Source organism: Arthrobacter sp. PM3, from assembly GCF_003352915.1.
In the GTDB taxonomy this organism is placed as follows: domain Bacteria; phylum Actinomycetota; class Actinomycetes; order Actinomycetales; family Micrococcaceae; genus Arthrobacter.
Map to the genome: position 1 here is coordinate 57536 of NZ_CP022314.1, position 55061 is coordinate 112596.

Annotated in this window: 65 protein-coding genes (2 of these 65 running past the window's edge); 25 read left to right on the top strand and 40 right to left on the bottom strand. The window is 65.7% G+C overall.

The genetic code is table 11. From position 1 onward, the window contains the following. The 5 genes from treY to glmS all read right to left on the bottom strand — a co-directional run. Positions 1-1959 carry the 5' portion of a malto-oligosyltrehalose synthase gene (treY, locus tag CFN17_RS00245; protein ID WP_208749397.1) on the bottom strand. Its footprint begins 369 nt before the window's first position, so 1959 of the gene's 2328 nt are visible here — the first part of the coding sequence; it begins with the start codon at positions 1957-1959; its stop codon lies off the left edge, out of view. Beyond that, positions 1956-4331: a glycogen debranching protein GlgX gene (glgX, locus tag CFN17_RS00250; protein WP_208749398.1), complete on the bottom strand. Its 2376-nt coding sequence runs from the start codon at positions 4329-4331 to the stop codon at positions 1956-1958. The genes treY and glgX overlap by 4 nt, the downstream gene beginning before the upstream one ends. Positions 4332-4422: 91 nt before the next feature. Continuing rightward, positions 4423-5970 carry an NAD(P)H-hydrate epimerase gene (locus tag CFN17_RS00255; protein ID WP_208749399.1) on the bottom strand — a complete coding sequence of 516 codons (1548 nt, stop codon included), beginning with the start codon at positions 5968-5970 and terminating at the stop codon, positions 4423-4425. A 62-nt stretch (positions 5971-6032) separates the two neighbouring features. Next, on the bottom strand, positions 6033-6380 hold the full coding sequence (locus CFN17_RS00260) for a holo-ACP synthase (protein WP_208749400.1): 348 nt from the start codon (positions 6378-6380) through the stop codon (positions 6033-6035). 4 nt (positions 6381-6384) lie between these two features. Continuing rightward, a complete protein-coding gene (glmS, locus tag CFN17_RS00265) occupies positions 6385-8277 on the bottom strand; it encodes a glutamine--fructose-6-phosphate transaminase (isomerizing) (RefSeq protein WP_208749401.1) in 1893 nt (630 codons plus the stop codon). 156 nt (positions 8278-8433) lie between these two features. Here glmS and coaA point away from each other — a divergent pair, with 156 nt between their 5' ends. Both coaA and CFN17_RS00275 read left to right on the top strand, forming a co-directional pair. Then, a complete protein-coding gene (gene coaA / locus CFN17_RS00270) occupies positions 8434-9399 on the top strand; it encodes a type I pantothenate kinase (RefSeq protein WP_208749402.1) in 966 nt (321 codons plus the stop codon). A 5-nt stretch (positions 9400-9404) separates the two neighbouring features. After that, positions 9405-10379: a D-alanyl-D-alanine carboxypeptidase family protein gene (locus CFN17_RS00275; RefSeq protein WP_208749403.1), complete on the top strand. Its 975-nt coding sequence runs from the start codon at positions 9405-9407 to the stop codon at positions 10377-10379. Between the two features lie 6 nt (positions 10380-10385). Here CFN17_RS00275 and glmM read toward each other — a convergent pair whose 3' ends face one another. From glmM to rplM, 3 genes are all read right to left on the bottom strand, one after another. Then, entirely contained in the window at positions 10386-11747 is a 1362-nt protein-coding gene (glmM, locus tag CFN17_RS00280) for a phosphoglucosamine mutase (protein ID WP_208749404.1), read from the bottom strand. A 113-nt stretch (positions 11748-11860) separates the two neighbouring features. Then, positions 11861-12370: a 30S ribosomal protein S9 gene (gene rpsI / locus CFN17_RS00285; protein WP_208749405.1), complete on the bottom strand. Its 510-nt coding sequence runs from the start codon at positions 12368-12370 to the stop codon at positions 11861-11863. Between the two features lie 36 nt (positions 12371-12406). Then, positions 12407-12850, bottom strand: a complete 444-nt coding sequence (rplM, locus tag CFN17_RS00290; protein WP_015937805.1) for a 50S ribosomal protein L13 — start codon at positions 12848-12850, stop codon at positions 12407-12409. Between the two features lie 365 nt (positions 12851-13215). Between rplM and CFN17_RS00295 the strand changes: the two genes are divergently transcribed. The 18 genes from CFN17_RS00295 to CFN17_RS00380 all read left to right on the top strand — a co-directional run bounded on the left by CFN17_RS00295 (position 13216) and on the right by CFN17_RS00380 (position 29089). Further along, positions 13216-13878 carry an A24 family peptidase gene (locus CFN17_RS00295; protein ID WP_261792287.1) on the top strand — a complete coding sequence of 221 codons (663 nt, stop codon included), beginning with the start codon at positions 13216-13218 and terminating at the stop codon, positions 13876-13878. A 284-nt stretch (positions 13879-14162) separates the two neighbouring features. Then, positions 14163-14360: a Flp family type IVb pilin gene (locus tag CFN17_RS00300; RefSeq protein WP_261792288.1), complete on the top strand. Its 198-nt coding sequence runs from the start codon at positions 14163-14165 to the stop codon at positions 14358-14360. A 118-nt stretch (positions 14361-14478) separates the two neighbouring features. Then, on the top strand, positions 14479-14880 hold the full coding sequence (locus tag CFN17_RS00305) for a TadE/TadG family type IV pilus assembly protein (protein WP_208749407.1): 402 nt from the start codon (positions 14479-14481) through the stop codon (positions 14878-14880). Continuing rightward, positions 14868-15887, top strand: coding sequence for a pilus assembly protein TadG-related protein (locus tag CFN17_RS00310; RefSeq protein WP_208749408.1), 1020 nt, complete (start codon positions 14868-14870; stop codon positions 15885-15887). Before CFN17_RS00305 ends, CFN17_RS00310 begins: the two co-directional genes overlap by 13 nt. Positions 15888-15907: 20 nt before the next feature. Further along, the gene (locus CFN17_RS00315; protein ID WP_208749410.1) at positions 15908-16687 is read left to right on the top strand and encodes a Flp pilus assembly protein CpaB; all 780 of its coding nucleotides are present in this window, start codon (positions 15908-15910) and stop codon (positions 16685-16687) included. Further along, positions 16684-17886 carry an AAA family ATPase gene (locus CFN17_RS00320; RefSeq protein WP_208749412.1) on the top strand — a complete coding sequence of 401 codons (1203 nt, stop codon included), beginning with the start codon at positions 16684-16686 and terminating at the stop codon, positions 17884-17886. Before CFN17_RS00315 ends, CFN17_RS00320 begins: the two co-directional genes overlap by 4 nt. A 158-nt stretch (positions 17887-18044) precedes the next feature. Next, positions 18045-19352: a CpaF family protein gene (locus tag CFN17_RS00325; RefSeq protein ID WP_395926955.1), complete on the top strand. Its 1308-nt coding sequence runs from the start codon at positions 18045-18047 to the stop codon at positions 19350-19352. Between the two features lie 2 nt (positions 19353-19354). Continuing rightward, on the top strand, positions 19355-20305 hold the full coding sequence (locus CFN17_RS00330) for a type II secretion system F family protein (protein ID WP_208749416.1): 951 nt from the start codon (positions 19355-19357) through the stop codon (positions 20303-20305). A gap of 18 nt (positions 20306-20323) precedes the next feature. Further along, a complete protein-coding gene (locus CFN17_RS00335) occupies positions 20324-21205 on the top strand; it encodes a type II secretion system F family protein (RefSeq protein ID WP_208749418.1) in 882 nt (293 codons plus the stop codon). Between the two features lie 257 nt (positions 21206-21462). After that, positions 21463-21696: a Flp family type IVb pilin gene (locus CFN17_RS00340; RefSeq protein ID WP_208749420.1), complete on the top strand. Its 234-nt coding sequence runs from the start codon at positions 21463-21465 to the stop codon at positions 21694-21696. Between the two features lie 105 nt (positions 21697-21801). Beyond that, a complete protein-coding gene (locus CFN17_RS00345; protein ID WP_208749422.1) occupies positions 21802-22176 on the top strand; it encodes a TadE/TadG family type IV pilus assembly protein in 375 nt (124 codons plus the stop codon). After that, positions 22164-23195 carry a TadE/TadG family type IV pilus assembly protein gene (locus tag CFN17_RS00350; RefSeq protein WP_261792289.1) on the top strand — a complete coding sequence of 344 codons (1032 nt, stop codon included), beginning with the start codon at positions 22164-22166 and terminating at the stop codon, positions 23193-23195. The genes CFN17_RS00345 and CFN17_RS00350 overlap by 13 nt, the downstream gene beginning before the upstream one ends. A 46-nt stretch (positions 23196-23241) precedes the next feature. After that, positions 23242-24009 carry a Flp pilus assembly protein CpaB gene (locus CFN17_RS00355; RefSeq protein ID WP_208749424.1) on the top strand — a complete coding sequence of 256 codons (768 nt, stop codon included), beginning with the start codon at positions 23242-23244 and terminating at the stop codon, positions 24007-24009. After that, positions 24006-25196: an AAA family ATPase gene (locus CFN17_RS00360; RefSeq protein WP_208749426.1), complete on the top strand. Its 1191-nt coding sequence runs from the start codon at positions 24006-24008 to the stop codon at positions 25194-25196. Before CFN17_RS00355 ends, CFN17_RS00360 begins: the two co-directional genes overlap by 4 nt. Continuing rightward, on the top strand, positions 25196-26671 hold the full coding sequence (locus CFN17_RS00365; protein ID WP_208749428.1) for a CpaF family protein: 1476 nt from the start codon (positions 25196-25198) through the stop codon (positions 26669-26671). The genes CFN17_RS00360 and CFN17_RS00365 overlap by 1 nt, the downstream gene beginning before the upstream one ends. Positions 26672-26678: 7 nt before the next feature. After that, positions 26679-27614 (top strand): type II secretion system F family protein, encoded by a 936-nt coding sequence (locus CFN17_RS00370; protein WP_208749430.1) that lies wholly within the window; start codon positions 26679-26681, stop codon positions 27612-27614. Positions 27615-27621: 7 nt separating this feature from the next. Next, entirely contained in the window at positions 27622-28506 is an 885-nt protein-coding gene (locus CFN17_RS00375) for a type II secretion system F family protein (protein WP_208749432.1), read from the top strand. A gap of 121 nt (positions 28507-28627) precedes the next feature. Next, entirely contained in the window at positions 28628-29089 is a 462-nt protein-coding gene (locus tag CFN17_RS00380) for an Hpt domain-containing protein (protein WP_261792290.1), read from the top strand. A gap of 44 nt (positions 29090-29133) precedes the next feature. Here the strand turns inward: CFN17_RS00380 and CFN17_RS00385 are convergent, their stop codons facing one another. Further along, positions 29134-29901: a response regulator transcription factor gene (locus CFN17_RS00385; RefSeq protein WP_208749434.1), complete on the bottom strand. Its 768-nt coding sequence runs from the start codon at positions 29899-29901 to the stop codon at positions 29134-29136. Between the two features lie 220 nt (positions 29902-30121). Between CFN17_RS00385 and CFN17_RS00390 the strand changes: the two genes are divergently transcribed. Continuing rightward, the gene (locus CFN17_RS00390) at positions 30122-31843 is read left to right on the top strand and encodes a HAMP domain-containing sensor histidine kinase (protein ID WP_315968642.1); all 1722 of its coding nucleotides are present in this window, start codon (positions 30122-30124) and stop codon (positions 31841-31843) included. A gap of 104 nt (positions 31844-31947) precedes the next feature. Here the strand turns inward: CFN17_RS00390 and CFN17_RS00395 are convergent, their stop codons facing one another. The 8 genes from CFN17_RS00395 to CFN17_RS00430 form a co-directional block, all read right to left on the bottom strand. Then, the gene (locus CFN17_RS00395; protein ID WP_208749436.1) at positions 31948-32838 is read right to left on the bottom strand and encodes a tRNA pseudouridine(38-40) synthase TruA; all 891 of its coding nucleotides are present in this window, start codon (positions 32836-32838) and stop codon (positions 31948-31950) included. Between the two features lie 31 nt (positions 32839-32869). Then, positions 32870-33433, bottom strand: coding sequence for a 50S ribosomal protein L17 (rplQ, locus tag CFN17_RS00400; RefSeq protein ID WP_208749437.1), 564 nt, complete (start codon positions 33431-33433; stop codon positions 32870-32872). Positions 33434-33510: 77 nt separating this feature from the next. Continuing rightward, the gene (locus tag CFN17_RS00405) at positions 33511-34521 is read right to left on the bottom strand and encodes a DNA-directed RNA polymerase subunit alpha (protein WP_208749439.1); all 1011 of its coding nucleotides are present in this window, start codon (positions 34519-34521) and stop codon (positions 33511-33513) included. A 133-nt stretch (positions 34522-34654) separates the two neighbouring features. After that, positions 34655-35056: a 30S ribosomal protein S11 gene (gene rpsK, locus CFN17_RS00410; RefSeq protein WP_056737824.1), complete on the bottom strand. Its 402-nt coding sequence runs from the start codon at positions 35054-35056 to the stop codon at positions 34655-34657. A 101-nt stretch (positions 35057-35157) separates the two neighbouring features. Next, on the bottom strand, positions 35158-35532 hold the full coding sequence (gene rpsM / locus CFN17_RS00415; protein WP_208749451.1) for a 30S ribosomal protein S13: 375 nt from the start codon (positions 35530-35532) through the stop codon (positions 35158-35160). Positions 35533-35710: 178 nt separating this feature from the next. Further along, on the bottom strand, positions 35711-35824 hold the full coding sequence (rpmJ, locus tag CFN17_RS00420; protein WP_009358722.1) for a 50S ribosomal protein L36: 114 nt from the start codon (positions 35822-35824) through the stop codon (positions 35711-35713). Between the two features lie 69 nt (positions 35825-35893). After that, the gene (gene infA, locus CFN17_RS00425; protein ID WP_009358723.1) at positions 35894-36115 is read right to left on the bottom strand and encodes a translation initiation factor IF-1; all 222 of its coding nucleotides are present in this window, start codon (positions 36113-36115) and stop codon (positions 35894-35896) included. A 188-nt stretch (positions 36116-36303) separates the two neighbouring features. After that, complete coding sequence (locus CFN17_RS00430) at positions 36304-37260, bottom strand: P1 family peptidase (protein WP_208749453.1); 957 nt, start codon at positions 37258-37260, stop codon at positions 36304-36306. A gap of 271 nt (positions 37261-37531) precedes the next feature. On the opposite strand from CFN17_RS00430, the gene CFN17_RS00435 reads away from it, so the two are divergent. Genes CFN17_RS00435 through CFN17_RS00445 form a run of 3 tightly spaced genes read left to right on the top strand, consistent with a single transcriptional unit; the run spans position 37532 to position 40774 of the window. Beyond that, positions 37532-38482 (top strand): carbohydrate ABC transporter permease, encoded by a 951-nt coding sequence (locus tag CFN17_RS00435; protein WP_208749455.1) that lies wholly within the window; start codon positions 37532-37534, stop codon positions 38480-38482. Continuing rightward, positions 38479-39369: a carbohydrate ABC transporter permease gene (locus tag CFN17_RS00440; RefSeq protein ID WP_261792291.1), complete on the top strand. Its 891-nt coding sequence runs from the start codon at positions 38479-38481 to the stop codon at positions 39367-39369. The genes CFN17_RS00435 and CFN17_RS00440 overlap by 4 nt, the downstream gene beginning before the upstream one ends. A 58-nt stretch (positions 39370-39427) precedes the next feature. Further along, the gene (locus CFN17_RS00445; protein ID WP_208749456.1) at positions 39428-40774 is read left to right on the top strand and encodes an ABC transporter substrate-binding protein; all 1347 of its coding nucleotides are present in this window, start codon (positions 39428-39430) and stop codon (positions 40772-40774) included. 98 nt (positions 40775-40872) lie between these two features. Here the strand turns inward: CFN17_RS00445 and map are convergent, their stop codons facing one another. The 23 genes from map to rpsJ all read right to left on the bottom strand — a co-directional run bounded on the left by map (position 40873) and on the right by rpsJ (position 53943). Next, complete coding sequence (gene map, locus CFN17_RS00450; RefSeq protein ID WP_208749458.1) at positions 40873-41700, bottom strand: type I methionyl aminopeptidase; 828 nt, start codon at positions 41698-41700, stop codon at positions 40873-40875. Between the two features lie 109 nt (positions 41701-41809). Next, positions 41810-42379: an adenylate kinase gene (locus CFN17_RS00455; RefSeq protein WP_208751258.1), complete on the bottom strand. Its 570-nt coding sequence runs from the start codon at positions 42377-42379 to the stop codon at positions 41810-41812. 5 nt (positions 42380-42384) lie between these two features. Continuing rightward, positions 42385-43695: a preprotein translocase subunit SecY gene (gene secY, locus CFN17_RS00460; protein ID WP_208749460.1), complete on the bottom strand. Its 1311-nt coding sequence runs from the start codon at positions 43693-43695 to the stop codon at positions 42385-42387. Positions 43696-43882: 187 nt separating this feature from the next. Next, a complete protein-coding gene (rplO, locus tag CFN17_RS00465; protein ID WP_208749462.1) occupies positions 43883-44374 on the bottom strand; it encodes a 50S ribosomal protein L15 in 492 nt (163 codons plus the stop codon). Further along, positions 44375-44581 carry a 50S ribosomal protein L30 gene (gene rpmD / locus CFN17_RS00470; protein WP_056626615.1) on the bottom strand — a complete coding sequence of 69 codons (207 nt, stop codon included), beginning with the start codon at positions 44579-44581 and terminating at the stop codon, positions 44375-44377. It abuts the gene before it with no gap. Positions 44582-44584: 3 nt separating this feature from the next. Then, the gene (rpsE, locus tag CFN17_RS00475; protein ID WP_208749464.1) at positions 44585-45265 is read right to left on the bottom strand and encodes a 30S ribosomal protein S5; all 681 of its coding nucleotides are present in this window, start codon (positions 45263-45265) and stop codon (positions 44585-44587) included. 26 nt (positions 45266-45291) lie between these two features. Beyond that, positions 45292-45675, bottom strand: a complete 384-nt coding sequence (gene rplR, locus CFN17_RS00480) for a 50S ribosomal protein L18 (RefSeq protein ID WP_208749466.1) — start codon at positions 45673-45675, stop codon at positions 45292-45294. A 2-nt stretch (positions 45676-45677) separates the two neighbouring features. Next, a complete protein-coding gene (gene rplF, locus CFN17_RS00485; protein WP_208749467.1) occupies positions 45678-46214 on the bottom strand; it encodes a 50S ribosomal protein L6 in 537 nt (178 codons plus the stop codon). 18 nt (positions 46215-46232) lie between these two features. Next, entirely contained in the window at positions 46233-46631 is a 399-nt protein-coding gene (rpsH, locus tag CFN17_RS00490) for a 30S ribosomal protein S8 (protein ID WP_090950922.1), read from the bottom strand. A gap of 83 nt (positions 46632-46714) precedes the next feature. Continuing rightward, positions 46715-47296, bottom strand: coding sequence for a 50S ribosomal protein L5 (rplE, locus tag CFN17_RS00495; RefSeq protein WP_208749469.1), 582 nt, complete (start codon positions 47294-47296; stop codon positions 46715-46717). Then, on the bottom strand, positions 47296-47655 hold the full coding sequence (gene rplX / locus CFN17_RS00500; RefSeq protein ID WP_066436866.1) for a 50S ribosomal protein L24: 360 nt from the start codon (positions 47653-47655) through the stop codon (positions 47296-47298). Before rplX ends, rplE begins: the two co-directional genes overlap by 1 nt. 3 nt (positions 47656-47658) lie before the next feature. Further along, positions 47659-48027 carry a 50S ribosomal protein L14 gene (gene rplN, locus CFN17_RS00505; RefSeq protein ID WP_003803789.1) on the bottom strand — a complete coding sequence of 123 codons (369 nt, stop codon included), beginning with the start codon at positions 48025-48027 and terminating at the stop codon, positions 47659-47661. A gap of 556 nt (positions 48028-48583) precedes the next feature. Beyond that, complete coding sequence (gene rpsQ / locus CFN17_RS00510; RefSeq protein WP_208749471.1) at positions 48584-48892, bottom strand: 30S ribosomal protein S17; 309 nt, start codon at positions 48890-48892, stop codon at positions 48584-48586. After that, positions 48889-49218 (bottom strand): 50S ribosomal protein L29, encoded by a 330-nt coding sequence (gene rpmC, locus CFN17_RS20050; RefSeq protein WP_208749472.1) that lies wholly within the window; start codon positions 49216-49218, stop codon positions 48889-48891. The genes rpsQ and rpmC overlap by 4 nt, the downstream gene beginning before the upstream one ends. Positions 49219-49220: 2 nt before the next feature. Next, complete coding sequence (rplP, locus tag CFN17_RS00520; protein WP_090950930.1) at positions 49221-49637, bottom strand: 50S ribosomal protein L16; 417 nt, start codon at positions 49635-49637, stop codon at positions 49221-49223. After that, complete coding sequence (rpsC, locus tag CFN17_RS00525) at positions 49638-50471, bottom strand: 30S ribosomal protein S3 (RefSeq protein WP_208749474.1); 834 nt, start codon at positions 50469-50471, stop codon at positions 49638-49640. It lies immediately after the preceding gene. Continuing rightward, complete coding sequence (gene rplV, locus CFN17_RS00530) at positions 50472-50837, bottom strand: 50S ribosomal protein L22 (protein ID WP_003803798.1); 366 nt, start codon at positions 50835-50837, stop codon at positions 50472-50474. Positions 50838-50875: 38 nt separating this feature from the next. Further along, on the bottom strand, positions 50876-51157 hold the full coding sequence (rpsS, locus tag CFN17_RS00535) for a 30S ribosomal protein S19 (RefSeq protein ID WP_208749476.1): 282 nt from the start codon (positions 51155-51157) through the stop codon (positions 50876-50878). Positions 51158-51169: 12 nt separating this feature from the next. Then, positions 51170-52009, bottom strand: coding sequence for a 50S ribosomal protein L2 (gene rplB, locus CFN17_RS00540; RefSeq protein WP_091251982.1), 840 nt, complete (start codon positions 52007-52009; stop codon positions 51170-51172). A gap of 30 nt (positions 52010-52039) precedes the next feature. Beyond that, positions 52040-52345 (bottom strand): 50S ribosomal protein L23, encoded by a 306-nt coding sequence (rplW, locus tag CFN17_RS00545; protein ID WP_018773664.1) that lies wholly within the window; start codon positions 52343-52345, stop codon positions 52040-52042. Continuing rightward, positions 52342-52962: a 50S ribosomal protein L4 gene (gene rplD, locus CFN17_RS00550; protein WP_208749479.1), complete on the bottom strand. Its 621-nt coding sequence runs from the start codon at positions 52960-52962 to the stop codon at positions 52342-52344. The genes rplW and rplD overlap by 4 nt, the downstream gene beginning before the upstream one ends. A gap of 4 nt (positions 52963-52966) precedes the next feature. Continuing rightward, entirely contained in the window at positions 52967-53617 is a 651-nt protein-coding gene (gene rplC, locus CFN17_RS00555; RefSeq protein ID WP_208749481.1) for a 50S ribosomal protein L3, read from the bottom strand. 17 nt (positions 53618-53634) lie between these two features. Further along, positions 53635-53943 carry a 30S ribosomal protein S10 gene (gene rpsJ / locus CFN17_RS00560; protein WP_003803825.1) on the bottom strand — a complete coding sequence of 103 codons (309 nt, stop codon included), beginning with the start codon at positions 53941-53943 and terminating at the stop codon, positions 53635-53637. Between the two features lie 408 nt (positions 53944-54351). Between rpsJ and CFN17_RS00565 the strand changes: the two genes are divergently transcribed. After that, positions 54352-55061 carry the 5' portion of a GH1 family beta-glucosidase gene (locus CFN17_RS00565; protein ID WP_208749483.1) on the top strand. Its footprint extends 715 nt past the window's final position, so 710 of the gene's 1425 nt are visible here — the first part of the coding sequence; the start codon lies at positions 54352-54354; its stop codon lies beyond the right edge, outside the window.

Here is a 55061-nt window from a genome sequence, read left to right on the forward strand (position 1 = left end):
GAGCGCCGCCAGGGCGCGCTGGCGGGCGCCGAAGTCGAACGGACGCCGGTTGTCCGGGTCGGTCAGCGACCGGTCCCAGAACTCGGTGCCCTGATAGACATCCGGCACCCCGGGCATGGTGAGCTGGACCAGCTTGGCGCCCAGCGCATTGACCGCACCGTACGGGGCCAGCAGGCCCGCGAGCGATTCCAGTTCCGCCGTCACGGCCGGGTCGTCGAAGCAGGCGTCGACGGCGGCGGCCAGCTTCGCTTCGAAGGCCTCGTCCGGGTCGATCCAGTTGGTTGAATTCCCGGCTTCCCGGGCCGCTTTCCGGGCGTAGGACTGCAGGCGGTCCCGGTCCGCCGGCCAGACCCCCGCGATTGCCTGCCACAGCAGGTTGCTGAGCGGGCCGTCGGGCAGGGGTGCCAGCGCCTGCAGTCGCCGCAGGGACGCCTGCCACTGCGGCGCCAGCTCGGCCAGGACGGAGATCCGGGCGCGGGTGTCCTCACTGCGCTTCGTGTCGTGGGTGCTCAGCGTGGTCATGGACAGCGGAAGCTCGGCCTGTCTGCGGGCCATCCTGGTGTGGAACTCCTCCGGGGTGAGCGCGAACTCCGTCGGGTCGGCGCCGACCTCCGTGAGGGTGCCCAGACGGGTGTAGCGGAAGAACGCGGTGTCCTCCACGCCCTTGGCCATCACCATGCCCGAGGTCTGCTGGAAGCGGATGCCGAGTTCGGCGTCGGCGTCCAGCAGCAGCGGCAGGAGCGTGCCGATAGCCTCCCCCAGGTCGGGGCGGCGCCGGGCGGCCAGCGCGCAGGCTTCCCGGAGCACGTCGGCGCCGTCAGGAAGGTAGCTGCGGTAGACCGGGAACGCGGCAATAATCTCGGACAGCGCGTCCGCCGCGGTGTCCTGGTCCCCGCCGGCGCCGGCGGGGACCAGCCGGGCCAGCCGCAGCATTTCCGCGTGCAGGATGCCGTCGGTGATCCGGCGTTTGGTCCCGTGGATCATCTCCTCATAGTCGGCCGCCTGGCCGCCGCGCAGTTCGGCGTCGAGGGCGTCAAGCTGGCCCTGGCCGGCAGCGTCGACGAACACCCGGTCCACGTCCGCGAGGGCGTCGTAGCCGGTGGTGCCCTCGCACTGGAAACCGGCCGGCAGGGCCTCTCCGGGTTCCAGGATCTTCTCGATCAGCAGGTAGCTGCCGCCGGTCACGTCGCGCAGCCGGCGCAGGTAGCCTTCCGGATCGGCGAGGCCGTCCGGGTGGTCGATCCGCAGCCCGTCCACGAGTCCTTCCCGGAACCAGCGCGCCACCTCCGCGTGGGCCTCGTCGAAGACTTCGGGCAGTTCCACCCGGATCCCGGCAAGGCTGTTGACGGCAAAGAACCGGCGGTAGTTCAGGTCCGTGTCCGCCCGGCGCCAGCCGATCAGCTCATAGTGCTGCCGGTCGTGGACCTCGCGGGGATCGTCGGCAGTAGGGTCACCTGCGGTGAAGGTGCCCTCGGCCAGCGGAAACCGGTGGTCGTAGTAGCGCAGCTCGCCGTCACGGATCTGCAGCGCGTCCACGTCCGAGTCGTCGCCCAGCACGGGGATGCGGACGCGGCCGCCGCCAAAGTCCCAGTCGACGTCGAACGCCTGTGCGTAGCGGGACTGCCGCCCCTCCTTCAGCAGGGACCACCACCACGGGTTCTGCACCGGGGTCGCGACACCCACGTGGTTGGGCACGATGTCGACCAGCACGCCCATGCCGGCCTCCCGTGCCGCCGCCGATGCCGCCAGCAGGCCCTCCGGGCCGCCTCGGTCCGGGTCGACGGCGGAGGGATCGGTGACGTCGTAACCGTGGTCCGAGCCCCGTTCCGCCGTCAGGATGGGCGAGAGGTAGATCCAGTCCACGCCCAGCGATTTCAGGTAGGGCACGATCCGCGCGGCATCCTGCAGCGTGAAGCCGGGCCGGATCTGCAGCCGGTACGTCGAGGCCGGCGTCCTCACGAAGCCGGGCCCTTTTTGGACCGCTGCTTCTTGGCCGGCTTCGCCTTGGGCGCGGGCTCCGGGTCGGCCGCCGGCCCGGTTTCGGCGCCAGCTTCCGGCGCGGGCGCGGCGTCCGGGTCGGCGGGAGCCTCGTCAACCGGGGCTTCTTCGGTAGGAGCCTCTTCAACGGGGGCTTCCTCCGGAGCCGAGTCAGCCGGCGCCTCGTCGGCGGGAGCCTCGGCCCGCGCGGCCAGGGACGCGGCGGCGGAATAGTCCACCTCCACTTCCGGGCCCGAGTAGGAGCGCAGCACCACGAGGGACTTCGCCGCCAGCGACAGGACGGACCCGGCCTTGAGCGGCTCGTCGGTGTCGCCGTCGGCGGTGTCCACCATGAGGTCCCAGAACGGCGAGTATTCCTCGGACGGGAGCAGGAAGTCCACGGAATCGTCGTGGGCGTTGAAGGCCAGGATGAAGCTGTCATCGGTGATCCGGCGGCCGCGCGAATCCTGTTCCTGGATGCCGTGGCCGTTGTAGAACACCCCGATGGTCCGGCCGAAACCGCTGTCCCAGTCCTCCGGCAGCATTTCCTTGCCGTCGGTGTTGAGCCAGACGATGTCGGGCAGCTTCTCGCCCTCGCCGCGGCGCACCGGCCGGCCGTCAAAGAAGCGGCTGCGCCGGAAGATCGGGTGGTCTCGGCGGATCTTGTTGACCATGGCCGTGAATTCCACGAGCGGCTGGTCCGCGGAATCCCAGTGCACCCAGCTCAGTTCGGAATCCTGGCAATAGGTGTTGTTGTTGCCCTGCTGGGTGCGGCCGAGCTCGTCGCCGTGCAGGATCATCGGCACGCCCTGCGAGAGCAGGAGCGTCGCAATGAAGTTGCGCTGCTGGCGGGCGCGCAGCGTCAGGACGGCGTCGTCGTCGGTGTCGCCTTCGGCGCCGCAGTTCCACGAGCGGTTGTGCGATTCGCCGTCGTTGTTGCCCTCCCCGTTGGCGTCGTTGTGCTTCTCGTTGTAGGAAACGAGGTCGAGCATGGTGAAACCGTCGTGGGCCGTGACGAAGTTGATCGAGGCCACCGGCCGCCGGGCCGAGCTCTCGTAGAGGTCGGCCGAGCCGGTCAGCCGCGAGGCGAACTCGCCGAGTGTCGACGGCTCGCCGCGCCAGAAGTCACGGACGGTGTCGCGGTACTTGCCGTTCCATTCGGTCCATTGCGGCGGGAAGTTGCCCACCTGGTAGCCGCCGGGGCCCACGTCCCAGGGCTCGGCGATCAGCTTGACCTGGGAGACGATCGGGTCCTGTTGGATGAGTTCGAAGAAGGTGGAGAGCTTGTCGACGTCGTAGAATTCGCGGGCCAGCGTGGAGGCGAGGTCGAAGCGGAATCCGTCCACGTGCATTTCCGTGACCCAGTAGCGCAGCGAGTCCATGAGCAGCTGCAGGGAATGCGGGTGCCGGACGTTGAGCGAGTTGCCGGTGCCGGTGTAGTCCATGTAGTGCTTCAGGTCGCCGTCCACCAGCCGGTAGTAGGCGGCGTTGTCGATGCCCTTGAAAGAGAGGGTGGGGCCGAGGTGGTTGCCTTCGGCGGTGTGGTTGTACACCACGTCCAGGATCACTTCGATGCCGGCCTTGTGCAGGTCCCGGACCATCGCTTTGAACTCCTGCACCTGATGCCCGACATCGCCGGTGGAGCTGTACGTGTTTTGCGGGGCGAAGAACCCGATCGTGTTGTAGCCCCAGTAGTTGTTCAGGCCCTTTTCCACGAGGGTGCCGTCGTTGACGAACTGGTGCACGGGCATGAGTTCAACGGCGGTGATGCCGAGCTTCTTCAGGTGCTCGATCACGGCGGGGTGGGCCACGCCGGCGTAGGTGCCGCGCTGCTCTTCCGGGACCTCCTCGTGCAGCTCGGTCAGGCCCTTGACGTGGGCTTCGTAGATGACCGACTCGTGGTACGGAATGCGCAACTGACGGTCGCCGTCCCAGTCGAAGAACGGGTTGATGACGACGCCGTGCATGGTGTGCGGGGCCGAATCGGCGTCGTTGCGGGACGCGGGGTCCCCAAAGTTGTAGGAAAAGAGCGCCGGGTCCCAGTCGATCTGGCCCTGGATGGCCTTGGCGTACGGGTCCAGGAGCAGTTTGTTGGGGTTGAACCGGTTGCCGGTGTCGGGATCGTAGGGCCCGTGGACCCGGTAGCCGTACTTCTGGCCGGGCTGGATCTGCGGCAGGTAGCAGTGCCAGACGTAGCCGTCGACCTCGGTCATCTCGATTCGGGTTTCGCTCAGGTCGTCAGCCAGGAGGCACAGTTCCACGCGCTCGGCGCGCTCGCTGAACAGGGCAAAGTTGGTGCCAGTGCCGTCAAAAGTGGCTCCCAGCGGGTAAGCCGTTCCGGGCCAGACTTCCATGTGTACTCCTAGTGCGTGACGGATAATCTCTAGACAGACTACTTGTAAGTAGGGTTAGTAATTGTCAGGGCGCACTGAACGCGCCCGATTGTTACAGCTCCCGCATCACCTCCCGGGCTGCCTCGGCGATGCCGCTGGCCGTCACCGGGCCCCCGGCGGAGGCCCGGACGCCGGCGCGGCCGTGCAGGCTGGCCGCCATGGCGGCGATGGCCGCCCACCGCTGGTCGGGATCGATGCCGTGTTCGCCGAAGCGCGCGACGTCGGTTCCCAGCTGGGCGAGCAGCGCACCGGTCATTCCGGCCAGGACGTCCCCGCTGCCTGCGGTGGCGATCCAGGGCGTGCCTTCGGCCTGGCTGTAGAAGTCCTGGAACGGGGAGGCGACGAGGGTGGTCGCGCCCTTGAGCAGCACTGTGGCTTCGGTCAGGCCCGCGGCCCTGCGGACCGCAGCGAGCGTGGCCGCCTCCACGTCGGAGCGGTCCATCGCTACCCCGAGGCGCTGCAGCAGGGCCGCGAGTTCGCCGGCATGGGGTGTCAGGATCACCTGCGGGGCCAGCACCTCGGGCAGGGCCGGCAGGGCGCCGGCGTCGGCAACCGTCGGCAGGCCCGAGTCCGCGGCGTCACGGCAGCGCTGCAGCTGCTGCTCATCGGAGTCATCCAGCCCGGAGCCGACGAGCCAGGCCTGGACGTGCGTCCCGGCCACGGTTCCGGTGCTGCACACCACTTCGGGGCACGCTTGCCGGACCAGGTCCGCGACGGCGGGCGGTCCCAGGTAGCGCACCATCCCGACGCCGGCCGCCAGGGCGCCCTTGCACGCCAGCACCGCGGCACCGGGATAGGCCGCCGTCCCGGCCACCACGCCCAGCACGCCCCGGGTGTATTTGTGGGCGCGCCGCGCCGGGCGGGGCAGCAGGGCGGACAGATCCCCGGCCTCCAGCCGCTGCAGGGCAGGCCACGGCAGTTCCTGCTCAATGCCGATCGGGACTACCTGCACGCTGCCGCTGAAGTCGGCGCCGGGGTCGGCGAGCAGCCCGGCCTTCGCCGCGCCGAACGTCACCGTGAGGTCGGCGGCCAGCACGGGCGCGTGCGCCTCGCCGGTGTCCGCGTCGACGCCGCTGGGGATGTCACAGGCTACTACCAGAGCGGACCGGCCGGGCCGGGCGCGTTCCAGGGCGCGCGCCAGAAAGTGGACCAGGTCGGCGGCCGGTCCCCGCAGGCCGCCCTGTGCTCCGGTCCCCAGCACCGCGTCGATCACGACGTCGGCGGCGCCGGCCATCGCGGCGAGTTCGGCAACGTTGTCGGCGGTGAGGGCCACGGCGTGGCCGCCGGCTTTCCGGAACGCCGCAAGTCCGGCGTCGTGGGCGGCGCCGGCCGTGAGCACCGCCGTCGTCCGGATCCCGCGGCGGGCCAGCAGCGCGGCGGCGAAAAGACCGTCGCCGCCGTTGTTGCCTTTGCCGGCAAGGACGGCGACGCTGGCCCCGTACAGCCGCCGTCCGCGGCCGCGCAGGGCGCCGATCACGGCGTTGGCGAGGCCATGGGCGGCCCGCTGCATGAGAACAGCGCCCGCACCGGAACCCAGGCTGTCGTCGAGAAACGGTTTCTCGGCGTCTCGAATCTGGGTTCCGGTATAGGCGCTGATCATGTTTTCAGTCCGTTCGCGGTGCGGTGGCTGGAAGGTGCCCGGTGCTGCTCAGACCGTGATGCTCAGCCTTCGGCGATGACCGTCGCAGTGGCGATCCCGCCGTCATGGCTCATCGACAGGTGCCAGCGTTTGACGCCCTTGGACTCCGCCACGGCCAGGACGGTGCCCTTGACCTGCACCGTGGGGCCGTTCTGGTCCAGACCGATCCAGCAGTCCTGCCAGTTCATGCCGGCGGGGGCCCCCAGCACCTTGGCCACGGCTTCCTTGGCCGCGAACCGTGCGGCAAGGGAGCGTGTGTTCAGGTCCCGCTCGGCCGGCACGAACAGCCGGTCGCGCAGCCCGGGGGTGCGCTCGAGCTGACGGCCGAACCGCTCAATGTCTACGACGTCTACGCCAATGCCAACAATCATGGCGTTATTCTACGGTCACGCTCTTGGCCAGGTTGCGAGGCTGGTCCACGTCGTATCCCTTGGCCGAGGCGAGTTCGAGGGCGAAGATCTGCAGCGGCACGGTCGCCAGCAGCGGAGCCAGCAGCGTGGGCGTCTCCGGGATGTAGAAGACGTGCTCGGCGTACGCCTTGACGGCCTCGTCGCCTTCCTCCGCGATCACAATCGTCCGGGCGCCGCGGGCACGGACTTCCTGGATGTTGGAGACCACCTTGGAGTGCAGGGAATCGCGGCCGCGCGGCGACGGGACCACCACGAACACCGGCTGGCCTTCCTCGATCAGGGCGATCGGGCCGTGCTTGAGCTCGCCGGCGGCGAAGCCCTCGGCGTGGATGTACGCAAGCTCCTTGAGCTTCAGCGCGCCTTCCATCGCCACCGGGAACCCGACGTGGCGGCCCAGGAACAGCACGGACTTGGCGTCGGCCATGGACCGGCCGAGTTCCTTGATCTGGTCCTCGTTGTCGAGGATGTCCTGGATCTTGGCGGGAATCTTGCCGAGGTCGGCCAGGATGTCCTTGATCTCGCCCTGGAATTTGTTACCGCGCAGCTGTGCCAAATAAAGGCCCAGCAGGTAGGCGGCCGTGATCTGGGCGAGGAAGGCCTTGGTGGAAGCGACGGCGATTTCAGGGCCGGCGTGGGTGTAAAGCACGGCGTCCGATTCCCGCGGGATGGTGGAGCCGTTGGTGTTGCAGATGGAGACCGTCTTGGCGCCCTGTTCCTTGGCGTAGCGGACCGCCATGAGGGTGTCCATGGTTTCGCCGGACTGGGAGATGGAGACGATCAGGGTGTTCTCGTCCACGATCGGGTCCCGGTAGCGGAATTCGTGCGAGAGTTCGACCTCGGTGGGGATCCGGCACCAGTGTTCGATCGCGTACTTGGCCACCTGCCCGGCGTAGGCGGAGGTGCCGCAGGCCAGGACGATGATCTTGTCGACGCTCTTGAGCAGCTCCGGGTCAACCCGGAGCTCGTCCAGCGTCAGCCGGCCGTGGATGTCGGAGCGGCCCAGCAGGGTCTGCAGCACGGCGTCCGGCTGGTCGTGGATCTCCTTCTCCATGAAGGACGGGAAGCCGCCCTTTTCCGCGGAAGCCGGGTCCCAGTTGACGTGGTATTCCTTGCCTTCTGCGGGGGCACCGTAGAAGTCGGTGATCTCCACGGAGTCCGCGGTGATCGTGACGATCTGGTCCTGGCCGAGCTCCACGGCGCGCCGGGTGTAGTCGATGAAGCCGGAGACGTCGGAGCCGAGGAAGTTCTCGCCCTCGCCCAGGCCCACCACGAGCGGGGAGTTCCGGCGGGCCGCGACCACCACGTCAGGCTGGTCGGCGTGGACGGCCAGCAGGGTGAAGGCACCTTCGAGCCGCTGGCAGGCCAGCTCCATGGCACGGGTGAGGCCGCCCTTGGCCGCGTCACCGCCAAGCTGGTTGCGGTAGATGTCGCCCAGCAGGGCGGCGGCCACTTCGGTGTCGGTCTCGGACTGGAAGGTCACGCCCTTGCGCAGGAGTTCCTGCTTGAGTTCGGCGAAGTTCTCGATGATGCCGTTGTGGATCAGCGCCAGCTTGCCGCCGTCGGACAGGTGCGGGTGGGCGTTCTGGTCCGTCGGGCCGCCGTGCGTTGCCCAGCGGGTGTGCCCGATCCCCGTCAGGGATTCCGGCAGCGGCCTAGCCTCGAGCTCGGCGACGAGGTTGCTCAGCTTGCCGGACTTCTTCCGGGATGAAATGGTGCCGTCGGCAACCACTGCGATGCCTGCGGAGTCGTAGCCCCGGTACTCCAGGCGCCGCAGCCCTTCAAGGACAACATCCAGGGCATTGTGTCCAGCATTTACCCGGCCATCTGAGTGGCCCACATATCCAACGATTCCACACATGGTCCCAAGCCTATCGGGTTTCCGGGGGCGACGACGCGGGACAGGGCGTGCTGCGGCCCGGAAACTGGACGGCCGCACGCCGCGCGGCGAGGCCATTCCTGCCCCCACCGGCCGGTCCATTTCGCTCTCGGCGCCGCGAGGGGCAGAATCTCTAGGGTGACTTTGCAACGCAATGAAGCGACCGGGGAAGGTGTCTCCCCGTTCGTGGAGCTGGACCGGCAGACCTGGTCCCGGCTCGCCGCCCAGATGGAGCAGCCCCTTAATGAAGAGGACGTGTTCCGCCTGCGCGGCCTCGGCGACCCTCTGGACATCAAGGAAGTGCGCGAGGTCTACCTGCCGCTGTCCCGCCTGCTGCACCTGTATGTGGAGGCCGCCGGCCAGCTGCACGCGGCCACCACAACGTTCCTCGGCGAATCGACCCAGCGCACGCCGTTCGTGATCGGCGTCGCCGGCTCGGTGGCAGTCGGCAAGTCCACGATCGCCCGCGTCCTGCGGGAAATGCTCCGGCGCTGGCCGGGGACCCCGAATGTGGAGCTCATCACCACGGACGGCTTCCTCTACCCGCTGGCCGAGCTCAAGCGCCGGCAGCTGCTGGAGCGCAAGGGCTTCCCGGAGTCCTATGACCGCCGGTCCCTGCTGCGCTTTGTGAGCGAAATCAAGAGCGGCGCCGAGGAAGTCCGGGCCCCCTGGTACTCCCACGTCACCTACGACATCGTCCCGGGCAAGGAAGTAGTAGTCCGGCGGCCGGACGTGCTGATCGTGGAGGGCCTGAACGTCCTGGCCCCGGCCCGGGCGCGGCAGGACGGCCGGCAGGGGCTCGCCCTGAGTGACTTCTTCGACTTCTCCATCTACGTCGACGCCAAGACCTCGTATATCGAGGAATGGTACGTGGACCGCTTCCGCAAACTGCGGAGCACCGCCTTCGCCCAGCCGGAATCATACTTCCACCGCTACGCCACCCTGTCTGACGCCGAGGCCGAGGAGACCGCGCGCGGGATCTGGAAGCGGATCAACGAGCCCAACCTCGAGGAGAACGTCCTCCCGACCCGGGGCCGGGCGCAACTGGTCCTGACCAAGGATGCCGACCATTCCATCCGGCGGATGCTGCTGAGGAAGGTTTAGCACACGTGTGCTACGACGGCGGCGGTGACGCAGCGGGACGGCAGCCAGCAGTCCGGCCCGGCGCCGGACCGAGCCGCCGGGCGTTCACCCGCCTCCTGCTGGCGGGCACGGGTCTCGCAGCACTGGCTGCCTGCACCGCCTGCACCCCCGAACAGGCGTCCCCCTCGCCCGGCCCCGGAACACCGGCGCCGGCACCCGGCACACCCCCCGCGACCATCTCTGCGACGCCGCCGGCCGGTGCCGCCGCATCCGCTTCCGCAACGTCGGGGCCGGTACCGGCAGGCGGGACGGCGGCAGCCCCCTCCCCCTCCGCCGCGGCGGCCCCGACGTCGGCCGCGCCGCCAGCCACGCCGCCGTCGGCAGCAGCGCCCGGCCCAAAACATTCACTCACGGACCCCCGGAGCCCCTGGGTGGTGGTCAACAAGCACCGGCCACTCACCCCCGCGGCCTTCGTGCCGCCGGACCTGGTCCGCCCCGCCGTCCGGCTGGCGACCTCCGGCGAGGCCGCACTGCTGAACAGCACGACGGCGGCAGCGGCGGTTAAGATGTTTGCCGCGGCGGCGGCGGACGGAGTGGTCCTCACGCTGGCCAGCGGGTACCGCTCGTTTGCGACGCAGACAGCCACCTACGGCAGTTACGTGCGGTCCCGGGGCCAGGCGGAGGCCGACACTGCCTCGGCGCGGCCGGGCTATTCCGAGCACCAGACGGGCTGGTCATTCGATATCGGCGACGGCGGCGGGGCGTGCAGCTTCCAGCCCTGCTTTGCCGGACAGCCGGCAGCCGTCTGGGCCAAGGCCAACGCCCACCGCTTCGGCTTCGTGGTCCGGTACCCCTGGATGCTGCACGACATCACGGGATACTTCTACGAGCCTTGGCACCTGCGGTACATCGGCGTCGAGGCTGCACGGGACATGTCCACCCGCGGGATCGGCACCCTCGAGGAGTACTTCGGCCTGCCGGCCGCCCCGGGGTACCTGTAAGTCGGGCTAGTCCGAGACGAGGGCCAGGGCGAGTTCGGTCCGGACCACCTGGGCGAGGCGCTCCGCGACGTCCCGGGCGGTCTGCTGGTCCCCGGCCTCCACCATCACGCGCACCACAGGTTCGGTGCCCGAGGGACGCAGCAGCACCCGTCCGGTGTCGCCGAGTTCAGCTTCGGCCAGGGCCACAGCCTCGGCCACCACGGTGTCGCCCTTCACCCGCGTGCGGTCCACGCCCCTGACGTTGATGAGGACCTGGGGAAGCTTGGCCATCACGGTGGACAGCTCCTTGAGCGGGCGCCCGGTGAGGGCAATCTGTGCCGCCAGCTGCAGGCCTGTCAGCACGCCGTCGCCGGTGGTGGCGTGCTCGGCGAAAATCACGTGTCCGGACTGCTCGCCGCCAAGGCTGTAACCGCCGGCACGCATTTCCTCCAGGACGTAGCGGTCTCCAACCCCGGTTTCCCGCAGGCTGATCCCGGCGTCACGCAGGGCAAGCTTGAGCCCGAGGTTGCTCATCACGGTCGCCACGAGGACATCGTCCCTGAGCTTTCCGGAGGCCTTGAGGGCCAGCGCCAGGATCGCCATGATCTGGTCGCCGTCCACCTCGTTGCCTTCGTGGTCCACGGCGAGGCAGCGGTCGGCGTCGCCGTCGTGGGCAATGCCGAGGTCGGCGCCGTGTTCCACCACAGCGCGCTGGAGCGGGCCCAGGTGGGTGGACCCGACGCCGTCGTTGATGTTGAGGCCGTCCGGTTCGGCGCCGATCACGATCACGTCGGCACCGGCGTCCTTGAACACCTGCGGGGAACAGCCGCTGGCAGCGCCGTGGGCGCAGTCGAGGACCACTTTCAGGCCGTCAAGGCGGTGCGGCAGTGTGCCGAGCAGGTGGACGATATACCGGTCCTCGGCGTCAGCGAAGCGCTGCAGCCGGCCGACCTCCCCGCCGACAGGCCGGAACGGTTCCTTGCCCAGCTGCTCTTCGATGGCGTCCTCGACGTCGTCGGGCAGCTTCTGGCCGCCGCGGGCGAAGAACTTGATGCCGTTGTCCGGTGCGGGGTTGTGCGATGCGGAGATCATGACACCGAAGTCGGCATCGAGGTCCGCCACGAGGTAGGCCGCGGCCGGGGTGGGCAGCACGCCGGCGTCGTAGACGTCGATCCCGGAACTGGAGAGACCGGCTTCCACCGCGGCGGCGAGGAATTCACCGCTGGCCCGCGGGTCCCTGGCCACCACCGCGCGGGGCCGGTTGCCGGACGTGTTGCGGTCATGGCCGAGCACGACGGCGGCGGCCTGCGCCAGCTGCAAGGCGAGCTCTGCGGTGAGCAGGCCGTTCGCCAGGCCCCGGACTCCATCTGTTCCAAATAATCTAGACATCGGGTCAAGTTTAGTCGATGGCCGCGGCAAGTCCGGCTTAAGCGGCGAAAGCCCGCCCCGCCGAGTGGCGGAACGGGCTTTCGTGCAAGCGCCAGAAGCGCTTGGAAGCGAACTTAACGCTTCGAGTACTGCTGAGCCTTACGGGCCTTCTTGAGACCGGCCTTCTTGCGCTCGATCACGCGGGCGTCGCGACGCAGGTAACCGGCCTTCTTCAGGGTGGCGCGGTTGTTCTCGACGTCGATCTCATTCAGCGAACGGGCGATGCCGAGGCGCAGCGCACCGGCCTGGCCGGAGATGCCGCCGCCGTGGATGCGGGCGATGACGTCGTAGGCGCCTTCAAGATCGAGGATCTTGAAGGGCTCGTTGACGTCCTGCTGGTGCAGCTTGTTCGGGAAGTAGTTCGCCAGCTCGCGGCCGTTGATGGTCCACTTGCCGGAACCCGGCACAACGCGGACGCGTGCGACGGCTTCCTTGCGGCGGCCAACAGCTGCGCCGGCAACGGTCAGGGCCGGGCGTTCCTTCTTCGGCGCGGCTGCTTCAGCAGCGTTGCTCTCCGAGGTGTAGCTGGTCAGGTTTTCCTCAGCCTCAACGGCTTCGGTGGTCAGTTCTTCGTTCTGAGCCACGATTCTCCTTGATAAAAAGTTGGTTGGTGGCCAGGACTACTGGGCGACCTGGGTGATTTCGAAAGTCTTGGGCTGCTGGGCGGCGTGGGGGTGCTCAGCACCGCGGTACACCTTCAGCTTGCCCAGCTGCTGGGCAGCGAGGGAGTTCTTCGGGAGCATGCCCTTGATGGCCTTCTCCACGGCGCGGACCGGGTTGGATTCCAGCAGCTCCGCGTAGTTGACGGAGGTCAGGCCGCCCGGGTAGCCGGAGTGGCGGTATGCGCGCTTCTGCTCCAGCTTGGCGCCGGTGAGGGCAACCTTTTCAGCGTTGATGATGATGACGAAGTCGCCCATGTCCATGTGGGACGCAAAGGTGGCCTTGTGCTTGCCGCGCAGCAGGATTGCGGTCTGGCTGGCGAGACGACCAAGGACAACGTCGGTGGCGTCAATGACGTGCCACTGGCGGTTGATATCGCCGGGCTTCGGGGTGTACGTACGCACGGTGTTTGCCTCGTTCTTGTTCTGGCGTTCTTGTTTTAGGCGTCACGCGGGGTGCGCCTACTATCTATGCGCTACCGGAACAGAGGTGAGGGCTCTATGTAACCAGTCATCCTGAGGTCTCGAATGTGCACGTTGAGTAGTTATCCTGCAACCGGATTCTCAAGCGGGCACGCACCATCGAGATAGGACACGCACAACGACTACCAAGAATAGCCTGCCGCAGTCTCTTGGGTCAAAATGGCGTGTCCGGATGCGTACGGCCTTGAGCGCCGGTGCATACTGCCATTGTCCGCTGCCAGTGATTGCTCTCCGGCACGCCTCTTCACCCCGGCCGCGCACCGGCCCGTCGCATCCCTGGAGGAACCGTGCCTTACACCGCCGCCGGCTCCGCGTCCCCGCTGTTCATCCTGGGGATCGGCGCCGCCGGCGCCGTCCTGGCGCTGGTGGCCGGCGTCGCCCTGCAGCGGATGCTGCCGCACCTTGCCGGTTCCCGCACTTTAGGGACAGGAAGTACGACGGCGGCGGTCACCTTTATTCTGTCCGCATTGCTGGCATGGCGGTTCGGGCCGGCCCCCGAACTTGCCGCCTTCGTGTTGCTGGCGGTCGCCGGCGTGCAGCTGGCACGGATCGACCTGATCCACCACCTGCTGCCAAACAAGATGGTTTTTCCCCTCCTGGGAGGCGGACTGGTGCTCCTGACGGGCGCCGCGGTAGCACAGGGAGCTGCGGAAAACCTGCTGCGGGGCATCGCCGGGGCCGTAATATTGTTCGTTTTGTACCTCTTTCTGGCCCTGACCAGCCGAAACGGCCTCGGAATGGGCGATGTGAAGCTGGCGGCACCACTTGGGCTGTACTTGGGCTACTTGGGCTGGACCCAAGTGTTCTACGGCGGAGCACTTGGATTCGTGGTCGGCGGCGTCGTGTCGGTCGTCACGGTCCTCAAAAACCGCGGAAACAAGCCAAAGGAAGTCCCCTACGGCCCCGCAATGCTGGCGGCCGGCCTGGCCGTCATCCTGCTGCTCCCCTAAGTGGGACCATGCCGTCCCGCAGCCGCAGATTAAGTAAGGCGGCTTATCAAACCAAGTAATCGGCCTCTGCGCCTACTTGGAAACTGAGTACACCCCTCATTTGCGGGCAGGTGGTGCCCCCAATTTCCTTCCAAAAGTCGAGTATCGAACTTCATTGCAGCCCCGTTGCCGGCCGTGCAAATGTTGTTCCAACGAAGCTCCAGCAAATAAGCAATCGGGGATTTGCCGGAAATTCGTTTATTACTCCCACTCTGGAAAAGGAAAAAAATAAAATGACTGGTCTCATGGTCTCAATGCTTTCTTTCATCGCCGGCGTCAAGGACAAGCTCGCATCCGAAAAGGGCGCCACGGCCACGGAATACTCGCTGCTGGTGGCATTCATCGCCTTCGGTATCATCGCCGGCGTCACCGCCTTCGGCGGCGAACTGAACACCTGGTTTGATGGCCTCGGCACCACCGTAAAGGGCTGGGCCAACAAGTAGGTCACGGCGTCGAAGCACCCTCGCAGGTCTCAGCAACACCCAGTGTGCCGCGTCCGCTCAGCGCGGACGCGGCACATTTTCTTTCCCACATCCGCTGCATCTATCCCTGGGGGATCCCATGAAGCGCAGCAGTTCATCAGCATCCCAGCACCGGGCGCCGGCGCGGGAACGAGGCGCGGTAGCCGTCGAATTCGCGCTCGTTCTACCCATCCTGCTCGCCCTGGTCGGTGGGATCATCGAATTTTCGTACATCTACAATCTTCAGATTTCCGTTACGCAGGCCGCCCGCGAGGCGGCCCGGACCATGGCGATCAAGAACGACGTAGGTCTCGCAAAAGCAGCCGCCGTCGCCGGCGCTCCCGGCCTCACAGCAGCGAACTTTGGGTTTAGCTTCTCGGGCGCTTGCAAGGACGGCGAGAACACCACCGTAACCGTTACCTACAAGTCAGCTGGCGTGACCGGCATGTTCGGCGATCTCTACACCCTCACCGGCGTAGGAGCAATGCGATGCGGCGGCTGAGGAGAAATTCCGAGAAGGAGCGCGGGGCCGCCGGCGTCCTGGTCGCGGTCATGATGCTGGTTCTCATCGGAGCCGGCGCGCTGGCTGTAGACGTCGGCCAGATCTACGCCGAACGCGCGCAGCTCCAGAACGCCGCAGACGCGGGGGCGCTCGCCGTGGCCCAGCAGTGCCACCGCACGCCTACCGCATGCTCGCACGATCAGGCCGTCCTGTGGGCGCAGGCGCTGTCCGGCGGCAACTCCAACGATGGCGCCACCGATGTCGATTCCGTGGAGGTGGATCTGGAGAACAACCAGGTCACCGTAGCTACCTCCACCCGCAGCGGCACTAACGCCTTTCTCACCAAACTATTTGCAAGCGCCCTGAATGCTCCAGCAGTTGCGGTCGGAGCGCATGCAACGGCCTCCATGGCCCCACCCACAGGTGGATCCAGTTTCCCGCTGGCAATTTCGGACAGCTGCTATAACCTCTCGAGCGCAAGCAGCTCGAGTGAGGTGCAGAAGATCTCATACAAGCCCGGCGGAACCTGCACGGGCCCGTCCGGAACGCAGATCCCGGGCGGCTGGGGTTGGCTGGACCAGGACTCTCCCTGTGAGGCGACCACGAAACTCGGTAGCAATGAACTCGGATCCGATCCAGGAAATCCCCCTCCAGCGGGGTGCTCCGACGTTCTCAAAGGCTGGGCCAAGACAATCACAGACGGCGGCGAAGTCCGTGTCGCCTTCCCCATCTTCGACGACGCCACCAACCACGGGCAGAACGGCTCCTTCCACATCATCGGCTATGCCACCTTCAAGATTTGGGGCTGGAAGTTCGGCAACAACCACGAGTACGAATTTCGCAACACGAAGAACGATCCCGGAATGACGGCCGCCCTAGCTTGTGCGAGCGGTCAGGATCGTTGCGTGATCGGTCAATTTATTAAGTTTGAATCCATTGGCTCTTGGACGGGGGAAGGTGGAACGGGGGCGAATCTAGGGACGGCTGATATCAAACTAATCAAATAGACAATTTCTAAGGGGATATCATGAAAACACGCCTGCTGGGGGGCATCGCGGCTTTACTCGTCGCAATTGTTGGAACTGTATTGCTGGTCACTTACGTCCAGAACGCTGATAAACGCGCGCTGGCGAGCACCGAAATCGAAAATGTTTACGTCGTCGAAAAAACCATACCGGCCGGCGCTACCGCCGAAGAGATCGCCGGTTCGGTGTCCAAGAAGTCAGTACCGAAACTCGCGATCGCAGAGAACAGCGTCACGGACCTTGCCACACTGAACTCCAAAGTCTCCGCCGTGACGCTTATGCCGGGTGAGCAACTGCTGTCCTCCCGGATGGTGGAGCAGAACGCTTTCCTTGGCCCGGCGCGGGTCCAGGTCCCTACGGGGCTTCAGGAAATCACGCTGAAGCTGCCCATTGAGCGCGTGGCGGGCGGCGTCCTCAAAGCCGGCGACACTGTGGGAGTCTTCCTCTCGCTGGAGGACACCGGCGCCCAGGCCGGAGGTAAGTCCAGCAAGACCCAGTTGAGCTTCCACAAGGTCCTGGTGACCGCGGCACAGTTCAGCAACGGGACAGCCACCCAGACAGGCGGCTCGGAATCCTCCAGCGGGACTACCCAGGCTTCATCGACGTCCAGCAGCAAGGAACAGACGGACGACACCTACCTGGTGACGCTGGCCCGGAACTCCGCCGACGCCGAAAGGATCGTTTTTGCTGCAGAGTTCGGCAAGATCTACCTGTCGAAGGAGCCTGGCGACGCGCTGGAAACGAACAGCGGCGTGGTTGATACGGCGGGGCTGTTCCGATGAGCCGCTTCATTCTAATCACCCCGAACACTGAGTTCGAGCGGCTGGTACGGCAGGCGGTCGCCGGGATGCACGGCGCGCTGCATGTCTTCCAGGCCGACTACCTGCCGGAAGGACCAGCGGACATCCTCCGCCAGCTCCAGGGCGAGCCGCCGGAAGTCCTCATCCTCGGCCCCGGGCTCCCGGTGGAGGATTCCCTCAAGCTCGCGTCTGTGGTGGATCTCCAGTACCCCGAGATCAGCGTGGTGCTGGCAGCGACCGCTACACCGGAGACCGTCCTCCAGGCCATGCGGGCCGGCGTCCGGGACTTCCTGGACCCGGGCGCCGCTCCGGACACCATCCGGGTCATGCTGGAGCGGGCAAGCCTGGCCGCTGCCGGTCGGCGCCGGGGCCTGGCGCCACAGGCGTCAGAACATGCAGACCATGGCGCCGGCAGGGTGATCGCCGTGATGTCGCCCAAAGGCGGCGTCGGCAAAACCACCGTGGCCACCAACCTCGCCGTCGGCCTGGGCAAAATCGCCCCGATGGGAGTCGTGATCGTGGATCTGGACCTCCAGTTCGGCGATGTGGCCAGCGGCCTGATGCTCGATCCCGAGTTCACCATTACGGATGCCGTCTTGGGAGCAGCAAGCCAGGATTCCATGGTGCTCAAGACGTACCTGACGGTCCATCCGGCCGGCATCTACGCTTTGTGCGGCCCGCGCAGTCCGATCGAAATGGACCGGATCACCGCAACGCATGTGTCTCACCTGCTGGAGCAACTCCGGCAGGAGTTCCGCTACATCGTGGTGGACACAGCGCCTGGTCTGGGTGAGCACGTATTGGCCACGCTTGAACAGGCCACCGACGCAGTATGGATCTGCGGCATGGACGTCCCCAGCATCCGGGGCATGCGGACCGGGTTCCAGATCCTCGAGGAACTCAATCTGGTCCCGCAGCAGCGGCACATCGTGCTGAACATGGCCGACCGCAGGGCAGGCCTGACCCTAAAGGACGTCGAAGCAACGGTTGGCGCTCCCGTGGACGTGGTGCTGCCACGTTCCAAAAACCTGCCTTTCTCAACCAACAAGGGCATTCCTGTTCTCCAGGACGGCAGCCGGGACCCTGCGGCAAAGGGTCTCCGCCAGCTGGTGGAGCGGTTCAAGCCCGAGTGGGACGCAAGACCTCACAAGCAACTGCACAGAAGGGCGGTATTCCAGTGAGCCTCACAGACCGGTTCCTGCAACTGCGAGGGGAAGCCCCGGCAGCAAAGCCAGCCGATGCACTGGCGGTCCCCGGCGACATTTACCAGGCCCCCTCGACCCTCGGCCGGATCCACGAGGCGAAAGCCGCCGCCGAATCCCGATCCGACGTCGTCGACGTGCCCCAGACGGCATCCATCGCCAGCGAAGCCCTCAACGCCCTGAAGGAACGGGCCAGCCAGGCGCTCTTCGAACGGCTCGGTTCGCGGATCACGGACTCCTCAATCGGCGAGGAGGAACTCCGCCAGTCCGTCAAGGACGAACTGAAGGCCGTGGTCGACGAGGAGCAGATTCCCCTCACCGGCCAGGAGCGTCAGCGGCTGATCCGCGAGATCACCGACGACATCCTCGGCCATGGCCCCATCCAGCGGTACCTTGACGACCCGGCCGTGACGGAAGTGATGGTGAACCGGTTCGACCAGATCTACGTCGAACGCCAGGGCCAGCTTTTCCTGACGGACACGAAGTTCACCTCCGACGAAGCACTCCGCCGGGTCATCGAACGGATCGTGTCCCACGTTGGACGGCGCATCGACGAGTCATCACCCCTAGTCGATGCCCGGCTTGCCGACGGGTCCCGCGTTAACGCCATCATTCCGCCCCTGGCTGTCAACGGTCCCGCACTAACCATCCGGAAGTTCGGACGGGATCCGCTGACGGTCAACAACCTAATCTCCATGGGCAGCCTGTCCCCGGAAATGGCCGAACTCCTGCAGGCATGCGTGCTGGCCAGGATGAACATCATCGTCTCCGGCGGTACCGGGACCGGCAAGACGACGCTCTTGAACGTGCTCTCCTCCTTCATCCCGGCCTCGGACCGGATCGTCACCATCGAGGACGCCGTGGAACTGCAGCTTCAGCAGGACCATGTGGTCCGGTTGGAGAGCCGGCCACGGAACATCGAGGGCAAGGGCGAAATCTCCATCCGCGACCTCGTGCGGAACTCGTTGCGCATGCGGCCGGACAGGATCGTGGTCGGCGAGGTCCGCGGCGGCGAGTGCTTGGACATGCTCCAGGCCATGAATACCGGCCACGACGGCTCCATCTCCACCGTTCACGCCAACTCTCCCCGCGACGCTATCGCCAGGCTTGAGACACTTGTCCTGATGGCGGGAATGGACCTGCCGCTGCGGGCAGTTCGTGAGCAGGTGGCCTCGGCCGTGAACCTGATCGTGCACATCTCCCGGCTCCGGGACGGCTCCAGGCGGGTCACCCACATCACCGAGGTCCAGGGGATGGAGGGCGACATCGTCACCCTCCAGGACGCGTTCGTGTTCGACTACTCTGCCGGGGTGGACAGCAGTGGCCGGTTCCTCGGCAAGCCCATTCCGACCGGCGTCCGCCCGCGTTTCACGGACCGCTTCGCCGAACTCGGTATTCAGATCTCACCAGCAGTCTTCGGCGCCCAGCCGGCAAGGGGGCGGTAGCCATGCTTCCGGAGCTGTCTCCCATGGCCTTCGCGGTTGGCCTACTGTTGGTATACGGCGCGCTGGCGATGCTCTTCACCTTCGTCTTCAAGTCCAGGTCAGCGGTCCCCCTCTCCCGACGCCGTCCGGACGGCGCACCCGAGAGGTCCGCCTTCACGAAGCTGACGGACCAGACCGTCAAGGCACTGAACAAGGGTGTCCGCCGCGGACGCACTGGAATCCTCAACCGGGACAAGCTGGACGCGGCCGGCCTGAAGAAGGAGCCGGGTGACTACCTGCTGATCGCAGCCGCGGTGACCTTTGTCGCCGCGGTCATCGGCTTCTTGCTCGGCGGCGTGGCGTTTGCTGTCCTGCTGTTGGTCATCACGCCGGTGGGGCTCGTCGTGTTCCTGAACGTGCTGATCTCGCGGCGGCGGAAGAAGTTCGACGACCAGGTGCCGGATACGTTGCAGATGTTCTCAGGCGGTCTCCGGGCCGGGCATAGCCTGCTACGCGCCATTGACGCCGCCGCCCAGGAAAACGAGGCCCCCATGGCCGAGGAATTGAACCGGGTGGTGAACGAGACCAGGATCGGACGGGATCTCGGCGAGGCTCTAGACGAAGTCGCCCGCCGGACTGATAACGAGGACTTCGGCTGGATCGCGCGGGCCGTGGAGATCCACCGCGAGGTCGGCGGTGACCTCGCTGAGGTCCTGGACCACGTGGGGGAAACGATCCGGGACCGGAACCAGATTCGCGGTCAGGTGCGGGCCCTCAGCGCGGAAGGCAGGATCTCCGCCATCGTCCTGGTTTCCCTGCCCGTGGTCATGTTCATCGGATTGACTCTGTTCAACCCCATGTACTCGAGAGTCTTCACCAGCACGCTGCCCGGGTATCTCATGATCGCCGCCGCGGTGGTGCTCCTCGCGGTCGGAAGCTTTTGGCTCAGCAGGCTCGTCAAACCGAAGTTCTAGGGAAACAGGGAGAGAACCGTGCAAACTATCGCTTATGCCGCCATCCTGGCCGTAGTTGTCCCTGTGTCCGTCATGACGTGGCTGGCCCTGACCGGGGACCGTGCGGGGCTGCGGAACATCCAGTCGAATTTGGGCCACCGCCCCGGTTCTGGCGCAACTGCCTTCGGCACCAATGAACAACTTGCTTCCCTTGCGAAGAAGGCTATGCCGCAAGGCTATGCCGCGTGGCTGGACAAGCAGATCGCAGGCGCAGGCCGGCCGAAAGTCTGGCCGCTGGCCCGGATCATCATGGTCAAGCCGCTGCTCGCGCTCGCAGGCGCCGCGATGGGCATCCTGCTCTACATGGCTGATCCCAAGCCTTTCAAGCTGGCCATGGCCATTGGAGTTACGGCGTTGTGCTACTTCGTCCCGGACCTCCTGCTGCGGAACTACGCCGAAAAGCGCCGGGCGGCCATCAAGCTGGAACTGCCAAACGCCCTGGACCAGATGCTCATCTCCGTCCAGGCCGGTCTCGGCTTCGAGACCGCCATGGCCCGAGCCGGCGAGACCGGCAAGGGACCCTTGGCGGACGAAATCATCCGCACACTCCAGGACATCCAGGTGGGCCGGTCGCGCAAGGAGGCATATGTTGCCTTGGCCCAGCGTGTGGACGTCCCGGACCTACGCTCGTTCGTTCGTGCAGTTGTCCAGGCCGACACCTACGGGATTGCAATCGCGAATGTCCTCAAGTCGCAGGCGCAGGTAATGCGGGTGAAGCGGCGCCAGCAGGCTGAGGAGCACGCCATGAAAATGCCGGTCAAGATGCTGTTCCCTCTTATCGTTTCGATCCTGCCGGCCCTGTTCATCGTAGTACTCGGACCTACGGTGCTGAGCATCATGGACGTTTTCGCCCATCGCTAGGCCGGCGTCCGGCGCAAATGCGCCTCCGCAGATAGCCCAACAGACCGGACCCCCTTGGACCCAGAGCCGAGGGGGTCCTCCGCTGTGCCCGGCGCAGGATGGGCGCAGGATGGGCGCACGGAAAGTACAGGAATTGTGCAGTTTGGGAAGCCTTGGCTCAGGAATCTCCCACGTCCAATTGACGGTGTGTCGGCGCTTGCTACGTTTCCCTCAGCGCTGGTGCAGGACCAGCCGCCCTACTCGCTCAGGAGTATCCAATGCGTTCCTACCTCTCCGCTTTCGCAACCAGTCTTCGCTTCGACCAGCGCGGCGCCACCGCCGTCGAATACGGCATCATGGTCTCCCTCATCGCCGTCGTGATCATCGTCGCCGTGACGCTCCTCGGCGGCACCTTGCACGACACGTTTGTACAGGTTCAGTGCTCGGTCGGCAGTGGCACGTTCACGCCTGCAGCCGCCGGCGCAGCAGGCACAGCCTCCTGCGCGCCTTAAGCAGCACGACCCGATCAAGGCGCTTCGGTCAATGACTGTGTGGCGGTGGCATCAGGCCGCCGCCACACAGTCGCCTCTGGCAACCATCGCGGGAAGGCGGTCCCCATGTCCAAGACATCCGAACGGGGCGCCGTCGCGGTGGAATTCGCCCTCCTGGCCCCCGTCCTGGTCATGTTGCTGCTCGGGATCACGGAGTTCGGCCGCGCCTACAACGCCCAGGTCACCCTTTCCGCCGCGGCCCGCGAAGGCGTCCGGGTCATGGCCATCGGCAACAGCCCCACCGCCGCACGGACAGCGGCCAAAAATGCGGCCACGGCCATGAAGCCTGCGTTGACCGACACCAACATCAGCATCAGCCCCGCCACGTGCACCACCGGAGCCCAGGTGACCCTCCGGATCACCTACTCGCTCGCCACGATGACGGGCATCGCGGGTCCGTTCGCGATGGAAGGCAAAGGAGTCATGCTGTGCGGCGGGTAAGCAGAACTGCCGACGGCGAGCGCGGAGCCCTCAGCGTCATGGTCGCCATCCTCATGGTGACCCTGCTGGGGTTCGCGGCCCTCGCCGTCGACGTCGGCATGCTGTACGCCGAGCGGACCCAGCTGCGCAACGGGGCCGACTCCGCCGCCCTTGCAATCGCGCAGAAGTGCGCTAAGAACATCAACGACGCCGACTGCTCCACCACCTCAACCCTCGCCCGCAGCCTTGCCAACGGCAATGCCCGGGACGGCGCGAGCAACATCGCCGGCCTGGTCCTCGACAAGGCCGCCGGCACCGTACGGGTCACCGCCGGCGCCCAGGAAACGGGCAACACCCCCAACCAGGTGTCGCTGTTCTTCGCCCGCGCCCTGGGGATCACCACCGCCACGGTCACCGCCGGCGCCACAGTGCAATGGGGCCGGCCGGTGGCGGGACCGACAGCGTTTCCGCTGACGTTCTCCATTTGCCAGGTCAAGGACCAGGTGAACGGGAGCCTGCAGCGGCTGCAGAGCCACGGCGACGACGCCAATCCCGACTGCATGTACGGGCCGTCCGGTGCCGCGGTGCCAGGCGGCTTCGGCTGGCTGAAGACCAACCCGGGCGTGTGCGGCGGGGTGATCGACATCAACGCCGGCGACGCCCCCAACTCCTCCGGCAACAGCTACCCGGGTACGGTCTGCGACAGCATCCTGCTGAAGTGGGCAGCCGACATCACCGCCGGCAAGGACGTGATCGTTCTTCTGCCCGTCTTCAACCGGGTCACCGGCACCGGCAACAACGCCACATACAAGCTCATCTCCTTCGCTGCCTTCAAGGTCAAGGGCTGGAACTTCAGCGGCAACAACACGCTGCCGCAGTCGTTCCAGAACAAACCACCGGCCGTGGACTCGTCGCTGAAATGCGACAACAACTGCCGCGGCATCATCGGCAGCTTTGTCCGCTACGTGTCCTTGGACAGCGCCTACACCCTCGGGCCCGCGGAGGACTTGGGCGCCGGCGTCGTCCGGCTCACCCAATAGCACCCCTCCCCGCCACCCAGTCCACCTTCGAGTTCAGGAGCAGTTTTTGAAGTCACGCTTATTGGCAGGGATCGCGGCCCTGGTGCTGGCCGTCGTCGGAGCCTTCCTGGTGGTCAGCTACGCGCAGGGCGCCGACAACCGGGCCGTCCAGGGCCTGGATCCACAGGATGTACTCGTGGTGGCCAAGACAGTGCCGGCCGGAACCACTGTCGAGACCCTCAAGCCGTTCCTCACCACCGAAAAACTGCCCGGCACGGCCGTCGCCAAGTCCGCACTCCACAACCTGGACGGGCTGGCCGGCAAGGTCACCGCCGTCGAGCTCCTCCCCGGCGAACAGCTCGTCGCGGAGCGACTGGTCGCACCGGAGGAACTGCAGACCAGCGGATCGGTGGAAGTCCCCAAGGGCCTTCAAGAAGTGTCCTTCCAGCTCGAGCCCCAGCGAGTGGTGGGCGGCCGGCTGGCACCGGGTGACCACGTCGGCATCTTCATCTCCCTCAAGAGCGGCGGTCTCGAGGCGAAGCCGGAAAAGGAAACCACCCAGCTGACAGTTCACAAGGTCCTGGTCACCGCCGTGCAGCGCGCTCCGGTGCCCACCGCAGCGCCAAAGGCGGCGTCGTCGGGCGACGGCGCCCCAACTGAGGACTCTTCACTGCCCACCGGACTCATGCTCGTTACGGTGGCCGTCAACGACGTCGACGCCACCAAAATTGTGTACGGCTCCGAATTTGCGACCCTGTGGCTAAGCAAGGAACCGCTCGATGCCACGGACAGCGGCCGGCCAGGAATCATGACGAAACCAGAGGTGTACAAATGAGCCGCTTTGTCCTGATTTCCCCCAATACGGACTTCGACGCGCGCGTCCGGCAGGCCCTGGCCGGCGGCCTCCCCGGCGGCCTGCAGACCTTCGCGTTCGTCAACCCGGCGGACCCTGCCGAGCTCTTCGCCAGCCTCAACCAGGAACGCCCCGAGGTCCTGATCCTGGGACCCGACGTCCCGGTCGAGGATGCCCTGCGCCTGGCCACGGTGTTCGACGTCCAGCTCCCCGAGCTCAGCGTCATCCTGGTGGGTGAGGCCGACCCGAACTTCGTCCTGCTGGCCATGCGGGCCGGCATCCGGGACATCCTGAGCCCCGCGGCGGACCCCGCGCAGATCCGGGTGCTGCTTGAGCGGGCCTGCCAGTCATTTGCCAGCCGCAACCGGACCACGGCCGCCGCCCAGCCGGGCACGGCCAAGGGGCTGGTGATCGGAGTCTTCTCCCCCAAAGGCGGGGTCGGGAAGACCACCATCGCCACGAACATCGCGATCGGGCTGGGCAAGGTGGCGCCCATGGGCGTAGTGATCGTGGACCTGGACCTGCAGTTCGGCGACGTCGCCTCGGGGCTGTACCTGCACCCGGAACACACGGTGACTGACGCCGTCTCCTCGGCGGCCAGCCAGGACTCCCTGGTGCTCAAGGCGTTCCTGACGGTCCACCCCGGGAGCATCTACGCACTCTGCGCCCCGAAGTCGCCCGAGGAAGCCGACGACATCACGCCCCAGCAGGTCACCCGGCTGCTCGAACAGCTGGCCGAACAGTTCCAGTATGTGGTGGTGGACACCGCCCCCGGCCTGCCGGAGGTGGGACTGGCCGCCCTTGAACAGTGCACCGACGCCGTCTGGGTCACCGCCATGGACGTGCCGAGCATCCGCGGACTCCGCTCCGGCCTGGACATCCTCCGGCGCCTGGACATGCTGCCCGAGACCCGCCATGTGGTCCTGAACATGGCCGATTCCAAGTCCGGCCTGAGCGTCCAGGACGTCGAGGCGACCATCGGCGCCCCCGTGGACGTCAGCATCCCCCGGTCCAAGGCGGTCGCGTTCTCCACCAACCGCGGCATACCCGTGCTCCAGGACGGGCGCAAGGACCCCGCCGTCAAGGGCCTGCGCCAGCTCGTGGACCGGTTCGATCCCGCCTGGCGCGCCACGGCCCAACGGAAACTGCACCGGCGGGTGGTGGTCTGATGAAACTCTCCGAACGGCTGTCCGCCGCCGAGTCAGGGCCCGCTGCCGCAGCTCCCGTCACCGCGCCCGGCCAGCCGACGACGGCGGTGCCGCCTGCCGCCGTCGTCGTCATCGAAAAGAGCGGCCCGGCGCTGGTGCCGGGCACCGCCGAGCCCCACGAATCCCGTGCCCGGGGCCAGCAGCCCGTTGACGCTTTCGCCGCCCTCAAGCAGCGGGCCGCCACGGCCCTGTTCGAACGGCTCGGAACCCGCTTCAACGATTCCGGCACGAAGGAAGAAGACCTCCGCACCGCGGCCCGGGACGAGCTGACGCGCATCATCGACGCCGAGCAGGTGCCGTTGTCCGTCGACGAGCGCGCCCGGCTGGTCCGCGACGTGGCCGATGACGTCCTCGGCTACGGGCCGCTGCAGCGGCTGCTCGACGACCCCGCCGTCACCGAAATCATGGTCAACCGGATGGACCAGATCTATGTGGAACGGCACGGCAAGCTGACCCTGACGGAATCGCGCTTCAGCTCCGAGGAGCACCTGCGCAAGGTGATCGAGCGCATTGTCTCCAAGGTGGGCCGCCGGATCGACGAGTCATCACCGCTCGTGGATGCGCGGCTCGAGGACGGATCACGCGTCAACGCCGTCATCCCGCCGCTCGCCGTCGGCGGCTCGTCGCTGACCATCCGGAAGTTCAGCAAGGTGCCGCTGACCGTCCGGAACCTCATCGAGTTCGGCACCCTGACCCCGGAAATGGCGGAACTGCTCAACGCCTGTGTGAAGGCCAAGCTGAACATCATCGTCTCCGGCGGGACCGGCACCGGCAAGACCACGCTGCTGAACGTGCTGTCCTCGTTCCTGCCGCATGACGAGCGGATCGTGACCATCGAGGACGCGGTCGAACTCCAGATCCAGCAGGAACATGTGGTCCGGTTGGAGAGCCGGCCGCCGAACACCGAGGGCAAGGGCGAGGTCACCATCCGCGAGCTGCTGCGGAACTCCCTGCGCATGCGCCCGGACAGGATCGTGGTGGGCGAGGTCCGCGGCGGCGAATCGCTGGACATGCTCCAGGCGATGAACACCGGCCACGACGGCTCGCTGTCCACGGTCCACTCCAACTCGCCGCGCGACGCCGTCGCCCGCCTCGAGACGCTGGTCCTCATGGCCGGCATGGACCTGCCGCTGCGGGCCATCCGGGAGCAGATCGCCTCGGCCGTCAACCTCATCATCCAGATCTCCCGGCTGCGGGACGGAACCCGGCGGATCACCCACGTGACGGAGGTCCAGGGCATGGAAGGGGACATCGTCACCCTCCAGGATGCTTTCGTGTTCGACTACGCCGCCGGCGTCGATGCCCACGGCCGGTTCCTCGGCACGCCCGTGGCCACCGGGATCCGCCCCCGCTTCATCGACCGCTTCGAGGACATGGGCATCCATGTCTCGGCCAAGGTGTTCGGTGCGCCGCCGGCGCCGGCCGGAAGGACGTGACCCGCCCATGACCGTGCTGTCTCTTGGCGTCGTGCTGGTGTTCTGTGCCGTCCTGGTGCTGGGCATCGTACTGTTGTCCCCCGGCGGGGCGAGTGTTCCGCTGGACCGGCGCAGGCCCGTCGTGGGTCCGCCGGATTCGCAGCTGGCCCGGTTCGCCGGCTCGGCCGTCCACCTGGTTGACGCGTTTTTCTCCCGCCGAACCGTCCGGCTCTTCAACCGGGAGACGCTGGAACAGGCCGGGCTGCGCCTGAGCCAGGCCGACTTCTATGTCCTGCTGCTGGCCGGGGCCGCCGCGGGGGGCCTCGCCGGGTTCGTCGTCGCGGGCCCGCTGCTCGCGCTGATGCTGGTGCTGCTTGCCCCTTTCGTGGGCCACCTGGTGATCACCTTCCTGACCGGCAAGCGCCGCAACAAGTTTGACCAGCAGCTCGGCGACACCCTCCAGTTGCTCTCCGGCGGCCTCCGCGCCGGGCACAGCATCCTGCGCGCCATCGATGCCGCCGCGGCCGAATCGCAGAGCCCGACGGCGGAGGAGATGCGCCGCGTGGTCACCGAGACCAGCCTGGGCCGGGACCTGCTGGCCTCGCTCAGCGACACCGCGGACAGGATGCGCAACGAGGACTTCGTCTGGATCGCCCAGGCCATCCAGATCAACCGCGAAGTCGGCGGCAACTTGGCCGAGGTCCTGGACCAGGTCAACGAGACCATCCGCGAGCGCAGCGAGATCAAGGGGCACATCAAGTCCCTCGCCGCCGAAGGCAAATTCTCCGCCTATATCCTCATGGCCATGCCGATCGGGATCGTGGTGATGCTGATGCTCGTCAACCCCGGGTACATGAATGCCATGTTCACGCACCCGCTGGGCTGGGGCATGATGGCCGCGTCCGTCGTCCTGATGACCATCGGCGGTCTGTGGATGCGCAAGATCATCGACCTGAAGTTCTGAGGCAGCCATGGCACTCCCCGTCTTTCTCGCCATGCTGCTGGTGTCGCTCCCGCTGGGCTACCTGGCGTGGTCCCTGCTCGCCGTCGACCGGAAGTCGCAGCGCGCCATGCGGGAGATGCTGGCGCTCGGCACGGACGCGGCCGGACAGGCGCAGCCCGTGCGCAGCAGCCTGCTGGAGCGCGCCGGGTACCGGCTGACGCCTGCGGCCTATGTCCGCAAACTGGACCGGCTCGTGTCCCTCGCCGGACGCCCGGCCTCGCTGCCGCTGGGACGCGTGCTCGCGGCCAAGCCGCTGCTCGGCCTCCTGGGCGCCCTGCTCGGCTTCTGGATCAGCGCCAACGGCCCGACGCCGATCCTCAAGGCCGTGGGGATCTTCGTCCTCCTGCTGGGCTACTTCATCCCCGACCTCCTGCTCTACAGCAAGGGCCAGGAACGCCAGAAAATCATGCAGCTGGAGCTGGCCAACACGCTGGACCAGATGCTGATCTCTGTGGAGGCCGGGCTGGGTTTCGAAGGCGCCATGGCCCGGGCGGGCGAGAACGGCAAGGGCCCCCTGGCGGAGGAACTGATCCGGACGCTGCAGGACATGCAGGTCGGGCGGAGCCGCCGGGAGGCCTACGTCGCCCTGGCCGAGAGGACCAACGTGCCCGAGCTCCGCAGCTTCGTCCAGGCGGTGGTCCAGGCGGACACGTACGGCATCGCGATCAGCCGGGTGCTGCGGGTGCAGGCGAAAGTCATGCGGGTCAAGCGCCGGCAGCGGGCCGAGGAGAAGGCCATGAAGCTGCCCGTCACCATCCTGTTTCCCCTGTTGTTCTTCATCTTCCCGGTACTCTTCATCGCCATCCTGGGCCCGGCCGTCATCAACGCCATCGACACCTTCAGCGGCCAGTAGCCGACCCCCGCCGGCGGCCGGCCATAGACGCCGGCGCAGGTTCCCTCCGGAAAGCCGAAAGGTTTCCGCAGGATAGGGCGGTGTCCGCGGGATCGGCTGCATCAGCAAGTACCGTGGGCACATGTCTCTTCCCAGTGCCTGCCCCGACGACGGAGACGCGAGCATGGTCCTCGCCCCCGCAGCCTCGCCCGGACTTCCGGAGCCTGCCACCGCAGCCTCCGGGGATCCCGCCCCGCTCGTGGATCCGGCGGCGCTCCAGGACCTGGGCGTCCAGCTCGACAGCCCGGCCGTGGCGAAGGGGTTTGCCCGGGACTACACCAGGATGTGGGACCAGCGATACCGTGCGCTCGCGTCCGCCCTTGAACGCGGGGACCTCGCCGGGTCCATGGACGCCGTGCTGAGCCTGAAGACGTCCTCGGCGATGGTGGGCGGCCTGCGCCTGGCCCAGCTCGCCGGCGAGCTGGAGGCCGCACTCCGGGACGGCGACCTGGACCGCGCCCTGTCCCTCCTGCACGACGTCGCCGAACGCGGCGGCGAAACCGTGGATGAGCTTCAGTTCAGCTATGTCCTGTGGGACAGCTAGGCCTGCCGGGAACGCCGGCACGGCCGCAAAACCCGGGCGCCGGGCTACCGTTCCGGCGCCAGCCGGTAGCCCACACCGCGGACCGTCTGCAGCCAGCGAGGCTCCAGCGGATCTTCTCCGAGTTTCCGCCGCAGGTTCCCGATATGCACTTCGACGGCGCGTTCGTCGGATTCACTGATATAGGCGTCCGCCCGGTAGTAGTCCCCCCGGACCACCCGCACCAGTTCGGTCTTGGACCGGACGGCGCCGGCTCCCCTGAGCAGGGCCTGCAGCAGGTCAAACTCACTGCGGGTCAGGCCGATCGCCGCACCGTCGACGCTCACGGTCCGGGTCTCCGGGTTCAGCTCGAGCCCGTTGTGCCGGAGGACCGGAGACGGCGGGACCACGGGGACGGCCGGGGTCCCGGCATCCGCCGCCGTTACCGGAACGGCCTGGAGGTCGTGCCGCGGCCGCCGCATCATTGCCCCGACGCGTGCCCGCAGCTCACGGGGCCGGAACGGCTTCGCCAGGAAGTCATCCGCACCTGTGTGGAACGCCGTCAGGGTATCGAGTTCATCGGCACGGGCCGTCAGCATGACCACGTACGCGTCACTGAACTCGCGGATCCGCCGCAACACCTCGAACCCGTCGATATCGGGAAGCCCGACATCCAGGGTGACCACGCGGGCCTCCTGCTGCCGGACGACGTCCACTCCGTCCCTGCCACGGGCCGCCGAATGGACTTCGAAGCCGGCCTGGCTCAATACCGCTTCGACAAGGTTGCGAACATCTGCGTCGTCTTCAACTACGACGGCGACTCCCAGGTCGGTCATGGCCCCCCTCATGTGGCACGCTACGCCGCCGTCCGCGGATGCGGCGGCAGCACCTGTTGCGCCGGCCCCATCCGGCATTGCCAGAATACCCCCCGCCGCGGGCAAAATAGCGGGCAAAAACCCGGCGGCGCAGTAACAGAACCAGCAAAACTTCGATTTGTGTCAAATTTGCGTGACACGGGGTGTAAAACTGGAGCATCGAGAAAGGGGCGCGGCGTCTTTGGCTAGACATCGGCTGATCCGCGGTGCGGATCGATACGTCAAGGCGCTGGGGCCACGCGCACGGGTCCTGCTGTGCCAGCTGCCGCTGGCTTTGCTGATGGCCGGAATCCTCTTCGCCGCCCCCGCTGCCTGGCCCGCCCTGCTCGAGAACAGCCTGTGCCGGTACGCACTGGGCCTGCAGGCCGCACTCCTTGCAGGCTGCGTCCTGGTCCCCTGGCAGCGCCTCAGTCCGCTGGCGCCGCTGGTCGTCCCGGTCCTGGATCTCGTGGCGATCGGTCTTCTCCGGGCCGGGGTCGCGGAAGGCCTGCCGGATCCCGGGGTGCTCTCGGTCCTGCCCGTCGTGTGGATTTCGGCGTCGCGTCTGTCAGCCCCGGCAAGCCTCGCGCTGAGCTCCACCGTGCCGCTGCTGGCTGCCTTGCCCTGGCTCCTGGCAGACCCTGCGGCCCCTCTTGCGGCCCGCACCGCCGAGGCCATGCTGGTGCCGCTGATGATGCTCGCGGTGTCGCTGGCCATACGGTTCGCGCAGGCGCGCCTGCGGCACGAGCAAGGGCGGATCCGGTCCAAGGAAGCCGAATTGCAGGCCCTGCTCGAGGACAGCCGGGAACGCGAACGGCTCCTGAACACCATTCTGGACACGGTCGACGTCGGGATCGTCGCGGTAGGCGCCGACGGGCGCCGCCTGCTGACCAACTGCTGGCAGGCCGAACTGGAGGAAGCCGCCGTTGCCGCGTCCCGCCCGGCAGTTGAGCCATCTGCACCGGTGGCGGATTCGGCGTCGCTGTCCCAGGACACGGCGGGCGAAGGCCGCCTGGTGCTGACAGGGCAGGACCGGAGCACGCCGCTGCCGAATGACCGCCGCCCCGTGCAGCGGGCGCTGGCCGGGGAGTCCTTCGCCGACTACATTGTCTGCTTCGGCGAGGCCGCGGACAGCCGCGTGGTGTCCGCCGCCGCCCGTCCGCTAAAGAACGACGCCGGCGATTTCCGCGGGGCCGTGGTGGTGTTCAACGAGGTCACCGGGCTCGTGGACGCACTCGCCGCCAAAGACGAGGTGGTCTCCACGGTCTCCCACGAGTTCCGCACTCCCCTGACGTCCATCATCGGCAACCTCGATCTGGTGCTCGCCGACACGGAGGGCCTGGATAACCCGGCGGTGCGCCGGGTCGAGGTCGCGCAGCGCAACGCGGAGCGGTTGCTGGCCCTGGTCTCGGACCTGCTGATGTCTGCCAGTTCCGCGCTCCACGTCCATCCCCGCCGCACGGACCTCGCCGGCCTTGTGGAAGCCAGCCTCGGTTCGGCGCAGGCCCAGGCACAGGCATCCCGCGTGGACCTCGCCATGGAAGTTCCCGGCCCGCTCTGGGCCCATGTGGACCCGCTCCGGATCAGCCAGGCCCTGGACAACCTCGTGTCCAACGCGATCAAGTACTCCCCGGACGGCGGGTCGGTGCGGGTTTCGGCCAGCGCCGGCGACGGCCTGGTGCGCCTCCACGTCGCCGACACCGGCATGGGCATGACCGCTGCCGATGCCGGGCGGGTCTTCACCCGGTTTTTCCGCAGCCCGGCCGTCCGCGAGGGGTCGATTCCGGGGGCCGGCCTGGGCCTGTCCATTACCAAGGCCATTGTCGAACGGCACGGCGGGTCAATTTCCTGCCGCACACTGCCGGGCCACGGAAGCACGTTCACCATGGAACTTCCCGCGGACGGTCCCCCGGCCGCCTTCTGAGCCAACCGCCGTCGTCCGGTGACGGCGCGAATTCGCGGGAAAGCTGCCGGATCGCCGGTCTCTTCCGGCGAACTGAGCAGCTTCCGGCGTATTCGGCGGAATTCCTAGGCGCGCAGGGCCCGGGTCAGTTCCGCGCGGGCCAGCAGCCCGCTGTCCGAGGGGTAGGCCACTTCCTCCAGCACCAGCGGGTGCGGGGCCGCGAGGACCGAACGGGCGTCGCGCTGCCGGGCGAGCAGCCGGTCATGGAGCCACCCCGGAGCCTCCGCGCCCTCCCCCACGTACAGCGCCGAGCCCACCAGGGACCGAACCATGTTGTGGCAGAACGCGTCGGCCTGCACTGTCGCGACGATGACGCCGTCTGTGCCGCGTGCGAACTCGAAGCGCTGCAGGTCCCTGATGGTGGTGGCGCCTTCGCGGGGTTTGCAGTAGGAGCGGAAATCCTGCAGCCCGAGCAGCTGCGCGGCGCCCTCGTTGAGCAGCCCGACGTCGAGGGGGTTCTTGTGCCAGAGGGTCGAGGCACGCTCCAGCGGATCCCACAGGGCCGGGCCGTCCGCGATCCGGTAGGAATACCGGCGCCAGAGGGCGGAGAACCGCGCGTCAAAGCCTTCCGGCGCGACGACGGCCCGGTGGACGACGATTGCCCCGCCGAGATCACCAAGCCCGCGGCCCAGGGCGCCGCGAAGGCGGCGGAGCAGGGCCACCGCGGGATCGATCCGGGCACCGCGGCTCAGGCCCTGCCACTCGGCGTCGCTGAGGTCAAGGTGGACCACCTGGCCCCGTGCGTGGACGCCGGCGTCGGTCCGGCCGGCGACCGTGACCCGCACGGGCCGGCGGACCAGCAGCTCCAGGGCCTCCTCGAGGACGCCCTGGACCGTGCGCAGGCCCGGCTGCACGGCCCACCCGCTGAACGGGCCGCCGTCGTACGCCAAATCCAGCCGGATACGCAAAAACCCGCCGCCCCCCAAAACGGGGGCAGCGGGTTTGAGCTCGTTCATAGACTTAAGTCTATAAGAAGGTGTTGGCGAATTACTTCGCGTCCTTCTCGGACTCAGCAGCAGCTTCCTCAGCGGCCGGAGCCTCTTCGGTCTCTGCAGCCTCGGCGGCGGGAGCCTCTTCGGTCTCAGCAGCTTCGGTCTCAGCGACCTCAGCCTCGGCGGGAGCTTCCTCGGCGGCCGGAGCAGCCTTGGCAGCAGCCTGGGTAGCCTCGGCTACGACGGCCTGCTTGGCGGAAACCGGCTCGAGAACCAGTTCGATGACAGCCATGGGAGCGTTGTCGCCCTTGCGGTTGCCGATCTTGGTGATGCGGGTGTAGCCGCCTTCGCGGTTCTCCACTGCCTGTGCAATGTCGGTGAACAGCTCGTGGACGACGCCCTTGTTGCTGATCAGGCCGAGGACACGGCGGCGGGACGCGAGGTCGCCGCGCTTGGCGAAGGTCACGAGGCGCTCGGCGTACGGCTTCAGGCGCTTGGCCTTGGTCACCGTGGTGGTGATCCGCTTGTGCTCGAACAGGGCTGCGGACAGGTTCGCGAGCATCAGACGCTCGTGAGCCGCTCCGCCTCCGAGGCGCGGACCCTTAGAAGGGGTAGGCATAATAGTTTCTCCTCATATGGAAGCCGTCGGGCTGGGCACGCCAGGGTGCATCCAGCCGGCCGGCCAAGATCTGTTGGTTAGAGCTCGTCGTCGCTGAACGCGGCGTCGTCCTCTTCGATGGCTGCGGCACGAGCTGCCAGATCGAAACCGGGAGGCGAGTCCTTGAGGGACAGGCCCAGTTCGACCAGCTTGGCCTTGACCTCATCGATGGACTTCGCACCAAAGTTGCGGATGTCCATGAGGTCAGCCTCGGAGCGGGCAACGAGTTCACCCACGGTGTGGATGCCCTCACGCTTGAGGCAGTTGTAGGAACGGACCGTCAGGTCCAGATCCTCGATCGGCAGGGCCATGTCCGCTGCCAGGGCAGCGTCCGTCGGCGACGGGCCGATCTCGATACCTTCAGCTGCGGTGTTCAGCTCGCGGGCCAGACCGAACAGTTCCACCAGGGTGGTACCGGCCGAAGCAACGGCGTCGCGCGGGGCGATTGCCTGCTTGGTCTCGACGTCGACAATGAGCTTGTCGAAGTCAGTGCGCTGCTCAACACGGGTAGCTTCCACGCGGAAAGTAACCTTCAGGACCGGCGAGTAGATCGAGTCGACCGGAATACGGCCGATCTCGGCGTCGCCGGACTTGTTCTGAGCTGCCGAAACGTAGCCGCGGCCGCGCTCGATGGTGAGTTCGAGTTCGAACTTGCCCTTCGAGTTCAGCGTGGCGATGTGCAGATCCGGGTTGTGGAATTCGACGCCGGCCGGCGGAGCGATGTCCGCGGCGGTGACGACTCCCGGGCCCTGCTTGCGCAGGTAAGCAACAACCGGCTCGTCGTGCTCGGAGGAAACCGACAGGTTCTTGATGTTCAGGATGATCTCAGTGACATCTTCCTTGACACCCGGAACCGTGGTGAACTCGTGCAGCACGCCATCGATCCGGATGCTCGTAACGGAGGCACCGGGGATCGAGGAGAGCAGGGTACGGCGGAGGGAGTTTCCGAGGGTGTAACCGAAGCCCGGCTCCAGCGGTTCGATGATGAACCGGGAGCGGTTTTCGGAGACTACCTCTTCGGAGAGGGTGGGGCGCTGTGCAATGAGCACTTAGGTTTCCTTTCGGCGAGCATCCGCTATATGACGCAACACAGGTGGTGGAAAGATCGGTCTGAAGACTTAACGCGGCCGGGCTTGCCCGGACCCGTAAAGGTCCGGGCAAGCTCGCGGCTGCTGGAAAGCCTTAGACGCGGCGGCGCTTCGGGGGACGGCAGCCGTTGTGGGCGCTGGGGGTGACGTCCTGGATGGAGCCAACCTCGAGGCCAGCGGCCTGCAGCGAACGGATAGCCGTCTCGCGTCCGGAACCCGGTCCCTTGACGAACACGTCAACCTTGCGCATGCCGTGCTCCTGTGCACGCTTTGCGGCGGCTTCGGCGGCCATCTGGGCAGCGAACGGGGTGGACTTACGCGAACCCTTGAAGCCAACCTCACCGGACGAAGCCCAGGAGATGACAGCACCGGTCGGGTCCGTGATGGACACGATGGTGTTGTTAAAGGTGCTCTTGATGTGCGCCTGGCCCAGCGCGATATTCTTCTTGTCCTTCTTACGCGGCTTGCGAACCGCGCCACGAGTCTTCGGGGGCATTTTTTCTCCTACAGAAAGTTATTGGGGGAAGGCCTATGCTCGGGCCCACACTTGCCGGGTTCCTTGAAATCGCGCCAGCGATTTTAGGGGGCAAGTGGGGATTAACGGGCCTTCTTCTTGCCGGCGACGGTACGCTTCGGGCCCTTGCGGGTACGGGCGTTGGTCTTCGTACGCTGACCGCGTACGGGCAGGCCCTTGCGGTGGCGCAGGCCTTCGTAGCTGCCGATCTCGACCTTGCGGCGGATGTCAGCGGCTACCTCGCGGCGAAGGTCACCCTCAACCTTGTAGTTGCCTTCAATGTAGTCACGCAGCTGGACCAGCTCGGCGTCGGTCAGGTCCTTGACCCGGACGTCAGCGCTGATGCCGGTGGCAGCCAGGGTTTCGTGTGCACGGGTCTTGCCCACGCCGTAGATGTAAGTAAGCGCAATTTCCAACCGCTTTTCGCGGGGAATGTCTACGCCAGCGAGACGAGCCATAGTGGCAGTGCTCCTTGTATAAACCGGAGGTCGTAGGCAGTACACCCGCACATGACGTACGGCCCCAGCCTCCGACCGGGGGTTAGCTGTCCGGGCCCAATACGTCCCAGTTCAGCTTGTGCTGCCTTTTCTATTTACTTGCGTGGGTAAGCAACCCAGGGGTTCCCGAAGCGGGAAATTAGCCCTGGCGCTGCTTGTGGCGCGGGTTCTCGCAGATCACCATGACCCGGCCGTTACGGCGGATCACTTTGCACTTTTCGCAGATCTGCTTGACGCTCGGCTTGACCTTCATGGCATTCCTTTGCGTGTTGCAGTTGGTCAGCTGGACCGGCCTTCGGCTGTTGCTCTGGCCGCCCAGTGTTTACTTGTAGCGGTAGACGATACGACCACGTGTCAGGTCGTACGGGCTCAGCTCCACCACTACGCGGTCCTCGGGGAGGATCCTGATGTAGTGCTGGCGCATCTTTCCAGAGATGTGTGCCAGAACGATGTGCTTGTTGGTGAGCTCAACGCGAAACATCGCGTTGGGCAGCGCCTCGGTCACAACGCCCTCGATCTCAATGACCCCGTCCTTCTTGGCCATACCCTCCGCTAACTGTCGTTGCCGCAGCCTCCCGGTTGGCACCGGTCATGACCGCGGACGTTTTTGATTGATTGGCTGCTGCCACCAGACCACAAAAGGGCATAACGGGGCAGACAACCAACAGTCAACACTACGCCATCCCGGCCCGATTGTTAAATCCGGAGTTAAATCCAGCAATCGTAGCGCACTCAGCTTCCGTACGCACCTAGCGGCCCGGCCGGCGTCGTCACCGGCCGCGCCTGCGCGATCCCGTCAAGGATGGCCAGCCGGACAACATCAGCCGCCGCGCTCTGCAGCGTAATGAGGCTCAGCTGCCGGGCCGTCGGGGTGCTCCGGTCCAGTACGACGGCGCCCGTGGACAGGGCGAAGACGGTGTCGCCGTCGGCGAGGGTATGGCTCGGGTTCAGTGCCCGGGCAAGCCCGGCATGGGCTGCCGAGGCCGTCCGCTTGCATTCCGCCTTGTCCAGGACAGCGTCAGTCGCGACGACGACGAGCGTGGTGTTCAGCGGCGGGAGGTCCTCGGTGCGGGCCCCCCCGGCGTCGGGTTCCGCCGGCGACGCGCCGAAGGGCAGCCCCAGCGCGTTGACTACCGCTATTGCACCAACCGTCACCCCGTTTTCCAGGGTGATGGAGGCGGTGCCCACTCCCCCCTTGTATCGGCCTCTGCCGATTGCCGCGCCCGTGCCGGCACCGACGTTGCCGCGATCGACGTCGTGCCCCTCCTCCTGCGCGGCGGCGGCGGCGGTGGCCGCGTAGCCCATCGCCTCGCCGGGCCGGGCGGAGAAGTCGCCGCCGCGGCCGAGGTCGAAGATCGCGGCGGCCGGCACAATCGGGACCAGTCCGCCGGGGACGGCGAAGCCGCGGCCGTTTTCCTCGCACCAGCGCTGGGCGCCGTGGGCCGATGCCAGGCCGAAGGCGCTGCCGCCGGTGAGGACCACGGCGTCGACGGTCGAGGACAAGGTGGTGGGATCCAGGGCGTCCGTTTCGTGCGTCCCGGGACCGCCGCCCCGGACGTCCACCGAACCTACGGTTCCGGGCGGCGGGAGCACGACCGTCACGCCGCTGAGCCACCCGCCGTCGGACTTCTGGACGTGCCCCACCCGGATCCCGGCGACGTCGGTGATCGCCCCTGTTCTTGTTCGCATGGCTCCATTGTGCGCCCGGCACGGGGGCCTCCGGGGAACTGAGGGCGCGCTCCCGTTAGAGCGCGCGACCCGCCGGGAAAGTCCGGCCGACAAAACAAACGTTATGCAATACTGCTTCGAACACAGCGTTAACGGGCAAGGAAGCCTCGTATAACAAACCTCTGACGGGGCCTTGTGCGGGATTTCGCCCACCAAGCATGTGGTGAAGTGAGTTTGATCCCCCGCCCATCAGCCTGTCATTTGGCAGGCCCGGATCCGTTAGAGACCCGAAATGACAAGCCAACTAACAGACAGGCCGGCCGCCACCGCGGAGGCTGTCCAGGTCCCGCCGCGGCGACCCCGCTGGTCCGGCAGGACGCGCCGGGACTTCTTCGTCTTCCTTGCCCTCGCGCTTCCCAACCTTGCGTTGATCGCCGTTTTCACGTACCTGCCGCTGATCAACAACATCTACTACTCGACCCTGGACTGGACGCTGGGTTCCGCCTCCGCCACAGTGGTGGGCCTGGGGAACTACGTCACGTTCTTCACCAGCGCCGACGCCGCCGACGTGCTGGGCACCACGGCCCTGTTCACCCTCGTCACCGTCGGCGGGTCCATGGTCCTGGGCCTCCTGGTGGCCCTGGCGCTGAACTCCAAAGTCCGCGGCACCACGTTTGCCCGCTCCGCTGTCTTCGCTCCCTACGTGCTGAGCGGCGTCGGCGTGGGCCTGGTCTGGCTCTTCATCTTCGATCCCGGCTACGGCGTCCTCGCGTGGCTGCTCCGCGGAGTCGGGCAACAGAGCCCGCAGTGGATCAACGACCCGCAGCTGTCGCTGGTAATGGTGATCATTGTCTACGTCTGGAAGAACCTCGGCTACTGCGCCGTGGTTTACCTCGCCGGGCTTCAGTCGCTGCCGCAGGACGTCATGGAGGCCGCCGCCCTGGACGGGGCCAACAGTTTCCGGCGGTTCGTGAACATGGCCCTGCCGCTGCTGTCCCCCACTACCTTCTTCCTGCTGATAACCACCATGCTGAGCTCCCTGCAGGCCTTTGACCTGATCCGGATCATGACGCCACTGGGCAACGGCACCAGCACCCTGATCTACGAGGCCTACCTGCAGGCCTTCGGCGCCTTCAACCGTGCCGGTTACTCGGCGGCCATCTCGGTGGTGCTCTTCGCCATCCTGCTCATCATCACCGTGCTCCAGTTGCGGTTCGTCGAACGAAAGGTGCACTACTCGTGAGCGCGCTCCCGCCAGTCACCCCCGAGACCCCGCTGCGGCGCTCCGCACCGTTCTCCCGTGCCAACCTGGTCCAGACGGTCGCCGGCGGCTACGTCCCGCTTATCCTGGCCACCCTCGTCGTGTTCCTCCCCCTGCTGTGGATGCTCCTCAGCTCCTTCAAACAGCCGGGCGAAATCGTCACCACGGACCTCAAAGTCCTGCCGGAGGCCCTGAACCTGGAGAACTACAGGACGGCCATGACCACCGTGCCGTTCGGACAGTTCTTCCTGAACAGCCTGATCGTCACCGCGGTCGGTTCCACCGTCAAGGTCATCCTGGCGATTCTGACCGCCTACGCCCTGGTGTTCGTCCGGTTTCCGTTCAAGAACGCCATCTTCGTGGTGATCCTCGTGGCCCTCATGGTCCCGCCGCAGGTCTCCATCCTGCCGAACTACATCCTGATCGCCGGCATGGGCGGCAAGAACACCCTGTGGGGCATCATTCTGCCCGGACTCGGCACCGCCTTCGGCACGTTCCTGCTGCGCCAGCACTTCAGGACGCTGCCCGGCTCCATCCTTGAGGCCGCGGAAATTGACGGTGCCGGCCACTGGCGGCGGCTCTGGCAGGTCGTGGCGCCGGTCTCGCTCCCCTCAATCGCCACAGTCGCCCTCGTGACGGTGGTCAGCGAGTGGAACGACTACATCTGGCCGCTCATCATCACCGACCGGCCCGAAACCATGACGCTGCCCGTCGGCCTGACCCTGCTGCAAAACTCCGAAGGCAACGGCTCGGGCTGGGGCATCCTCATGGCCGGAGCCGTGCTGGTGATTGTGCCCATCCTACTGGTCTTCGCCGCCCTGCAGCGCTACATCGTGGCCGGCCTGACCCAGGGCAGCGTCACGGGCTGAGCCCGTCCCACCAGAACTTCACTACAACCCGCAAGTCCAAACCCTGAGAGGACCCACCTTGGCAATCAATCTTGACCGCAGGAATTTCCTGGGACTGGCCGGCGCCAGTGCAGGAGCAGCCGCGCTGGCCGCCTGTGGCGGCCCCGCCACGACCGGAACCGGTGCCGCCACCGGCGCGGCCGACGTCGACTTCAGCGGCGTCAAGCCCGCCGCGTCGTTCGACTTCTGGACCAACCACCCCGGCAAATCCCAGGAAGTGGAGCAGTCCATCATCGACAAGTTCCACGCGAAGTTCCCGGACATCAAGGTCAACCTCATCACCGCCGGCGCCAACTACGAGGAAATCGCGCAGAAGTTCCAGACCTCCCAGGCGGCCAAGTCGGCACTGCCGGGCCTCGTGGTCCTCTCCGACGTCTGGTGGTTCCGCTACTTCACCAACGGCAACATCATCGCCCTCGACGGGCTCATCAAGCAGCTCGACGTCAAAGTGGACGACTTCCAGAAGTCGCTTGTCGCGGACTACCAGTACGCCGGCAAGCAGTGGGCCCTCCCCTACGGCCGCTCCACCCCGCTGTTCTACTACAACAAGGACCACTTCAAGGCCGCGGGACTGCCGGACCGGGCGCCCAAGACCTGGCAGGAATTCGGCGAGTGGGCGCCCAAACTGAAGGCCAGCTCCGGCGCCCAGTACGCCTACATCTACCCGGCCCTGGCCGGCTACGCGGGCTGGACCCTGCAGAACAACCTGTGGGGCTGGGGCGGCAGCTGGTCCAATGACTGGACCGTCAACTGCGACTCCGCCGAGTCCGTCGCAGCCCTGCAATGGGCCCAGGATTCCATTTACAAGGACAAGTGGGCCGGGGTGTCATCCAAGGAAGCCGCGGACGACTTCGCCGCCGGCATCACCTCGACCACCATTTCGTCCACCGGATCCCTGCTCGGCGTGCTGAAGTCCGCCAAGTTCAACGTGGGCGTCGGGTACCTCCCGGGCGGGCCGAAGGCGGAGAGCGGGGTCTGCCCCACGGGCGGCGCCGGGCTGGGCATCCCCAGCGGTGTCAGCAAGGAAGTCCAGCTGGCCGCCGCCACGTTCCTGAAGTTCATGACGGAGCCGGAGAACACGGCGGCGTTCTCCGCCGCCACCGGCTACATGCCCACCCGGGTCTCGGCGGACATGGGCGCCGTGCTGGCCAAGACCCCGCAGATCAAGACCGCCATGGACCAGCTCGCCGTGACCCGGGTTCAGGACAACGCGCGCGTGTTCCTGCCCGGGGCGGACCAGGAGATGGCCAAGGCGGCCGCGGCGATCCTCACCCAGCAAGGCGACGTCAAGGCGATCATGGCCGGGCTGAAGACCACCCTCGAGGGCATCTACACCAAGGACGTGAAGCCGAAGCTCAACAGCTGACGCCCCGCCCTCGCACTGGCGCTACGCAAAATCCCTGGCGCTACCGGCATTCCGGTAGCGCCAGGGATTTTCTGTGTCGCAGGACGGTTGCCGCGTCGTCAGGGAATCGGCACCGGCACGACGCCGAGCGGCGCCAGTTTCGCCGCGCCGCCGTCGGGCGCCGAGAGCACCCAGATGCCCTTGTCGTGGACGGCGACGGAGTGCTCCCACTGGCAGGACCGCTTCCCGTCGGTGGTCACCACGGTCCAGTCGTCGTCCAGGACGGCGGTATCGATGCTGCCCCGGACCAGCATGGGCTCGATGGCCAGGCACAGCCCGGGGCGGATCTTCGGTCCGCGGTGGCCGGTGCGGTAGTTGAGCACGTCCGGGGCCATGTGCATCTCGGAGCCGATGCCGTGCCCCACGTAGTCCTCCAGGATGCCCAGCGGCTTGCCCGGCACCGAGGAGACATAGTCGTCCACCGCGTTGCCGATATCGCCCACGAACTTGCCGGTGGCCAGGGCCGCGATGCCCCGCCACATGGCTTCTTCCGTGACGTCGGACAGGCGCACGTCCTCGGGATCGGGGGTGCCGACAATCACCGTCCGTGCCGAATCGGAGTGCCAGCCGTCCACGATCGCGCCGCCGTCGATCGAGATGATGTCGCCGTCGGCCAGGACCCGGCTGCCGGGGATGCCGTGGACCACTTCCTCGTTGACCGAGGTGCAGATGGTGGCCGGGAAGCCGTGGTAGCCCAGGAAGTTGGACTTGGCGCCGGCGTCCTGGAGCACGGCCGCGAACACCTCATCCAGGCGGGCCGTGGTGACGCCCGGGACGGCCGCCGCAACGGCCGCGTCGAGTGCCCGGCTCAGGACGAGCCCGGCCTCCGCCATGGTGCGCATCTGGGCGTTGGTCTTGTATTCAATGCGGGGCTGGCCGAATGCCATGGATACCTCAGTGCTTCGTTTCTCGGACGGGACGGGAAAGGCGCGTCCCGTACTCAATGGTACGGAACGCGCCCTCCTGTGCTGCTTCAGCGGCGTTGATCGGAGCGGTTCAGGCGGCCTGGGCCGACTTGATCGCTTCCATGACCCGCTCGGTGACTTCATCGATGCCGCCGATGCCGTCCACCTGGGTCAGAATGCCGCGCTCGGCGTACTTGGCCACGACGGGTTCGGTCTGCCCGTGGTACAGGTCCAGACGGTGACGGATAACGCCTTCGTTATCGTCACTGCGGCCTGTCTCCTTGGCACGGCCCAGAAGCCGCTTGACCAGTTCTTCGTCGTCGGCGGTGAGCTGCAGGACGACGTCGAGCTTCTGGTCGCCGTCGGCCAGGATCCCGTCGAGGTAGTCCACCTGCGCCGTGGTGCGGGGGTAGCCGTCGAGCAGGAAGCCTGCCTCGACGTCGTCCTCGCTGAGGCGGTCACGGACCATCTTGTTGGTCACGCTGTCAGGAACGAAGTCGCCCGCGTCCATGTACTTCTTGGCCTCCACGCCCAGCGGCGTCTCGCCCTTGACGTTGGCCCGGAAGATGTCGCCGGTGGAGATCGCAACGACGCCGAGGCGCTCCGAAATGCGTTCCGCCTGCGTTCCCTTGCCGGAGCCGGGGGGTCCGATAATCAACATTCTCGTCATCGCAAAAGCCCTTCGTAGTGACGTTGCTGTAGTTGCGCATCAATCTGCTTCACGGTCTCCAGACCGACGCCCACCATGATCAGGATCGAGGTGCCGCCGAACGGGAAGTTCTGGTTGGCGTTGATCAGTACCAGTGCAACCAGCGGGATCAGTGCCACGAAGCCAAGGTAGAAGGCGCCGGGCAGGGTGATCCGGGATAGGACGTACTGAAGATAGTCCGCCGTCGGCTTGCCGGCGCGGATGCCCGGAATGAAGCCGCCGTACTTCTTCATGTTGTCCGAGACCTCTTCAGGGTTGAAAGTAATCGCAACATAGAAGTAGGTGAAAAACACAATCATGGCGAAATACAGCGCCATATAAATCGGATGGTCGCCCTTGGTCAGGTTGTTGTTGATCCACTCGACCCAGGGGGCCATCTGCTCGCCGGGCTTGGGCTGGTTGAACTGTGCGATCAGCCCCGGCAGGTACAGCATCGAGGAGGCAAAGATGACGGGCACGACGCCGGCCATGTTCACCTTGATGGGAATGTAGGTGCTGGTTCCGCCGACCGTGCGGCGGCCGATCATGCGCTTGGCGTACTGCACCGGGATCCGGCGCTGGGACTGCTCAACGAAGACCACGAGGGCCACGGTGAGAAGGCCGATGATCAGGACCAGGAAGAAGGTGCCGGGGCCCTGGGCCTTCCAGATCGCACCGAGCGAGCCGGGGAAGCCGGCAGCGATGGACGTGAAGATCAGCAGGGACATGCCGTTGCCGACGCCCTTCTCCGTGACGAGCTCGCCCATCCACATGATCAGGCCGGTGCCGGCCGTCAGGGTGATGATGATCAGCACCGTGGTGACGATTGAATCGTCCGGGATGATTGGCAGCTGGCAGTTCGGCAGCAGCTGGCCGGACCGGGCCAGCGACACCAGCGTCGTGGCGTTGAGCAGGCCGAGGGCGATCGTGAGGTAGCGGGTGTACTGGGTCAGCTTGGACTGCCCGGACGCCCCCTCCTCATACAGCTGCTGGAAGCGGGGAATGACCACCCGGAGCAGCTGGACGATGATGCTCGCCGTGATGTAAGGCATGATGCCGAGGGCAAAGATGGACACCTGCAGCAATGCACCGCCGCTGAACAGATTGACGAGCTGGTAGATCCCGCCCGAGGTCTGACCGTTCTGCAAGCACTGCTGGACATTCTGGTAGCTCACACCAGGCGAGGGGATGAAGGCACCCAAGCGGAAGATTGTGATGATTCCCAGCGTGAACAACAACTTGCGCCGCAGATCAGGCGTGCGAAAGGCCCGGCCAAATGCGCTAAGCAAGCGTCCTCCTGAGTAATAAGTAAAGTCGTGTGAGACAGGTCAAATAAACCCAACAACCGAGTCTAACGGGTGGATGCGCCCGGCGAACAATCGGCGGGGCCCGGAAAAGGAAAAAACTCCCGGTACCGGGGGCCTGGGCCCCCGGTACCGGGAGTTTCAACAACGGGCATCTGCCCCGCCGCCTCAGTTAGAGGGCGGTGGTGCTTCCGCCTGCTGCGGCAATCTTTTCTGCGGCACTGGCCGAGAATGCGTGGACGGTGACGTCAACCTTGACGGTGATGTCGCCGGTGCCCAGCACCTTGACGGGCTGGTTCTTGCGAACGGCACCCTTTTCGACCAGGTTCTCCACGGTGACTGCGCCACCTTCCGGGAACAGCTCGTTGAGCTTGTCCAGGTTGACCACCTGGTACTCAACCCGGAACGGGTTCTTGAAGCCGCGCAGCTTCGGCAGGCGCATGTGCAGCGGCAGCTGGCCGCCGGCAAAGCCAGCCTTGACCTGGTAGCGGGCCTTCGTACCCTTGGTACCGCGGCCAGCGGTCTTACCCTTGGATGCCTCACCACGACCAACGCGGGTCTTGGCGGTCTTGGCACCCGGGGCGGGGCGCAGGTGGTGAACCTTCAGTGCGTTCTGCTTCTCAGCGGCGCCCTGTGCCTTTTCGGCGGTGTTCTTCTCTGCCATTTACTTCGCCTCCTCTACCTTTACCAGGTGCGGAACCGTGTTGAGCATTCCGACGGTCACGGCGTCGGCGGTGCGGACAACGGTGTGTCCGATCCGCTTCAGGCCGAGGGACCGCAGGGTGTCGCGCTGGTTCTGCTTGCCGCCAATGGCGGACTTGATCTGAGTGATTTCCAACTGAGCGTCGGAAGGAATCAGGTTCTTGGCCATGACTCAGACACCTGCCTTCTGGTTCAAGAGAGCCTTCACCAGTGCCGGCGGAGCGATCTCGTCGAGGGGCAGGCCGCGGCGTGCTGCCACTGCTGCCGGCTCTTCGAGGCGCTTGAGGGCATCAACGGTCGCGTGAACGATGTTGATGGCGTTGGAGGAACCGAGCGACTTGGAGAGGATGTCGTGGATGCCCACGCACTCCAGTACTGCACGGACCGGACCACCGGCGATAACACCGGTACCGGCGGAAGCCGGACGCAGCATGACGACGCCTGCGGCGGCCTCACCCTGAACGCGGTGCGGGATGGTGCTGCCGACGCGGGGAACGCGGAAGAAGGACTTCTTGGCCTCTTCAACGCCCTTCGCGATGGCGGCGGGAACTTCCTTAGCCTTGCCGTAGCCGACGCCGACCAAGCCGTTGCCGTCACCGACGACGACGAGGGCGGTGAAGCTGAAGCGACGACCACCCTTGACGACCTTGGAAACGCGGTTGATGGTTACGACGCGCTCTACGAACTGGCTCTTTTCGGCTTCGCGGCCGCCGTCACGGCCACCACGGCCGCCACGGTCGCCACGGCCCTGGCCGCGGTCGCCGCGCTCACCACGACGAGCGCCACCACGGCGGTCATCGGTGGTCGCAGGCGCAGCGGTCTCAGTTGCCGGAGCAGCTACAGCTTCAGTCACCTGAATGTCCTTTTCGTTATTTTCGGTCACAGTGCCAGCCCACCTTCACGTGCGCCGTCGGCGACGGCGGCGATCCGGCCGTGGTACTTGTTACCACCGCGGTCGAAGACAACTGCTTCGATGCCGGCAGCCTTGGCACGCTCGGCGACCAGTTCGCCAACGCGCTTGGCCTTGGCGGTCTTGTCGCCTTCGAATGCACGAAGGTCTGCTTCCAGCGTGGAGGCGCTTGCCACGGTCACGCCCTTGGTGTCATCGACAACCTGGACGAATACGTGACGTGCGGAGCGGTTGACGACCAGACGCGGACGTACAGCCGTACCGGAGATGCGCTTGCGGATACGAAGCTGGCGGCGGCTGCGCTGGGCAGACTTGCTCTTGTTCGTACGCTTCTTGTTAATTGCGATCGCCATGGTTACTTACCAGCCTTTCCGACCTTGCGGCGGATGACTTCGCCGGCGTAACGGATGCCCTTGCCCTTGTAGGGGTCCGGCTTCCGCAGCTTGCGAATGTTGGCAGCAACCTCGCCGACCTGCTGCTTGGAGATACCAGAAACAGAGAGCTTCGTCGGGGACTCAACTGCAAAGGTGATGCCGTTCGGTGCAGCGATGTTGACCGGGTGGCTGAAGCCCAGAGCGAACTCCAGGTCAGCGCCCTTGGCCTGGACGCGGTAACCGGTACCGACAATCTCAAGCTTCTTCTCGTAGCCTGCGGTAACGCCCTGGATCATGTTGGCGATCAGGGTGCGGGTCAGGCCGTGCAGCGAACGTGAGGCGCGCTCGTCGTTCGGGCGGGCGACAGTCAGGGTGCCATCTTCCAGGGAAACCTCGATCGGGCTGGCCACAGTGTGGCTCAGCTCGCCTTTGGAACCCTTGACGCTGACGACAGAGCCGTCAACCTTGACCTCAACGCCGGCAGGAACGGTGATGGGGAGACGTCCAATACGTGACATTATTCTCTTCCTTTCCCGTTACCAGACGTAAGCGAGGACTTCGCCGCCCACGCCCTTCTTGCCGGCCTGCTTGTCAGTCAGGAGGCCGGAAGAGGTGGACAGGATTGCGACACCCAGGCCACCCAGCACGTGCGGCAGGTTGGTGGACTTTGCGTAAACGCGCAGCCCCGGCTTGGAAATACGACGAACGCCAGCGATGGAACGCTCGCGGTTCGGACCGAACTTGAGCTCGATGGTCAGCTTCTTGCCGACCTCCGCGTCTTCTTCCTTCCAGGAGGCGATGAAGCCTTCAGCCTTCAGGATGTCGGCGACGCGTGCCTTGAGCTTGCTGTACGGCATGCTCACGGTGTCGTGGTATGCCGAGTTAGCGTTGCGCAGACGCGTAAGCATATCTGCGACAGGATCTGTCATAGTCATGTGGGCTCTTGCCCTTCCTCATAACGGTTTCCGCCGCGTCCTGTCGAAAACAGGGGCGCAGCCGGACCTTTTACGTAGTTAGATTAGTCTTCGGTCTTGAACGGGAAGCCCAGCGCCTTGAGCAGCGCACGGCCTTCGTCGTCAGTCTTGGCAGTGGTCACGACAGTGATGTCCATGCCGCGGACGCGGTCGATGGAATCCTGGTCGATTTCGTGGAACATAACCTGCTCGGTCAGACCGAAGGTGTAGTTGCCGTTGCCGTCGAACTGCTTGCCGCTGAGGCCACGGAAGTCGCGGATACGCGGCAGTGCCAGCGTCACCAGACGGTCCAGGAATTCCCACATGCGGTCGCCACGCAGGGTTGCGTGGGCGCCGATCGGCATGCCTTCGCGCAGCTTGAACTGAGCGATCGACTTGCGGGCCTTGGTTACCTGCGGCTTCTGGCCGGTGATCAGGGTCAGGTCGCGGACAGCGCCGTCGATCAGCTTGGAGTCCTTGGCGGCATCTCCAACACCCATGTTCACAACGACCTTGACCAGGCGGGGAACCTGGTTGACGTTCTGGTACTTGAATTCCTCAGTCAGCGTGTTCTTGATGGAATCGGCGTACTTGGTCTTCAGACGAGGAACGATCTTGCCTGCCGGAGTCTCGAGAGTCTCAGTCATTAGATGTCCTTCCCGGAGCTCTTGGCCACGCGGACGCGCACTTCGCGCTTCACGCCATCGCGCTCAACGGTCTCGGTGCGGAAACCGACGCGGGTGGGCTTCTTCGTGGACGGGTCAACCAGAGCCACGTTGGAGATGTGGATTGAAGCCTCGACGACCTCGATGCCACCGGTCTTGGTGCCGCGCTGCGACTGACCGACCTTGGTGTGCTTGGTGACGCGGTTGATGCCTTCGACCAGCACGCGGTTGGTCTCGGGGAACACGCGCAGGACCTTGCCCTGCTTGCCACGGTCGCCGCCGCGCTCAGCCTTGGCGCCAGTGATGACCTGAACCAGGTCACCCTTCTTGATCTTAGCCATGGACTAGAGCACCTCCGGAGCCAGAGAAACGATCTTCATGAACTTCTTGTCGCGAAGTTCACGGCCAACCGGTCCGAAGATACGGGTACCGCGGGGGTCACCGTCGTTCTTCAGGATGACGGCTGCGTTCTCGTCAAACTTGATGTAGGAACCATCCGCACGGCGGCGTTCCTTCTTGGTACGGACGATGACAGCCTTGACGACGTCGCCCTTCTTTACGTTGCCGCCCGGGATTGCATCCTTGACGGTAGCGACGATCACGTCGCCAATGCCTGCGTAGCGACGGCCGGATCCACCGAGAACGCGGATGGTAAGGATTTCCTTAGCACCCGTGTTGTCGGCGACCTTGAGTCGCGACTCCTGCTGAATCACTATTTACTCCTTGCGTCGCGCCGGTTCTCAGGCCGTGATCTTGCTACGGAATGAGCCTTGCGGAACGGTTGATCGGGGTGTCTCTTGACCTGCCTGGATTTTGCCAGACCAGGCCTAAACTCCCGTGCCAGCAACATTTGCTTCCCAGGCGTTCCCGACAGATCGGGGCGCAAGGGGGCACTATGCCGTGGCACGATTGTTTACGAGGTTGGTGACGGCGCGCAAAAGGCGCCATACAAACTCAAAATCTTAGCACATTTCCGGTGTATCCCCATATCACAGCCGGGTGCCCCTGCGGCAAAGCGACGGCAACGCACGGTTAGGAACGCTCCCTCACCTCCTGCGCCCTTTTGGCAATCGCTCCCTCAGTTCATGTGGGCATTCCGTCTGGAGGTGAGGGAGCGTCGCCCAAACATCCGCGAAAGGCGAGGGAGCGTCGCCCAAAAAACGGCGAAAGGTGAGGGAGCGTCGGTCCCCCGGCTGCGGCCGCCCTTAACGGAGCAACCCCCGCTCCCAGCAGGGAACGGGGGTTGCTCTTGCAGCAGCGCTGCAGGTGTTACTTGGCCTTCTCGAGGATCTCCACCAGGCGCCACCGCTTGGTAGCGGACAGCGGGCGGGTCTCGGCGAGGAGCACGAGGTCGCCGATGCCGGCGCTGTTCTCTTCGTCGTGAGCCTTGATCTTGGCGTTACGGCGGATGACCTTGCCGTAGAGGGCGTGCTTCACGCGGTCTTCGACCTGGACAACGATGGTCTTCTCCATCTTGTCCGAGACGACGTAGCCGCGCTTCGTCTTACGGTAACCGCGCTCGTCAGCCTTGGCTGCGTCGGAAACAGTTTCCGTCACGTTCTCGTCCTTTTCAGTCACTTTGCGTCCTCCTCGGTTTCAACCGGCTCAGCCTTTTCGGCCTTCTTGGTTGCAGCCTTCTTGGACTTCTTCTCTTCCTTGGCTTCCACAACCGGTGCGGCAACCTCGGCACGAATGCCCAGCTCGCGTTCGCGGAGAACGGTGTAGATGCGTGCGATGTCCTTCTTTACCGCGCGCAGGCGACCGTGGTTCTCCAGCTGGCCGGTGGCGGACTGGAAACGCAGGTTGAACAGCTCTTCCTTGGACTTGCGGAGTTCTTCAACGAGACGCTCGTTGTCGAAACCGTCCAGCTGTGCGGGTGCGAGATCCTTCGACCCTACTGCCATTTCTACTCACCACCTTCGCGACGCACAATGCGTGCCTTCAACGGCAGCTTGTGGATTGCCAGGCGCAGGGCCTCGCGAGCTACCTCTTCATTAACACCGGAGAGTTCGAAAAGAACCCGGCCCGGCTTGACGTTTGAGACCCACCATTCCGGCGAACCCTTACCGGAACCCATACGGGTTTCGGCCGGCTTCTTGGTCAGCGGACGGTCCGGGTAAATGTTGATCCAGACCTTACCGCCACGCTTGATGTGGCGGGTCATCGCGATACGGGCAGACTCGATCTGACGGTTCGTGACGTAGGCCGGGCTCAGAGCCTGGATGCCCCACTCACCGAAGGAGACCTGGGTGCCGCCCGTTGCAGCGCCGGAACGACCCGGGTGGTGCTGCTTGCGGTGCTTGACTCGACGTGGGATAAGCATTTAAGCCTGTCCTCCTTCTACAGCGGCAGGAGCCGCCTCAGCTGCCGGAGCTTCGGCTGCAGCGGGTGCTGCCTCAGCTGCCGGGCGGTCGTTACGACGACGGCGGTCACCACGGTCGGCGCCACCCGGGCGGCCCGGGCGGTCGCCGGCACGGCCGCGGGACGGAGCAGCAGCAGCCTGCTGAGCCAGTTCCTTGGCGGTGACGTCGCCCTTGTAGATCCAGACCTTCACGCCGATGCGGCCGAAGGTGGTCTTGGCCTCGTAGAAGCCGTAGTCGATGTTCGCGCGGAGGGTGTGCAGGGGCACACGGCCTTCGCGGTAGAACTCCGAGCGGGACATTTCAGCGCCACCCAGACGGCCCGAGCAAGCGATACGGATACCCTTGGCACCGGCACGCTGTGCGGACTGCATGGCCTTCTTCATCGCGCGGCGGAATGCCACGCGGGAAGTCAGCTGCTCGGCAACGCCCTGGGCAACAAGCTGGGCTTCCATCTCGGGGTTCTTGACCTCGAGGATGTTCAGCTGGACCTGCTTGCCGGTGAGCTTTTCGAGCTCGCCGCGGATGCGGTCGGCCTCGGCGCCGCGGCGGCCGATAACGATACCCGGACGTGCCGTGTGGATGTCCACGCGGACGCGGTCGCGGGTGCGCTCGATCTCAACCTTGGCGATGCCGGCGCGCTCCATGCCCGTGGACATGAGCTGGCGGATGCGGATGTCTTCGCGGACGAAGTCCTTGTAGCGCTGGCCCGACTTGGTGCTGTCAGCAAACCAGTGCGATACGTGATCGGTGGTGATGCCGAGTCGGAACCCGTGCGGGTTTACTTTCTGTCCCACTTAGCGAGCCTCCTCTTTCTCCGGGGTAGCGACTACCACGGTGATGTGGCTCGTGCGCTTCTTGATCTGAAATGCACGACCCTGAGCGCGCGGCTGGAACCGCTTCATGGTCGGGCCTTCATCAACAAACGCTTCGCTGATGATGAGGTCACCTTCGTCAAACGCCACGCCGTCGCGGTCCGCGAGGACCCGGGCGTTGGAGATTGCCGACTGAACTACCTTGAATACCGGCTCCGAAGCTGCCTGGGGGGCAAACTTCAGAATTGCCAGAGCCTCATTCGCTTGCTTTCCACGAACAAGGTTGACGACGCGCCGGGCCTTCATAGGCGTTACGCGGATGTGACGCGCAATTGCCTTGGCTTCCATTGCTTTCCTTCTCTCGTCTTTGACGTAAGTGCAGGCGCCTAGCGGCGCTTGCCCTTACGGTCGTCCTTGACATGGCCGCGGAAAGTCCGCGTGGGAGCGAATTCGCCGAGCTTGTGCCCGACCATCGACTCAGTGACAAACACCGGGATGTGCTTGCGTCCGTCGTGCACGGCGATCGTGTGGCCGAGCATGTCGGGGACGATCATCGAACGGCGGGACCAGGTCTTGATGACGTTGTGGGTGCCCTTTTCGTTTTCCCTGGCTACCTTCACAAAGAGGTGCTGGTCAACGAAAGGACCTTTTTTCAGGCTGCGTGGCATGTGTCCAGGCTCCTATCGCTTGTTCTTGCCAGTACGACGGCGACGAACAATAAGCTTGTCGCTCTCTTTGTTGGGGCGGCGGGTACGGCCTTCAGGCTTACCGTTGGGGTTGACCGGGTGACGACCACCGGAGGTCTTACCTTCACCACCACCGTGCGGGTGGTCAACCGGGTTCATGGCGACACCACGGACGGTCGGGCGAACGCCCTTCCACCGCATACGGCCGGCCTTGCCCCAGTTGATGTTCGACTGCTCGGCGTTGCCGACCTCGCCGACGGTTGCGCGGCAGCGCACGTCAACGTTGCGGATTTCGCCGGAGGGCAGACGCAACTGGGCGAAGCGGCCTTCCTTGGCGACGAGCTGAACCGAAGCACCGGCGGAACGGGCCATCTTGGCGCCGCCACCCGGGCGCAGTTCGACTGCGTGGATAACGGTACCGACGGGGATGTTGCGCAGGGGCAGGTTGTTGCCGGGCTTGATGTCAGCGTCGGCGCCGGCCTCTACGAAGTCGCCCTGGGACAGCTTGTTCGGGGCGATGATGTAACGCTTGGTGCCATCAACGTAGTGCAGCAGGGCGATACGAGCCGTACGGTTGGGGTCGTACTCGATTTCGGCAACGCGGGCGTTGACGCCGTCCTTGTCGTGGCGACGGAAGTCGATCAGACGGTACTGGCGCTTGTGTCCACCACCCTTGTGACGGGTCGTGATCTTACCGGTGTTGTTACGGCCACCCTTTTTCGGGAGGGGACGAACCAACGACTTTTCCGGCGTCGACCGCGTGATTTCAGTGAAGTCCGCTACGCTCGAGCCACGACGGCCCGGGGTAGTCGGCTTGTATTTACGGATTCCCATAATTTATTTCCTCGTTAAAGTGGTCTCCGCTTAGGAAAGCGGACCGCCGAAGATGTCGATAGTGCCTTCTTTGAGGCTCACAATGGCACGCTTGGTGTTCTTGCGGGTGCCCCAGCCGAATTTGGTCCGCTTGCGCTTACCGGCACGGTTGATGGTGTTGATCGATTCGACCTTGACGGAGAAGATCTTCTCCACGGCCAGCTTGATCTCGGTCTTGTTCGAGCGGGGGTCCACCAGGAAGGTGTACTTGCCCTCGTCGATCAGGCCGTAGCTCTTTTCCGAGACGACGGGTGCAAGCACGACGTCGCGCGGGTCTTTGATGGTGGCTGCGCTCACTTGGCATCCTCCTCGTTCTTTGCGACCTTGTCAGCAACGAATGCTTCGTAGGCAGCCTTGGTGAAGACTACGTCGTCGGAAACGAGAACGTCGTAGGTGTTCAGCTGGTCTGCGTACAGAACGTGAACTTCCTCGAGGTTGCGCACGGACAGTGCCGCAACATCGTTGGCGCGCTCAATGACAACGAGCAGGTTCTTGCGCTCGGAAACTCCGCGCAGGGTTGCCAGTGCTTCCTTGGAGGACGGCTTCGAGCCGGCAACCAGTTCAGCAACGACGTGGACGCGGCCGTTGCGGGCGCGGTCCGAGAGTGCGCCGCGCAGTGCAGCAGCAATCATCTTCTTGGGGGTCCGCTGGGCGTAGTCACGCGGCGTCGGGCCGTGGACAACGCCACCGCCGGTCATGTGAGGAGCACGGATGGAACCCTGACGGGCGCGGCCGGTGCCCTTCTGCTTGAACGGCTTGCGGCCTGCGCCGGAAACTTCGGCGCGGGTCTTGGTCTTGTGGGTACCCTGGCGAGCAGCAGCGAGCTGGGCGACGACAACCTGGTGCAGCAGCGGCACGTTGGTCTGAACGTCGAAGATCTCTGCAGGCAGGTCAACCTTGACAGTGCTAGTCATTGAACTAGGCTCCCTTCACGGCGGTGCGTACGAGTACGACCTGGCCGCGGGCACCGGGAACGGCACCCTTGATCAGGAGCAGCGACTTCTCGACGTCAACCGCGTGGACCGTGAGGTTCAGCGTGGTGTGACGAACGGCGCCCATGCGGCCGGCCATTTTCATGCCCTTGAAGACGCGGCTCGGGGTGGATGCGCCACCGATTGAACCGGGCTTACGGTGGTTCTTGTGGGCACCGTGGGAAGCGCCGACACCGGAGAAGCCGTGACGCTTCATAACACCGGCGAAGCCCTTACCCTTGGTGGTGCCAACGACGTCGATCTTCTGGCCGGCCTCGAACAGCTCAACGGAGAGTTCCTGGCCCAGCTCGTACTCGGCAGCATCTGCGGTACGGAGTTCGACGACGTGACGGCGAGGCGTGACGCCTGCCTTTTCAAAGTGACCAGCCAGCGGCTTGGTGACCTTGCGGGGATCGATCTGGCCGTAGCCGATCTGAACGGCGACATAGCCATCAGTGTCTGCGTTGCGCAGCTGCGTGATGACGTTCGAGTCTGCCTGGACCACAGTGACGGGGATGAGCTTGTTGTTCTCGTCCCAGACCTGGGTCATGCCGAGCTTCGTGCCCAGCAGGCCCTTTACGTTACGGGTTGCGGTCATAGTCTCTCAGCACCTCCCTACAGCTTGATTTCGATGTTCACGTCGGCCGGCAGGTCGAGACGCATGAGCGAGTCAACAGCCTTGGGCGTGGGGTCGATGATGTCGATCAGACGCTTGTGCGTGCGCATTTCGAAGTGCTCGCGGCTGTCCTTGTACTTGTGCGGAGAGCGGATAACGCAGTACACGTTCTTCTCCGTCGGCAGCGGCACGGGGCCCACTACCGTTGCGCCTGCGCGCGTGACCGTCTCAACGATCTTCCGTGCTGAAACGTCAATGACCTCGTGGTCGTATGACTTCAGCCGGATGCGGATTTTTTGTCCCGCCATGTCGCCTGACTCTCTTTCAGTCTGTGCTTCCCCTGATTGGGGCTGCCCTGTTCACTTACGTGTTGTGTGGCTGCCGAAGCATTCAAAGTCGTGACTACCACCCGCCGCACAAGCTGAATCCGGAAAATTCCGGGTTCCTCAACCTGCCGCCGCAACCGACCCCCGCGGTCGGGCGTGTCGCGACTTTCACGCGCACACGTCCGCAATTCCTTGGGGAGTGGGTTATGTTTGGTCTCTTCCCTGGACCCTGACACCCGGCATTATCCGGATCGGGACGCGAAAGAGCGCTTGAACAACTCAACTAGTATGCCGGAATTTGCGGGCAGAAGCGAATCAGCCTCTCCAGTCACTGCAATCACCGCGCCGGCGGTCATTGTCCCCGGTCCCCTGCTTATGCATGATAGGGGCATGACTGTGCAGGACGCCGTGGCAGTTCAGGCCCTGGCCGCACGCCTGAGACCCGGGTTTGTCCTGGGGGTTGCCTCCGCGGCCTTCCAGATCGAGGGCAGCCTCGCCGCCGGCGGGCGCGGGCCCTCGGGCTGGGACGCCTTTGCCGAAAAGCCGGGGAACATCCTGCACGGGCACTCCCCCGCCGTGGCCTGTGACCACTATAACCGGGCCGCGGAAGACATCGGGCTCATGCGCGAGCTCGGGATCGACTCCTACCGGTTCTCGATCTCCTGGCCGCGGGTTCAGCCGGCAGGGGCGGGCCCGGTCAACGCGGCCGGCCTGGACTTCTACGACCGCCTCATCGACCAGTTGCTCGCCGCCGGCATATCGCCCATGGCAACCCTCTACCACTGGGATACGCCGCTCCCCCTGGAGCACCGGGGCGGGTGGATGAACCGCACGACGGCGGAACGGTTCGCCGAGTACAGCGCTGCCGCGGCGAAGCGGCTCGGCGACCGCGTGGCGCAATGGGTCACCCTGAACGAGCCCGCCTCGGTCACCCTCAACGGCTACGCCCTCGGCACCCATGCGCCGGGCCGTGACCTGCTGTTCGGCGCCATGCCGTCAGTGCACCACCAGCTCCTTGCCCACGGCCTGGCGGTGCAGGCACTGCGGGCGGCGGGCGTCAGCGGCGCCGTCGGCGTCACGAACCTGCACTCCCCGGTCCG

Bases quoted from the DNA above. Each gene is read 5' to 3' on its own strand.
- glgX (WP_208749398.1), bottom strand. From the start codon at position 4,331: ATGGAAGTCTGGCCCGGAACGGCTTACCCGCTGGGAGCCACTTTTGAC.
- CFN17_RS00255 (WP_208749399.1), bottom strand. From the start codon at position 5,970: ATGATCAGCGCCTATACCGGAACCCAGATTCGAGACGCCGAGAAACCG.
- CFN17_RS00260 (WP_208749400.1), bottom strand. From the start codon at position 6,380: ATGATTGTTGGCATTGGCGTAGACGTCGTAGACATTGAGCGGTTCGGC.
- glmS (WP_208749401.1), bottom strand. From the start codon at position 8,277: ATGTGTGGAATCGTTGGATATGTGGGCCACTCAGATGGCCGGGTAAAT.
- glmM (WP_208749404.1), bottom strand. From the start codon at position 11,747: ATGTCTAGATTATTTGGAACAGATGGAGTCCGGGGCCTGGCGAACGGC.
- CFN17_RS00300 (WP_261792288.1), top strand. From the start codon at position 14,163: ATGGTCTCAATGCTTTCTTTCATCGCCGGCGTCAAGGACAAGCTCGCA.
- CFN17_RS00305 (WP_208749407.1), top strand. From the start codon at position 14,479: ATGAAGCGCAGCAGTTCATCAGCATCCCAGCACCGGGCGCCGGCGCGG.
- CFN17_RS00310 (WP_208749408.1), top strand. From the start codon at position 14,868: ATGCGGCGGCTGAGGAGAAATTCCGAGAAGGAGCGCGGGGCCGCCGGC.
- CFN17_RS00315 (WP_208749410.1), top strand. From the start codon at position 15,908: ATGAAAACACGCCTGCTGGGGGGCATCGCGGCTTTACTCGTCGCAATT.
- CFN17_RS00320 (WP_208749412.1), top strand. From the start codon at position 16,684: ATGAGCCGCTTCATTCTAATCACCCCGAACACTGAGTTCGAGCGGCTG.
- CFN17_RS00330 (WP_208749416.1), top strand. From the start codon at position 19,355: ATGCTTCCGGAGCTGTCTCCCATGGCCTTCGCGGTTGGCCTACTGTTG.
- CFN17_RS00340 (WP_208749420.1), top strand. From the start codon at position 21,463: ATGCGTTCCTACCTCTCCGCTTTCGCAACCAGTCTTCGCTTCGACCAG.
- CFN17_RS00345 (WP_208749422.1), top strand. From the start codon at position 21,802: ATGTCCAAGACATCCGAACGGGGCGCCGTCGCGGTGGAATTCGCCCTC.
- CFN17_RS00360 (WP_208749426.1), top strand. From the start codon at position 24,006: ATGAGCCGCTTTGTCCTGATTTCCCCCAATACGGACTTCGACGCGCGC.
- CFN17_RS00365 (WP_208749428.1), top strand. From the start codon at position 25,196: ATGAAACTCTCCGAACGGCTGTCCGCCGCCGAGTCAGGGCCCGCTGCC.
- CFN17_RS00370 (WP_208749430.1), top strand. From the start codon at position 26,679: ATGACCGTGCTGTCTCTTGGCGTCGTGCTGGTGTTCTGTGCCGTCCTG.
- CFN17_RS00375 (WP_208749432.1), top strand. From the start codon at position 27,622: ATGGCACTCCCCGTCTTTCTCGCCATGCTGCTGGTGTCGCTCCCGCTG.
- CFN17_RS00380 (WP_261792290.1), top strand. From the start codon at position 28,628: ATGTCTCTTCCCAGTGCCTGCCCCGACGACGGAGACGCGAGCATGGTC.
- CFN17_RS00385 (WP_208749434.1), bottom strand. From the start codon at position 29,901: ATGACCGACCTGGGAGTCGCCGTCGTAGTTGAAGACGACGCAGATGTT.
- CFN17_RS00395 (WP_208749436.1), bottom strand. From the start codon at position 32,838: ATGAACGAGCTCAAACCCGCTGCCCCCGTTTTGGGGGGCGGCGGGTTT.
- rplQ (WP_208749437.1), bottom strand. From the start codon at position 33,433: ATGCCTACCCCTTCTAAGGGTCCGCGCCTCGGAGGCGGAGCGGCTCAC.
- rpsK (WP_056737824.1), bottom strand. From the start codon at position 35,056: ATGCCCCCGAAGACTCGTGGCGCGGTTCGCAAGCCGCGTAAGAAGGAC.
- rpsM (WP_208749451.1), bottom strand. From the start codon at position 35,532: ATGGCTCGTCTCGCTGGCGTAGACATTCCCCGCGAAAAGCGGTTGGAA.
- rpmJ (WP_009358722.1), bottom strand. From the start codon at position 35,824: ATGAAGGTCAAGCCGAGCGTCAAGCAGATCTGCGAAAAGTGCAAAGTG.
- infA (WP_009358723.1), bottom strand. From the start codon at position 36,115: ATGGCCAAGAAGGACGGGGTCATTGAGATCGAGGGCGTTGTGACCGAG.
- CFN17_RS00430 (WP_208749453.1), bottom strand. From the start codon at position 37,260: ATGCGAACAAGAACAGGGGCGATCACCGACGTCGCCGGGATCCGGGTG.
- CFN17_RS00435 (WP_208749455.1), top strand. From the start codon at position 37,532: ATGACAAGCCAACTAACAGACAGGCCGGCCGCCACCGCGGAGGCTGTC.
- map (WP_208749458.1), bottom strand. From the start codon at position 41,700: ATGGCATTCGGCCAGCCCCGCATTGAATACAAGACCAACGCCCAGATG.
- CFN17_RS00455 (WP_208751258.1), bottom strand. From the start codon at position 42,379: ATGTTGATTATCGGACCCCCCGGCTCCGGCAAGGGAACGCAGGCGGAA.
- rplO (WP_208749462.1), bottom strand. From the start codon at position 44,374: ATGGCAGAGAAGAACACCGCCGAAAAGGCACAGGGCGCCGCTGAGAAG.
- rpmD (WP_056626615.1), bottom strand. From the start codon at position 44,581: ATGGCCAAGAACCTGATTCCTTCCGACGCTCAGTTGGAAATCACTCAG.
- rplR (WP_208749466.1), bottom strand. From the start codon at position 45,675: ATGGCGATCGCAATTAACAAGAAGCGTACGAACAAGAGCAAGTCTGCC.
- rplF (WP_208749467.1), bottom strand. From the start codon at position 46,214: ATGTCACGTATTGGACGTCTCCCCATCACCGTTCCTGCCGGCGTTGAG.
- rpsH (WP_090950922.1), bottom strand. From the start codon at position 46,631: ATGACTATGACAGATCCTGTCGCAGATATGCTTACGCGTCTGCGCAAC.
- rplE (WP_208749469.1), bottom strand. From the start codon at position 47,296: ATGACTGAGACTCTCGAGACTCCGGCAGGCAAGATCGTTCCTCGTCTG.
- rplX (WP_066436866.1), bottom strand. From the start codon at position 47,655: ATGGCTAAGATCAAGAAGGGTGACCTGGTTCAGGTCATCACTGGCGCC.
- rpmC (WP_208749472.1), bottom strand. From the start codon at position 49,218: ATGGCAGTAGGGTCGAAGGATCTCGCACCCGCACAGCTGGACGGTTTC.
- rplP (WP_090950930.1), bottom strand. From the start codon at position 49,637: ATGCTTATCCCACGTCGAGTCAAGCACCGCAAGCAGCACCACCCGGGT.
- rplV (WP_003803798.1), bottom strand. From the start codon at position 50,837: ATGGAAGCCAAGGCAATTGCGCGTCACATCCGCGTAACGCCTATGAAG.
- rpsS (WP_208749476.1), bottom strand. From the start codon at position 51,157: ATGCCACGCAGCCTGAAAAAAGGTCCTTTCGTTGACCAGCACCTCTTT.
- rplB (WP_091251982.1), bottom strand. From the start codon at position 52,009: ATGGGAATCCGTAAATACAAGCCGACTACCCCGGGCCGTCGTGGCTCG.
- rplD (WP_208749479.1), bottom strand. From the start codon at position 52,962: ATGACTAGCACTGTCAAGGTTGACCTGCCTGCAGAGATCTTCGACGTT.
- rplC (WP_208749481.1), bottom strand. From the start codon at position 53,617: ATGACCGCAACCCGTAACGTAAAGGGCCTGCTGGGCACGAAGCTCGGC.
- rpsJ (WP_003803825.1), bottom strand. From the start codon at position 53,943: ATGGCGGGACAAAAAATCCGCATCCGGCTGAAGTCATACGACCACGAG.